This is a genomic window from Photobacterium ganghwense (assembly GCF_017329545.1).
Lineage (GTDB): Bacteria > Pseudomonadota > Gammaproteobacteria > Enterobacterales > Vibrionaceae > Photobacterium > Photobacterium ganghwense.
On the sequence record NZ_CP071325.1, the window covers coordinates 2,014,873 to 2,072,543 of the forward strand.

At 49.0% G+C, this 57,671-nt stretch carries 47 protein-coding genes, 1 tRNA gene and 1 riboswitch (2 of these 49 only partly in view); of the genes, 36 read left to right on the forward strand and 12 right to left on the reverse strand.

Annotated elements, in window-relative coordinates:
• The 16 genes from FH974_RS09235 to FH974_RS26430 all read left to right on the forward strand — a co-directional run.
• Positions 1-188, forward strand: the end of a protein-coding gene (locus tag FH974_RS09235; RefSeq protein WP_047885730.1) for an energy transducer TonB. It extends 580 nt beyond the left edge of the window; 188 of the gene's 768 nt are visible here — the last part of the coding sequence; its start codon lies beyond the left edge, outside the window; the stop codon is at positions 186-188.
• Positions 189-191: 3 nt separating this feature from the next.
• Positions 192-866 (forward strand): MotA/TolQ/ExbB proton channel family protein, encoded by a 675-nt coding sequence (locus FH974_RS09240; protein ID WP_047885653.1) that lies wholly within the window; start codon positions 192-194, stop codon positions 864-866.
• Entirely contained in the window at positions 863-1,282 is a 420-nt protein-coding gene (locus FH974_RS09245) for an ExbD/TolR family protein (RefSeq protein WP_047885654.1), read from the forward strand. The genes FH974_RS09240 and FH974_RS09245 overlap by 4 nt, the downstream gene beginning before the upstream one ends.
• Before the next feature lie 31 nt (positions 1,283-1,313).
• A complete protein-coding gene (locus FH974_RS09250) occupies positions 1,314-2,249 on the forward strand; it encodes a heme/hemin ABC transporter substrate-binding protein (protein WP_207103224.1) in 936 nt (311 codons plus the stop codon).
• 46 nt (positions 2,250-2,295) lie between these two features.
• Positions 2,296-3,333, forward strand: a complete 1,038-nt coding sequence (locus FH974_RS09255) for a FecCD family ABC transporter permease (RefSeq protein ID WP_047885656.1) — start codon at positions 2,296-2,298, stop codon at positions 3,331-3,333.
• On the forward strand, positions 3,330-4,268 hold the full coding sequence (locus FH974_RS09260; protein WP_207103225.1) for a heme ABC transporter ATP-binding protein: 939 nt from the start codon (positions 3,330-3,332) through the stop codon (positions 4,266-4,268). The genes FH974_RS09255 and FH974_RS09260 overlap by 4 nt, the downstream gene beginning before the upstream one ends.
• A 525-nt stretch (positions 4,269-4,793) precedes the next feature.
• Entirely contained in the window at positions 4,794-5,801 is a 1,008-nt protein-coding gene (gene purR, locus FH974_RS09265; RefSeq protein WP_047885657.1) for an HTH-type transcriptional repressor PurR, read from the forward strand.
• Positions 5,802-6,004: 203 nt separating this feature from the next.
• Positions 6,005-6,111, forward strand: a riboswitch (cyclic di-GMP riboswitch).
• Between the two features lie 123 nt (positions 6,112-6,234).
• A complete protein-coding gene (locus tag FH974_RS09270) occupies positions 6,235-6,825 on the forward strand; it encodes a TfoX/Sxy family DNA transformation protein (RefSeq protein ID WP_047885658.1) in 591 nt (196 codons plus the stop codon).
• Positions 6,826-7,024: 199 nt separating this feature from the next.
• The gene (locus tag FH974_RS09275; RefSeq protein ID WP_242551818.1) at positions 7,025-7,429 is read left to right on the forward strand and encodes a hypothetical protein; all 405 of its coding nucleotides are present in this window, start codon (positions 7,025-7,027) and stop codon (positions 7,427-7,429) included.
• A gap of 138 nt (positions 7,430-7,567) precedes the next feature.
• Entirely contained in the window at positions 7,568-8,188 is a 621-nt protein-coding gene (locus FH974_RS09280; RefSeq protein ID WP_047885659.1) for a carboxymuconolactone decarboxylase family protein, read from the forward strand.
• A 32-nt stretch (positions 8,189-8,220) separates the two neighbouring features.
• Entirely contained in the window at positions 8,221-10,635 is a 2,415-nt protein-coding gene (locus FH974_RS09285) for an FAD-dependent oxidoreductase (protein ID WP_084712583.1), read from the forward strand.
• A gap of 36 nt (positions 10,636-10,671) precedes the next feature.
• On the forward strand, positions 10,672-11,874 hold the full coding sequence (locus FH974_RS09290; RefSeq protein WP_053061849.1) for an ABC transporter substrate-binding protein: 1,203 nt from the start codon (positions 10,672-10,674) through the stop codon (positions 11,872-11,874).
• A 44-nt stretch (positions 11,875-11,918) separates the two neighbouring features.
• On the forward strand, positions 11,919-13,709 hold the full coding sequence (locus FH974_RS09295; protein ID WP_207103226.1) for an ABC transporter permease: 1,791 nt from the start codon (positions 11,919-11,921) through the stop codon (positions 13,707-13,709).
• Entirely contained in the window at positions 13,675-14,313 is a 639-nt protein-coding gene (locus FH974_RS09300; protein WP_207103227.1) for an ATP-binding cassette domain-containing protein, read from the forward strand. The genes FH974_RS09295 and FH974_RS09300 overlap by 35 nt, the downstream gene beginning before the upstream one ends.
• Before the next feature lie 239 nt (positions 14,314-14,552).
• Positions 14,553-15,164, forward strand: coding sequence for a CDP-alcohol phosphatidyltransferase family protein (locus tag FH974_RS09305; protein WP_047885736.1), 612 nt, complete (start codon positions 14,553-14,555; stop codon positions 15,162-15,164).
• A 15-nt stretch (positions 15,165-15,179) separates the two neighbouring features.
• Positions 15,180-15,701, forward strand: a complete 522-nt coding sequence (locus tag FH974_RS26430; RefSeq protein ID WP_422894357.1) for a DUF2986 domain-containing protein — start codon at positions 15,180-15,182, stop codon at positions 15,699-15,701.
• Positions 15,702-15,926: 225 nt separating this feature from the next.
• Here FH974_RS26430 and punR read toward each other — a convergent pair whose 3' ends face one another.
• Entirely contained in the window at positions 15,927-16,829 is a 903-nt protein-coding gene (gene punR / locus FH974_RS09315; protein WP_047885662.1) for a DNA-binding transcriptional activator PunR, read from the reverse strand.
• A 140-nt stretch (positions 16,830-16,969) separates the two neighbouring features.
• On the opposite strand from punR, the gene punC reads away from it, so the two are divergent.
• The 5 genes from punC to artM all read left to right on the forward strand — a co-directional run bounded on the left by punC (position 16,970) and on the right by artM (position 21,403).
• A complete protein-coding gene (punC, locus tag FH974_RS09320) occupies positions 16,970-18,175 on the forward strand; it encodes a purine nucleoside transporter PunC (RefSeq protein WP_047885663.1) in 1,206 nt (401 codons plus the stop codon).
• Positions 18,176-18,478: 303 nt separating this feature from the next.
• Positions 18,479-19,207, forward strand: a complete 729-nt coding sequence (gene artP / locus FH974_RS09325) for an arginine ABC transporter ATP-binding protein ArtP (protein WP_047885737.1) — start codon at positions 18,479-18,481, stop codon at positions 19,205-19,207.
• 79 nt (positions 19,208-19,286) lie between these two features.
• Complete coding sequence (locus tag FH974_RS09330; protein WP_047885664.1) at positions 19,287-20,018, forward strand: arginine ABC transporter substrate-binding protein; 732 nt, start codon at positions 19,287-19,289, stop codon at positions 20,016-20,018.
• A 3-nt stretch (positions 20,019-20,021) separates the two neighbouring features.
• Positions 20,022-20,735, forward strand: a complete 714-nt coding sequence (artQ, locus tag FH974_RS09335; protein ID WP_047885665.1) for an arginine ABC transporter permease ArtQ — start codon at positions 20,022-20,024, stop codon at positions 20,733-20,735.
• On the forward strand, positions 20,732-21,403 hold the full coding sequence (gene artM, locus FH974_RS09340; RefSeq protein WP_047885666.1) for an arginine ABC transporter permease ArtM: 672 nt from the start codon (positions 20,732-20,734) through the stop codon (positions 21,401-21,403). Before artQ ends, artM begins: the two co-directional genes overlap by 4 nt.
• Positions 21,404-21,454: 51 nt before the next feature.
• Here artM and FH974_RS09345 read toward each other — a convergent pair whose 3' ends face one another.
• A complete protein-coding gene (locus tag FH974_RS09345) occupies positions 21,455-22,750 on the reverse strand; it encodes a DUF5666 domain-containing protein (RefSeq protein WP_047885667.1) in 1,296 nt (431 codons plus the stop codon).
• Positions 22,751-23,254: 504 nt separating this feature from the next.
• Here FH974_RS09345 and FH974_RS09350 point away from each other — a divergent pair.
• From FH974_RS09350 to FH974_RS09380, 7 genes are all read left to right on the forward strand, one after another.
• Positions 23,255-23,848: an HD domain-containing protein gene (locus FH974_RS09350; RefSeq protein WP_047885668.1), complete on the forward strand. Its 594-nt coding sequence runs from the start codon at positions 23,255-23,257 to the stop codon at positions 23,846-23,848.
• A 589-nt stretch (positions 23,849-24,437) separates the two neighbouring features.
• Positions 24,438-27,590 (forward strand): sensor domain-containing protein, encoded by a 3,153-nt coding sequence (locus FH974_RS09355; protein WP_047885669.1) that lies wholly within the window; start codon positions 24,438-24,440, stop codon positions 27,588-27,590.
• Between the two features lie 77 nt (positions 27,591-27,667).
• Entirely contained in the window at positions 27,668-27,997 is a 330-nt protein-coding gene (locus FH974_RS09360) for a hypothetical protein (protein WP_047885670.1), read from the forward strand.
• Positions 27,998-28,606: 609 nt separating this feature from the next.
• On the forward strand, positions 28,607-29,830 hold the full coding sequence (gltS, locus tag FH974_RS09365; RefSeq protein ID WP_047885671.1) for a sodium/glutamate symporter: 1,224 nt from the start codon (positions 28,607-28,609) through the stop codon (positions 29,828-29,830).
• A gap of 276 nt (positions 29,831-30,106) precedes the next feature.
• Positions 30,107-30,343 (forward strand): HP1242/YdcH family protein, encoded by a 237-nt coding sequence (locus tag FH974_RS09370; RefSeq protein WP_047885672.1) that lies wholly within the window; start codon positions 30,107-30,109, stop codon positions 30,341-30,343.
• A 319-nt stretch (positions 30,344-30,662) separates the two neighbouring features.
• Positions 30,663-31,889, forward strand: a complete 1,227-nt coding sequence (locus FH974_RS09375; RefSeq protein WP_047885673.1) for an L-lactate MFS transporter — start codon at positions 30,663-30,665, stop codon at positions 31,887-31,889.
• Positions 31,890-32,373: 484 nt separating this feature from the next.
• Positions 32,374-34,686 carry a cytochrome c peroxidase gene (locus tag FH974_RS09380; RefSeq protein ID WP_053061850.1) on the forward strand — a complete coding sequence of 771 codons (2,313 nt, stop codon included), beginning with the start codon at positions 32,374-32,376 and terminating at the stop codon, positions 34,684-34,686.
• Between the two features lie 190 nt (positions 34,687-34,876).
• On the opposite strand, the gene FH974_RS09385 is transcribed toward FH974_RS09380, so the two are convergent.
• Positions 34,877-34,967: transfer RNA gene (locus tag FH974_RS09385), tRNA-Ser, on the reverse strand.
• Between the two features lie 393 nt (positions 34,968-35,360).
• On the opposite strand from FH974_RS09385, the gene FH974_RS09390 reads away from it, so the two are divergent.
• From FH974_RS09390 to tusE, 3 genes are all read left to right on the forward strand, one after another.
• Positions 35,361-36,569, forward strand: coding sequence for an amino acid ABC transporter substrate-binding protein (locus tag FH974_RS09390; RefSeq protein ID WP_084712578.1), 1,209 nt, complete (start codon positions 35,361-35,363; stop codon positions 36,567-36,569).
• 345 nt (positions 36,570-36,914) lie between these two features.
• Positions 36,915-37,580, forward strand: a complete 666-nt coding sequence (locus tag FH974_RS09395) for a Bax inhibitor-1/YccA family protein (protein ID WP_047885674.1) — start codon at positions 36,915-36,917, stop codon at positions 37,578-37,580.
• A 263-nt stretch (positions 37,581-37,843) separates the two neighbouring features.
• Positions 37,844-38,173, forward strand: a complete 330-nt coding sequence (tusE, locus tag FH974_RS09400) for a sulfurtransferase TusE (protein WP_047885675.1) — start codon at positions 37,844-37,846, stop codon at positions 38,171-38,173.
• Positions 38,174-38,428: 255 nt separating this feature from the next.
• On the opposite strand, the gene yccX is transcribed toward tusE, so the two are convergent.
• Positions 38,429-38,701 (reverse strand): acylphosphatase, encoded by a 273-nt coding sequence (gene yccX / locus FH974_RS09405; protein ID WP_047885676.1) that lies wholly within the window; start codon positions 38,699-38,701, stop codon positions 38,429-38,431.
• A gap of 85 nt (positions 38,702-38,786) precedes the next feature.
• On the opposite strand from yccX, the gene FH974_RS09410 reads away from it, so the two are divergent.
• Positions 38,787-40,193, forward strand: a complete 1,407-nt coding sequence (locus tag FH974_RS09410) for a methyl-accepting chemotaxis protein (protein ID WP_047885677.1) — start codon at positions 38,787-38,789, stop codon at positions 40,191-40,193.
• Positions 40,194-40,326: 133 nt separating this feature from the next.
• On the forward strand, positions 40,327-41,517 hold the full coding sequence (locus tag FH974_RS09415; protein WP_047885678.1) for a class I SAM-dependent methyltransferase: 1,191 nt from the start codon (positions 40,327-40,329) through the stop codon (positions 41,515-41,517).
• 118 nt (positions 41,518-41,635) lie between these two features.
• On the opposite strand, the gene FH974_RS09420 is transcribed toward FH974_RS09415, so the two are convergent.
• Positions 41,636-42,394, reverse strand: a complete 759-nt coding sequence (locus FH974_RS09420) for a sulfite exporter TauE/SafE family protein (RefSeq protein WP_047885679.1) — start codon at positions 42,392-42,394, stop codon at positions 41,636-41,638.
• Positions 42,395-42,592: 198 nt separating this feature from the next.
• Here FH974_RS09420 and FH974_RS09425 point away from each other — a divergent pair, with 198 nt between their 5' ends.
• The 3 genes from FH974_RS09425 (at position 42,593) to FH974_RS09435 (ending at position 48,058) form a co-directional block, all read left to right on the forward strand.
• Positions 42,593-43,216: a YccT family protein gene (locus tag FH974_RS09425; protein WP_047885680.1), complete on the forward strand. Its 624-nt coding sequence runs from the start codon at positions 42,593-42,595 to the stop codon at positions 43,214-43,216.
• Positions 43,217-43,614: 398 nt separating this feature from the next.
• Complete coding sequence (locus FH974_RS09430) at positions 43,615-46,773, forward strand: chitinase C-terminal domain-containing protein (RefSeq protein WP_047885681.1); 3,159 nt, start codon at positions 43,615-43,617, stop codon at positions 46,771-46,773.
• A 637-nt stretch (positions 46,774-47,410) separates the two neighbouring features.
• On the forward strand, positions 47,411-48,058 hold the full coding sequence (locus tag FH974_RS09435) for a murein L,D-transpeptidase catalytic domain family protein (protein WP_047885682.1): 648 nt from the start codon (positions 47,411-47,413) through the stop codon (positions 48,056-48,058).
• A gap of 448 nt (positions 48,059-48,506) precedes the next feature.
• Here the strand turns inward: FH974_RS09435 and ald are convergent, their stop codons facing one another.
• From ald to FH974_RS09470, 7 genes are all read right to left on the reverse strand, one after another.
• Entirely contained in the window at positions 48,507-49,625 is a 1,119-nt protein-coding gene (gene ald, locus FH974_RS09440; RefSeq protein ID WP_047885683.1) for an alanine dehydrogenase, read from the reverse strand.
• A 518-nt stretch (positions 49,626-50,143) separates the two neighbouring features.
• Positions 50,144-50,410: a hypothetical protein gene (locus FH974_RS09445; RefSeq protein WP_047885684.1), complete on the reverse strand. Its 267-nt coding sequence runs from the start codon at positions 50,408-50,410 to the stop codon at positions 50,144-50,146.
• A gap of 47 nt (positions 50,411-50,457) precedes the next feature.
• The gene (locus FH974_RS09450) at positions 50,458-51,105 is read right to left on the reverse strand and encodes an HAD family hydrolase (protein WP_047885685.1); all 648 of its coding nucleotides are present in this window, start codon (positions 51,103-51,105) and stop codon (positions 50,458-50,460) included.
• Between the two features lie 202 nt (positions 51,106-51,307).
• On the reverse strand, positions 51,308-54,295 hold the full coding sequence (locus FH974_RS09455) for a sensor domain-containing protein (protein ID WP_169776033.1): 2,988 nt from the start codon (positions 54,293-54,295) through the stop codon (positions 51,308-51,310).
• Positions 54,296-54,584: 289 nt separating this feature from the next.
• Positions 54,585-55,805, reverse strand: a complete 1,221-nt coding sequence (gene arsJ, locus FH974_RS09460) for an organoarsenical effux MFS transporter ArsJ (RefSeq protein WP_047885686.1) — start codon at positions 55,803-55,805, stop codon at positions 54,585-54,587.
• A gap of 34 nt (positions 55,806-55,839) precedes the next feature.
• Positions 55,840-56,844, reverse strand: a complete 1,005-nt coding sequence (locus FH974_RS09465; RefSeq protein WP_047885687.1) for an ArsJ-associated glyceraldehyde-3-phosphate dehydrogenase — start codon at positions 56,842-56,844, stop codon at positions 55,840-55,842.
• A 541-nt stretch (positions 56,845-57,385) separates the two neighbouring features.
• Positions 57,386-57,671, reverse strand: partial view of a metalloregulator ArsR/SmtB family transcription factor gene (locus tag FH974_RS09470; RefSeq protein WP_047885688.1) — the 3' portion only. 479 nt of this gene lie beyond the right edge of the window; the window shows 286 of its 765 coding nt (coding positions 480-765); the start codon falls outside the window, past its right edge — the gene reads right to left on this strand; the stop codon is at positions 57,386-57,388.

The following is a 57,671-nucleotide window of genomic DNA, read 5'->3' on the forward strand; positions in this document are numbered from 1 at the left end:
CGGTTGAAGTCTGGATTGATGAGAAAGGCAAACAGGTCAAGCAAATGTTAGTGCAGTCCTCCGGTGCGCAGGTACTGGATGAGGCCGCGCTGGACGCGATTAAACGCTGGCGTTTTTCCTCACACATTGTCGATGGGCACGCCATTGCCCATCGGGTTCATATTCCTGTTCGATTCAAGTTGGATTAATTCATGGACACGTTTCAAAGTCTTCAAAACCAGTTCGGCATTATGACTGGCCCTCTGCTGCTGTGTTCAGCACTGACCGTCATGATTCTGGTCGAGCGCAGTATTCAGGTTCTGCGCTGCACCGGTGTCGGCCGAGGGAAAATCAATGCCCTGCTCAGTGCACAAGATCGTGCCGACGAAGCCGGGCTGAATAACCTGGCTCATTCCCTTAAACAGCAGCGCCCTCTGTTGTGTCGGGGGGTCTCAATGCTGATTGCCCATCGCCATTTTGATAAGCCGCTACGTGAAGACGCAGCAGGTATCTGGTTGCAACAACAACGCAGCCAGTTGCGTGCCGGCCTTCGCCTGCTGGGGTTAATTGGTGTCATCAGTCCACTGATTGGTTTATTAGGCACCGTTCTTGGCCTGATTGAAATGTTTAAAGGTATTGCGGCCAGTACCGGCTCTGTCACGCCAGGCGATCTGGCTGATGGACTGGGGCTTGCGATGCGTACCACCGCCGCCGGTCTTCTGATTGCGCTACCGGCCATTACCGGGTCGCAACTACTGGGCCTTTGGGCAGATAAAATCACCGCCAAGCTCGAACACAGCCTGAACCATTGCAACTTATGGCTTGAAGGGCTCACCCTTGAGGGTGCAACCCGCCAACGTACGGCCACTCCGGCGGAACAGTCATGATCCGTACTCATCAAGGCATTAATACGGACGACGATCTGAAGCCTGATCTTACCCCGCTGCTCGACATTATTTTTATCGTCATGGTCTTTCTGCTGCTGACGGCCAGTGTGAAATTGCAATCACTGGACGTCGATTTACCGCAAACCGACACCCGGACACTGCAAACCACACAGGCCGATCCGATCACGATCAACCTGATGTCTCAGTCACCTTACTGGGCCTTGCAGGGAGCAGCTGTGGAGGACTGGGAAACCTTTAAAACTAAGCTGGTTGAGGCTGTCAAAGCCGAACCGGAAAAGCCAGTAGTCATAGGAGCCGATAAAACAGGATCGGTCGAAAACATGCTCAAACTGCTAGCCTTTTTACAGCAAAACAACATCAAAGCCACGCAGCTATTGATGGAAGAAGAAAAGTAATATCAGACGAAGTAATGGAAGAGGAAGAATTATGAAACATCTAGTCATCGCCAGCGCATTACTCATGACGACGGCCACAAGCTTTGCCGCTGAACGTATTATCAGTGCCGGCTCTGCCATTACTGAACTGGTCTACGCATTGGGCGCGCAGAACCAGTTGGTTGGCGTAGATCAAACCAGTAAGTTCATCGTTGCCAGACAAGCTCTTGAAAACTCGGATGCCATAGAGCAAAACGACAAAAGCCAATATGTCAATAACCAATATGTCAAAAACCAAGACGTAAACAATACCGCCATTCCCGTGCTCGGTTATCACCGTCAGCTCGCGGCGGAGAGCCTGCTTTCTCTCAACCCGACCCGTATTCTGGGTTCAAGTGAAATGGGACCGCAAACCACGCTGACCCTGCTGCGTCAAGCCGGTGTGGCAGTAGATGTTCTCAACTCAGGTGAAACCGTCGAAGATCTGCTTGTGCGTATTGAGCAGGTGGGTCGCCTTACTCAGCACAAATCTACCGCACAAGCCCTGCAAAAAGAGGTAAAAGACAAGGTAGCAGCCATTAAAGCCAACCAGGCCAAGACAGAAACGCCGAAAAAAGTTGTATTTCTGATGATTCACGAGGGACGACCAACCAATGTCGCCGGTCGCCATACCCCAGCAGACAGTGTCATCCAACTGGCTGGCGCCATTAACCCGGCAGCCGACAGCATTGAGTCATATAAACCTATTTCACAGGAATCGATTGTCGAGATGCAGCCGGACATTATTCTGATCAGCGAACGTACCTTCAGCCAGCTTGGCAGTGTGGAAGCCTTGCTGCAAAAAATGCCTATGCTGGCAGCCACGCCGGCAGGACAGAATCAAGCCGTTGTGACCATTGATGGTACAGCATTGATTGGCGGACTCGGGATACAAAGCCTGAATGAAGCAGAACGCCTCAACCGCGAATTTTATCCTCAGTCATTCTGAGTCACCCTCAACCTACCCTGAGTCATTTTCCCGAGTAGTACACAACATGCAGTTACAACGACTCCCAACCCGCGTGGTCTTTCCGGCTGGTCTGGCTTTGCTGACAATGACGCTGATCGTCTCAATGACGGTCGGCCCGATGGCAATCAGCGTCAAGGACAGCCTCCATGCGCTTCTGCCGTGGCAGACCGAGCTGCCGACTCATATCAGTATGGTCATTCAGCAAATTCGTCTGCCCCGAACCCTGCTGGGTATTGCCGTTGGTGCCATTCTGGCGCTGTGTGGCGCTGTGATGCAGGGGTTGTTCCGCAACCCGCTGGCTGACCCGGGCATCATTGGGGTATCCGGCGGAGCAAGCCTGGGGGCCGCAGTCGGAATCGTGCTTTTTGCCCCGCTTGCCGCCCTTTCCCCCTACCTGCTCACACTGGGCACAGTGCCCGTGCTCGCTTTTCTGGGCGGCACTGCCACAACGTACCTGGTATACACCTTGGGAACCGATAAAAATGGCACATCCGTTACCGTCATGTTACTGGCAGGGGTTGCTATTGGCGCGCTGTCCGGCGCAGCACTGGGCCTGATGAACTACTATGCCGATGATCAGGCACTGCGAGATCTGTCATTGTGGACATTAGGCTCACTGGCTGGCGCAACCTGGCCCGGCATCGCTCTGGCCTATATGACGCTGGCGCTGCTGATTGTTCTTTTTGATCGCCATGCCAACGCCCTGAATGCCTTTTTGCTGGGAGAAGCAGAAGCTCGTCACCTGGGTGTTAACGTCCAGCACCTGAAACGCAGCCTGATTCTGCTTTGTGCCGCTGGCGTCGGAGTGGCCGTTTCCCTGACCGGGGTGATCGGTTTTGTTGGCCTGATTGTTCCCCATATTTGTCGAATGCTGATCGGGCCGAACCACAAAACCCTGCTTCCGCTGTCCGCTTTGCTTGGCGCTTTACTGCTCCTGATTGCTGACATGCTGGCGCGCGTTGTCGCGGCACCGTCAGAGCTTCCTGTTGGCATCATCACCGCGTTAATTGGCGCGCCATTTTTCATCACACTGTTAGTTAAGCAAAAGGGCAAACTGTCATGAGTGACAACCCAACAACCGTGAACGCTTCGTCCTTTGCACGCCAGCCAGCAAATTCGGCCAACTGCTCGTCTTTGGTAACAAAGCCAATTGTGGTAACAGAGCCCGTAGCAGTCAGCGCCACGGGTTTGAACCTCAGTCTGGGCGACAAAGTGATTCTGGACGACTTCTCGATCGACCTTCGCTCAGGCGAGCTGACTGCACTGTTAGGCCCCAACGGCGCAGGGAAAAGTACCCTGCTGAAAGTTCTGTGTGGTGAACGGAGCGTGTCAGGGGAAATCTGCTATTTCGGCCGCAACCGACAAAACTGGCCACCCCATCAGCTGGCTCAGCATCTCGGCATCCTGCCGCAGCACAGCAGTCTGACATTTGCCTTCACGGCTGAAGAAGTGGTGGCTCTGGGGGCTTTGCCTCTCAATATCTCGCAGGCCCGTACCCGAAAAATTGCCAGTGAAAAAATGGCGCAGGTAGACGTGACTGCCCTGTCTTCACGTCTGTACCCGACCTTATCCGGCGGAGAAAAACAGCGGGTTCATTTTGCCCGCGTGCTGACACAATTAAGTCAGGCGGGCGAACAGTGCGTTCTGATGCTTGATGAACCGACCTCAGCGTTAGATCTGGCGCATCAGCACAACACGTTACGCGTCGCCAGAGACATGGCTCGGGCCGGCGCGGCGGTCATCGTCGTCATCCATGATCTGAACCTTGCTGCTCAGTACGCTGACCGGTTAGTTATCATGAACAACGGCAAAATCCAGGCAGATGGTAGCCCGCAGCATGCGTTAAGCGAATCGCTCATTGAAACCGTATATGGCTGGCCGGTATGCATCAGCCACCACCCGGTCGACGGCTACCCTGTCGTGTTACCGGCAGGTGAAAACGCAAACCGAAAAAAGGCAGAAAACAGAGCCGCTATTACTATCAATCAAACCTCGTGAAGCAGAGTGATAACGCCGCTTCAAGTGAAAAGACCACGGTTTTATAAGAGCGGAAACATCGTTGATTGAGCGAAATTAGTACCGGTTGTCGCGCAGCAAGCACAACCGGTATTTTTATTCCATGCAAACTGATTTATTGCAGGATATTAAATTTGTTTCAAATCAAGTTATTACCGTAACAATAAATTGCAGCGCAGAGCCTTGTTACAAGCAAAATATTGATAACTGTCAATAAATATCCATGACTTTGGCCAGAAACATTGCACTATTGGCCACACTCAGTAAAATGTGATCGCAAGCGATTAAACAATGCAAATGATCCATGCAACGCGTTTTATTAGCGCGGGTACGATTTTTTGTTATCAGAGATGAAGCCGCCCGTTCGAGATGCGGCCTTTTGGCGTTTCTGGTAATTCCACCTAACAGAATAGTGAATGGCATCCCTGACATCGCAACTCATCACTGTCCTCTTAGGTAATGCATTCAATTTAAAGGTCTGCGGACCCATTCACTAGAAGAATAACTATGGCAACGATTAAAGATGTTGCACGTATGGCTGGTGTTTCAACCACCACCGTTTCACACGTGATCAACAAAACACGCTTCGTGGCTGAAGCAACACAGAAGAAAGTTCTCGCGGCGGTTGAAGAGCTGAACTACGCACCAAGTGCCGTAGCACGAAGCCTGAAGTGCAATACAACCCGTACCATCGGCATGCTGGTAACCAAATCGACCAACCCGTTTTTCGCTGAAGTTGTCCACGGCGTTGAAGAATATTGCTACGGTGAAGGCTATACGCTGATTCTGTGTAACACCGAAGGTAACCTGGAAAAGCAAAGAGATTACCTGCGTATGCTGGCCGAAAAACGTGTAGATGGCCTGCTGGTGATGTGTTCGGATCTTGACGAGCAACTATTGGAACTGCTGGAGCGCCAGAAAGATCTGCCGATGGTGATCATGGACTGGGGTCCGGAAAGCCCGCACACCGATAAAATTCAGGACAATGCTGAACTTGGCGGCTACGTGGCAACCAAATTCTTTATTGAGCACGGCCACAAGGAAATTGGCTGTCTGACTGGCCACGCAGAAAAAGCGGCCTGTCGCGAACGCCTGAAAGGTTTCCGCAAGGCAATGACAGAAGCCGGACTAGACATCAATGAAGACTGGATTCTGGAAGGTGACTTCGAATGTGAATCTGCGGTAAAAGCGGCCAACACATTTATGGCAATGGAAAAGCGTCCAACCGCGATTTTCTGCTTCAATGACATCATGGCGATGGGCATGATCAGTACATTTGAGCAAGCCGGTATCCGTGTACCTGACGATATGTCGATCATTGGCTACGATAACATCGACTTGGCACCGTATTTTTCACCGCCACTGACCACTATCCACCAGCCTAAACGCCGTTTGGGTAAGAGTGCGGTTGAGATTCTGATGGATCGCGTGAAGAACAAAGAACACGAGCATCAGGTTTTTGAAATGATACCAGAACTGGTCGTTCGCAAATCAGTGCGTAACCTGAACAGCTAATATGCATAACTTGATGACAAATGTATGACAAACCGGAGATTTTTATCTCCGGTTTTTTTGTACCACTTTTGACTTAAACAGTAATAAATTCACAACATTAGAAGTATATCACTATAAAAATTGTGAGATATTACTGGGAGCAATATCACACTTTAAAAGTTGGGAGCAAGTTCAAAATAATCTTCTGAGATATGCTTTAGGTGTCACGAACAAGGCAAACCTATCGAAAGGTAGGGACGCAAAGCTTCCGGCCTAAGAGTAGGCAGTTTTATTTTTAAAGCAGTCAACTTATGGTAGCGGGGTTGCCGATGGATATAGCAGATAACATCAGGAAATAATTTCACTTTTCCCTGACAGTTCGTTTTACAACTCTGCTATTCTTGAATCCTCGCTCGTTGTTAGGTGACCTAGTAACAATTCACCGAGAAGACGCATGGACAAACCAGTACTCAAAGATTCATTACGCCTTTTTAATAATTTCGATAACGTCAAATCACGCTCAATGTTTGGCGGCTTTGGCATATTTTCTGGCGAAACAATGTTTGCACTCGTGGTAAATGACAAACTGCATTTACGGGCGAATGCCGACAATGAAAAGGAATATAAATCCGCAGGAATGAAACCTTATGTATATAAGAAACGTGGCTTTCCTGTTGTAACCAAACATTATGCCATTCCTGAAGAGTGGTGGGACGATACTGATAAAATTCTGGCTCAGGCGAAATTGTCTTTATCTGCCGCTAAAGCAGATAAAGAAATAAAAAATAACACCTCTCCCAATCGAATCAAAGATTTACCCAATCTTCGCCTGGCGAATGAGAGGATGTTGAAAAAAGCCGGAATAACCACAGTGGATGAGCTGTATGAAGCCGGTGCCCTGAATGCGTATAAAGCGCTACAGAGCACTCATGAAGGCGAAGTAAGTATCGACTTACTGTGGGCTTTGGAAGGAGCAATCAGTGGCAAGCACTGGTCTGTTATCCCGAAAGAGCGGCGCTCAGAACTTCTTGCGAAATTAAGTTAATCGCAACCTGACACATATAAAAGAGATCTTCGGATCTCTTTTTTATTCCCAACATATTTTTGGCTCTGCAATGACAGAATAATGTCATTCCCTGTCAAACATTGAATTAACTCACAAAGCTGCTTATTAATTCGGCAACACACTTTTATTCAATGAGGGCAATTGTAGAATTAGCCGGATGTAAAACACCGGAGGTTATATGAACTATTCCCAACCTTTCCCAGGACAAAATGAACAGATGTTCAAGGATAAGTTTGGCAAATGGCCACGCCTGATGCGAGCGGTGGTTCTTATTAGCCTGCTTCCGCCTGTGGTTGTCTATTTATTGGTCAGCCAACAAGTGGCTTCACCGGTGGCTATGCATGATGTGTTACTGTCGATTACCGTGTTAAACGTCACTTTATTCGTCTGGGGACTACTCCTAAAAATCCGCGCTAGAAAGTATTGGTATCGTAATTACCATATTGGTAAAACCATGTTGTTGTCTGTCGCCCCGATTATCGCTTGTGGCTATATTCTGATCACCGATGCACCAAGCAGTCGCAATCAGGTGGCTAACCAGCCGCAATCCATTCCTGTACGAATTTCCATCGATCAATCCTGATTTCTACTATTTTGATTAGCGACTGAAATTTTTTACCTCTTTATCAGGTCTTTGTCTGATATTTACCGATAAAATGATCCATGATCTTTATATTGGACTCAGACAGTTACACGACACACCGACGATAAAGAGGTTCCTGTGCGTATTCCGGCTAAAAAGCGTTACTCCGTTCTGATCAGACCCCTGCTCTGGCTCCAACAGCGGCACTTCGGCAAAGTGCTGAATCCTGCTTTACTGTGGGGTAGACGTCCGCCTTTATTCTGGCTGGTCGCCGGCTTTTTTGGTTATCTGGATCGCCGTTCTTCTCCCCTCTCCCCTGTGATTCGCTCGCTGGTGTGTGTCCGGGTCTCCCAACTCAATGATTGTGCCTTCTGTGTCGATGCCAACGGCATGCGACTGGCAGAACGTTGCCAGTCTGTCGAGAAAATCAAAGCGCTGGCACATTGGCAACAAAGTGAACATTTCGATGAATGTGAACGTGCCGTTCTGACCTATGTGGAAGCCGTCACTGTCACCGGGCAACGAGTCACGGATTCCATGCTGGTTAGTCTTAAACAGTGGTTCGACGAAGATGCCTTAGTAGAGCTCACTGCCCTGATTGCCTTCCAGAACTTGTCGGCCAAGTTCAATACTGCGCTGGATGTACCAGAGCAAGGCTTTTGTTCGCTACCCATTCAGCCTTCGGCTTCAGAATCTGACACGACTCAGACCACAAATACCGTTCAGGCCGACAAGGATGCTAACAGGAAGCCGTTATGACGAATAAACCTGTGGTGGACAAAAAGCCCGCCATCAATAAAAAGAAAGTTATCACGATCCTGCTGGTCAGCCTGCTGTTTGTACTGTGGTACGCCCTCGATTTAGGGCAATACCTGACGCTTGAACATGCCAAGGCTCAGCAACAGGTTTTGCGGGATACCATCCTCGCCCAGCCACTGCTGTCCAGTGTGCTGTATTTTGTGGTGTATGTGGCCGTGACCGCACTTTCCCTACCGGGGGCCGTCATTATGACTTTGCTGGGGGCCGCCTTGTTTGGTTTCTGGTGGAGTCTGTTGCTGGTGTCGTTCGCTAGCACTATCGGCGCAACACTGGCATTTCTGTTCAGTCGCTATATTTTGCATGACTGGGTACAGAGCCATTTCAGTAAGCGCCTGAGCGCCATCAATGCCGGAGTCAAAAAAGATGGGGCTTTCTATCTGTTTACACTGCGTTTGATTCCTATTTTTCCGTTTTTCCTGGTTAATCTGCTGATGGGGCTGACCCCTATCACGACCCGAAAATTTTATATTGTGAGCCAATTAGGCATGTTGACGGGAACGGTTGTTTACCTGAATGCAGGTACCCAATTAGGCCAGATTGAGAGCCTGAGCGGGATTATTTCCCTGCCGGTATTGGTGTCTCTGATGTTGCTCGGTGTCTTCCCATTTACTGCCAAAGCAGTCATGCACATCATCAGTCGTCAGCGACTTTACGCCAACTGGACGAAACCCGCACAATTTGATCAGAACATGGTGGTTATCGGTGCAGGTGCTGGCGGACTGGTCAGTGCATATATCGCGGCCGTCGTAAAAGCTAAAGTGACCCTGATTGAGAAAGAGAAAATGGGCGGCGACTGCCTGAATACCGGTTGTGTACCATCAAAAGCCATTATTCGAGCCGCGCATGCCATGTCTGAAATCAACAACGCGGGTCGGTTTGGTATTCAGGCCACCGCTCCTCAGGTTGACTTTGCCGCGGTGATGGCACGGGTACGCCACGTTATCAGCCAGATTGAACCCCATGACAGTGTGGAGCGTTATTCCGCTCTTGGCGTGAACTGTATAACTGGCGAGGCTCGGATCCGCTCTCCGTGGGAAGTTGAGGTAAACGGCCAGCGCATTACAACCCGCAACATAGTGATTGCCACCGGTGCCAGACCTCTGGTGCCGTCCATTCCGGGGCTGGAAAATGTACACTACTTCACCTCTGATACGATCTGGTCATTGACGGAACAACCAAAACGCATGCTGGTACTGGGTGGCGGGCCGATCGGCTGTGAGCTGGCCCAAAGTTTCAGTCGCTTGGGCAGCCAGGTCACACTGGTCGAGATGGCAGATCAGTTGCTGATCCGTGAAGATCAGGATGCCGCCAGACTGATCAAGCAAAGTCTGGTGCAGGATGGCGTGACCGTTTACACCAGCTACAAGGCAGTGAAATTCGAAGTATCCCCTTGTAAACCACCGCAGTCTGAATCGCAGACACCTGATTTATCTATGGCAGAAACCGATACTCAACGAGTCTGGTTAGAGGCAATGGCAGCCGCTCATACCCATGCCCCTGGTAATCGTGAGACAAATACTCAACCTGAAAACCTACAGGTTGAATTTGACGTCGTACTGCTTGCATTGGGCCGTGTGGCCAATGTCAGCGGATTCGGACTTGAAGAGCTGGGCATTTCCATCAATTCACGCGGTACTGTGGCTGTGAATGACTATCTGCAAACCAAATACCCCAATATTTTTGCCGTCGGGGATGTAGCTGGCCCTTATCAGCTCACTCATGCCGCAGCACATCAGGCATGGTATGCCGCCGTCAATGGCCTGTTTGGTCAGGTTAAGACATTCAAGGCGGATTACTCTGTCCTGCCGGCAGCGACCTATACTTCGCCGGAAGTGGCACGCGTGGGCATCAATGAAAAAGAAGCCAAGCAGCAAGGTATTGATTTTGATATTGTTACATACGGTATTGACGACCTTGACAGGGCCATCACCGATGGCGAGGACCATGGCTTTATTAAAGTCATCACCCCAAAAGGGAAAGATAAAATTCTTGGCGTCACCATTGTCGGCCATCAGGCCAGTGAAATGCTGGCCGAGTTCACGCTGGCGATGCGTCACGGATTAGGTCTAAACAAAATACTGGGAACGGTGCACCCTTATCCTACTATGAGTGAAGCCGTCAAATATACCGCCGGCGCCTGGAAGCAGGCAAATGCGCCACAAGGGCTCCTGACATTGGCCGAAAAATACCACCGTTGGATGCGCCATGAGAAAAACCACGCATCAAACGCGGTAAACAACAGCCAGACATCGCCCCCAGTAACCGATAATCACCCAATCAGCCCGGAATCCGCAGAAACCCGGCCGACAGATGCTGACAGCGATACTCAGGCTTCGGAAAATACGCCGGTTAAGCGCAATGCCGATGGCGCGTTCAGCGATAAATAAAAACAAGGGACCAGAAAAATTCAATAAGGATAAACAATGAAAGCTTTTCTAACAGGTTTAACGTTCGCACTGGCCAGCGCAATGTCGGGGGCCACAATGGCTGCCACGGCGTCTGCCGACAACGCCGCATTGCCATCAGGTTCTGACTGGCCGCAGATTGTCGAGCAAGCCCGGGGACAGGTTGTGTACTTTAACGCCTGGGGCGGTAGCCAGGAGATCAATGACTACCTGCGCTGGGCAGATCGCCAGCTTCGCGCCCGTTATGGTGTCGAGTTACGCCATGTCAAAGTTGCCGATATCGCAGAAACCACACAACGGCTACTGGCTGAAAAAACCGCGGGCAAGAATGCTGGCGGCAGCGTGGATCTGGTTTGGATTAACGGCGAAAACTTCCGCTCGATGAAACAAAGTGGCCTGCTTTACGGTCCTTTTGTTCAGGCCCTCCCTAACTGGCAACTGGTGGATCAAAGCCTGCCAGTCAGCGAGGATTTCACCGAATCCACCGATGGACTGGAAGCACCATGGGGCGTCGGCCAACTGGTGTTTATTCATGACAAGCAGACGCTCAATAATCCCCCACAGAACTTTGCCGAATTGCTAAGTCTGGCGCAGGCGTTTCCAGGCAAAGTCACTTACCCGCAGCCACCGGAATTTCACGGCAGCAGCTTTCTGAAAGCCGCCTTGCTGGAGCTAACCCAGGATCCAGCGGCGCTGTACCAGCCAATTGATGCCGAAAAACAACCGGAACGCTTTCAGCAGGTAACGGCCCCACTCTGGCAATATCTCGATCGCCTCCATCCGGTTGCCTGGCAGCAGGGCAGACAGTTCCCGTCAGGCAGCAGTGAAATGATCCAGCTACTTGATGACAAGCAGTTATATCTGGCAATTACCTTCAATCCCAATGCCGCCAGAGCAGCCATAGAAAACGGCAAGCTCACTGCGTCTGCCGAGACCTATGCCTTTGAGCAAGGAGCCCTGTCAAACATCCACTTTCTGGCCATTCCATGGAACGCGAATGCAAAAGCCGGTGCATTAGTCACTATTAATTTCCTAATGAGCCCGGATGCACAAGCCAGAAAAGCCAATGCGAGTATCTGGGGAGATCCATCTATCCTCAAACAAGAGGCTTTAGCTTCGCAGGGCTCTCAAGGATTCAGCCTGTTCAAGGCTATTCCGGAACCGCATCCGAGCTGGTTAACTGCTATTGAGCTGGAGTGGCAGAAACGCTACGGCAGCTGAACACTGATGTTGCCGGGTCAACCGACCCGGTAACCGGAAACATTATGATTCAATTGATTTTTCTACTGGCGTTGTTGCTCTGCCTGATCCCGTTGATCCCCGGAGTTATTGGGCTGATCCTCCCCGCCTTTTCCTGGCTGCCGCCACTGGGTCATCAGACGCCGGGGCTTTCCGCCTTTACGATAGTGATTCACTGGCCGGGGCTGGGTGAGTCTATTTTGTTGTCGCTGTTTACCGGCCTTGGCAGTTCGATTCTGGCACTGTTGTTCACTTTTACGATCCTTCAGCGTTACTGGGACAGTGAGGGCTGGCGTCGCCTTGAGCGCACACTTTCTCCTATGTTGGCCATGCCGCATGTGGCTTTTGCCATCGGCTTTGCGTTTTTGCTTTCGCCATCTGGCTGGCTCTACCGGCTGCTGGAAACCGTAGGTATTCCTACCGGGCAGGCGTTCAACCTGATTCAGGATCCGTACGGCGTTGGCATGATGCTGGCGCTGGCCATCAAAGAAACCCCTTTTCTGTTGATGATGAGCATCCCGGTTCTGCAGCAACTGCAAACCGCTCGACTGCTGACAGTGGCGACAAGCCTGGGTTACTCCCACCGGCAAAGCTGGCTGACAGTCATAATGCCGCAATGGTTACCGTTGATTCGTCTGCCACTGTTTGCGGTCGCCGCTTACGGGCTATCCGTGGTGGATGTCGCCCTGATTATCGGCCCGACTCGCCCTACAACACTGGCGGTGCTGATCTGGCAATGGTTTAACGAGCCTGATTTACACCTCTTGCCACGGGCGGCGGCAGGTGCCCTGCTCTTACTGTTGTTAACCGCTCTGACGCTGCTACTGATGCGTCTGTGTGAGCATGCTCTTGTACGAGGCTGGAAAAGTTGGCAGCTAAATGGTGCACGAGCACATCGCCATCGCAGGCTGAACGCATTCCGGCTATTTCGGTGCCCGGCTCCGATAAGTGCATCTAAGAATTATGCACCTTCATCAATGGCATCTTCGTCGACGACAGGGCTTGGTCTGTACTGGCCGTTCGTTGCCATTCCTGTGCTGGTCATTCCGGTGCTGGCCGTTTGGTCTGTTGCACTGCGCTGGCGTTTTCCGGATCTGCTTCCCAGTCGCTACAGCCTGCGTTTCTGGCAACAGGAAATTCTCTCACTCTTTGAACTGGCCGCGAACAGCCTGACCCTGGCTCTCGCCAGCAGCCTGACCGCGCTGATTCTGGCGATTGGCTGTCTCGAATACCGACAACAAACACAGCGTGGCCTGCCCATCTGGCTGATAGCTACACCTCTGGTGGTGCCGCAATTATCCTTGCTGTTCGGCGTTCAGATCGCCACTTACCTGATACCGGGGCAACACTACTGGCTATGGGTTTACTGGAGCCACCTGTTTTTTGTCTTTCCTTACCTTTACCTGACACTGGACGGGGCATGGCGCAGCTATGACATTCGCCTTGATCAATGCAGCCGCAGCCTTGGCATGACAACCTGGCAGACATGGTGGAAAGTCAAACGTCCCCAAGTACAGCCTGCCATGATTATGGGGGTGGCGGTCGGTATCAGTGTCAGTCTGGCTCAGTATCTGCCTACACAAATGCTGGGGGCGGGGCGAATATCCACCATTACAACCGAAGCAGTCGCGCTTGCCAGCGGGCAGGACAGACGCGTCAGTGCCATCTATGGCCTGATTCAGGGCTCGCTTCCGTTTTTCTTTTTCACTCTGGCATTCGTGGCAAACCGGCTAACGTCCCATTATCGCCACGGCAGACCCTACACAAGGAGCACACTCGCAGATGACACTGTCTGTGGAAAACCTCACTATAAATAATGGCCACCAGCCGCTGTTTGCCCCCGTCTCCTTCACGGTGTCCCCCGGTGAAGTCGTTACCCTGATGGGCCCCAGTGGTTGCGGGAAATCCACCCTGTTGAGCGCTATTGCCGGACATCTGGCTCCGGCGTTTCATTGCCAGGGCAATGTCAGTCTTAATGGCCACAATGTCATGGGGCTGGCACCGAACCTGCGAAAAATCGGTGTGCTGTTTCAGGACGATCTTCTGTTTCCGCATCTTTCAGTGGGCGAAAACCTGATGTTTGGCCTGCCCCGCTGCTATCAGGGTAACGAACGGGCTGCAAAAGTCACCGATACTCTGACGACCCTGAATCTGACGGCGATTGCCAACAAAATGCCGGATGAAATTTCCGGCGGACAACGAGCCCGTATCAGCCTGATGAGAATGTTACTGTCTAAACCACAAGCCGTATTGCTGGATGAACCGTTCAGTAAGCTTGATAAAACACTGCGTGATGAATTTCGCCAGTTTGTCTTCAGTCAGATTCAGCAACGGCAAATCCCAGCGATCATGGTAACCCATGATGACGCGGATATTCCCGCCAATGGACAAGTGCTGAACTGGCCATGGCAAACGAGTTAGGATTCGGCAGAGATGGTCTGCGACCTTTCTCAGACGACAAAAGCCTTTAATACCCAAAGCACCATAAACGCCTTAGCATCATAAACGCCTTAACACCATAAACGTCTTAAGCCCCATAAGCGCCACAAATGGACAGACAAAAATGCAACGACAAGAAATGCAACCACAAGTAATACAACTGGAAGCAATTGTGCAATGAAAGAAGCGGTAACCGACATGACAAATCAGGTAACAACAACGTGTTAGACAAATATTCAATCAAAGTGATCAAATGGCCGCTCAACACCCTCGCGGTATGGCCGGATAAATTGGGTATCACCGCGAATCAGGTGACGATAAGTGGCTTTCTTATCGGATTACTGGCACTACCGGCTCTGGCATGGCAACAATACGAATGGGCGCTCGCGTGTATTCTGTTGAACCGTATTTTTGACGGTCTTGATGGCGCAATTGCCCGTCGGCAGGGCATTACCGATTGCGGCGGATTTCTCGATATCACCCTGGATTTTCTGTTTTACTCTCTGGTGCCCTTTGGATTTGTGCTGGCTAACCCTGAAGCCAATGCGGTCGCCGGTGCTTTTCTGATTTTCTCGTTTATCGGTACCGGCTCAAGTTTCCTCAGCTTTGCCATCATGGCAAGCAAGCGCAACATTGAAAGCCCGGTTTACAAGCAGAAGTCGCTGTATTACCTGGGAGGGTTGACTGAAGGTACCGAAACCATTGCCTGTTTCGTGCTGTGCTGTCTGCTGCCGCAACATTTCGCCTTGATTGCCTGGGTGTTCGGCTCACTGTGCTGGTTTACCACCGGTACCCGTATCTTGGCTGGGTACCAAACCCTGAAACAGGAATAACCCTACGATACAACCTTGCCTGGAAACAATTCGGAAGGGGCCAGCGATAGCAGCCCCTTTGTTAACCCCTCTTCATCTCTATCTACCATTCAAACTTTTCGCTGGGCTTGTTTCCCGGCGTTTTTTTCTCAGCATCTTTTCGATACTTTTCTCGCTGCTTTTCCTGAAATACCCGCTTTCATTTATCTCTTGCCATTGCAGACCACTGCTTTACAATCGCTGCTTTTTTACGACGACAGATTGGAGCCTCGAATGAATCGCAGAAAGAAAGTCATCGAGACGCAGAAGAAAAAGCTGAAAAAGCAAAATGCCAGAATACACCGCAGCAATAAGCCGCGTTACATCTCCAAGGCTGAAAGAGCACAGATGGAAGACGAAGCTGCGATGCCAGAAGCTATTCCAGAAACTATGCAAGGAGCATTGCAAGGGACATTACAAGAATCTATGCAGAGCACCGCGTCAGAGGAAGCCGATTCAGCGGCTGATCGTCAGGACGACAAAACGATATCAGGTGACGACACCCACAGCGAAAAGTAATACCGGCAGAGGCCGAAAGCCTTCCCCGATTGACAGCTTGTCACCACGTGGCCACTTTTATGGTGGCCATCTGAAATCTTATCGGCAATATAGACTTGCAAAATCCTTTCTGTATTGGCTGATGCAGCTCCGTTATGAACTTCAATACTGTTCTGAGTATCAACACGGTGCTGAACTCCGATACCACGCATGATCCCATGGTTCCGAAATAGCTCTGTGAGACAACTAACGCATCCACTCACGGTGCAGCTGCTCGCTGTCACCCAAGTATTCCAGCAGCCATTCAATGGCTGGATTGCGTGTTGCTTTGTTCCAGGCCAGGCAACACGGGCTGAATGCTGGTTTTACTGCAAGCTCCTTTTCCACCAGCTCACCATTGGCTATCCGTGGCAGCGCCATATGAGCAGGAACAACCGTAATACCCAAACCGGATTTCAGACAGGACATCGCACTGTGCCAGTTTGGCACCATAATTCGGCGTTGGTTATCCATCAGCCAGGTGACCCGTTTAGGCAGTACCCGTGAGGTATCTTCCAGGCAGATGGCCGGATACTGGCTAAGCTCTTTCTCTTCAAGCGGATGGCTGGTCGCTGCTAACGGATGATCCGGCGAGACAACAAACCGCCACTCCAGCACGCCCATATCGCGATAATCAAAATGCCCGCTGACCGGAATCGCCGCCGTCGCACCGATAGCAATATCGGCCCGGCCATCAGCCAAGGCGTCCCAGACCCCATTGAACACTTCCATGGTAAGGTGCAACTCCATATCCGGAAACTGCCGATAAAAATCACGGACTAAGGTATTAACACGGCTTTCCCGGACCACCGTATCCAGCGCAACGGAAACACTTTGCGACCAGCCGTTTGCTACACGCTGCGTTTGCAACCTGAGCTGTTCCATCTGCTTGAGCAAATTTCTCGCTTCTTCGACAAAATACTGGCCAGCAGGGGTCAATTCGACCTGCCGGTGAAGCCGAACAAATAATTCGACAGCCAGCCGCTCCTCAATGGTTCTCACTGTGTAACTGATTGCACTTGGCACTTTATGAAGCTCTTCTGCGGCAGCGGAAAAGCTGCCTCGCCGAGCTACAACATCAATTACTTGCAGGTCATTGTATGAAAACATAGCAATATTCCACTACGAAAACGTGTGCGTGAATTTCAAATCAATTTATTTGAAAGCAATGTTGAAATTTTACCGTTTCACAGTCTATGAAGCCAGTTATAGACTTGCAGGCAAAGCAATTAATCTAATGCACTAAAACTATGACTAATCAACCATCAAAAATCACCATTCTCTGGTTTGCATGTTTAAGTATGCTGGGTTTCCTGGCAACGGACATGTATCTTCCCGCTTTTGAAGTTATTCGGCAGGATTTTGAAACTTCACAATCACTTATTGGACTGACGCTCAGTATTTTCCTTTTAGGGATGGCACTTGGCCAGCTGGTTTATGGTCCGTTGTCTGACCGTATCGGCCGTATCAAAGTCCTGTTGGGCGGCATGGCATTGTTCTCAGCTGCTTCAGTTGCCTGTGCTTTTGCCCCGAATGTCGAAGTCATGCTGATCGCCCGATTTGCTCAGGCTCTGGGCGCATGTAGCGCAACGGTTATCTGGCAGGCAGTGGTTATTGACCGCTACGAAGGCAAAGTGTCAGAGCGTGTTTTTGCCACCATTATGCCACTGGTTGCCCTGTCTCCGGCGTTAGCACCTCTGGCCGGTGCCGTGCTGGAAAGTCAACTGGGCTGGCGCAGCATTTTTATCGCCCTGGTAGGATTTGGTGCTATTTTATCCATCATGACGCTAAAGGAAACTGAAAGCGCCAATCTGGATAAAAAACAAGAAAAACTCAGTGTTCAGTTGCGCCAGGATTATCGCCAGATCCTGAGTTCAAAAAAATTCGTGGGTAATATGATCATTTTCGCTGCCTGCTCAGCAGCCTTCTTTGCATACCTGACCGGTTCTCCGTTTGTTATGTCTGCAATGGGTTATTCAGGTGCGGATATCGGTCTGAGCTATGCGCCGCAAACTGTCGCCTTTATTCTTGGCGGTTACGGTTGCCGTGCCCTGCTGGGTAAAGTTGACAGTCAGCGCCTACTGCCATGGATTTTGAAACTGTTCGTGGGCAGTGTCCTGGTGATGCTGTTGGTTTCCGTCAACACTGAGCCAACAACTATCTGGCCTATCCTGGTTCCATTCTGTTTCCTTGCGGTAGCAAACGGTGCGATTTACCCGATTGTGATCAGCAAAGCGCTGGAAGACTTCAAGAACTGCAGTGCTACTGCGGCCGGTCTGCTGAACTTCCTGCAAACCATGGTGTGCTTTGCGGCCAGCGGCCTGGTGTCTGCTTTTGCGGGTTACGGTTTGATTACAGTTACCATTGCTATGTTCTCGACCGGTATTCTTGCCCTGATCGGCTTCTCGCTGGTCGTCAAATCTCGTCGAGGCAATCCGGCAGTACAAACTGCCTAAGCAAAACATTCGCTTCGAATAATTATCAAGGCTGCCATTCGGCAGCCTTGTTTTTATCTGCAGTATCCCGCCCCTTCCAAAACTGCGTACTTTTCCAACCCCATTGATAAGTTTATTTATTAGAATTTCACATTTGCACTAAGAATCACCTAAAAACAGGTCATTCCGCCTTAAAGGCCCAGCGTTCGCAGAACAAATATTAAACAAAACCCTAACATCAAAGTTTTTTTATACATTTTTCTTGCATAAGCACTCACCATGGGTAATATAACTTCAATCCACGGTTTAATGCAGTCTGTCAGCATGAGTATTCAAGTAAAGTCTATTAACAAATTCTACGGAAATACCCAGGTTCTCCACGAGGTAGATTTTACCTGTGAGAAAGGTGACACCCTGGTACTTCTGGGCCCAAGTGGCGCAGGAAAAAGCTCTTTACTTCGCGTCCTCAACTTGCTGGAGACCGCCACATCAGGCCAACTGCATATTGCTGATGAGCATTTCGACTTCACTGAGTCTATCAACGAAAAGTCAGGGCTTCAGCTCAGACGTAAAGTCGGCATGGTGTTCCAGCAATATAACCTCTGGCCGCACCTCACAGTGCTGGAAAACCTGATTGAAGCACCGGTGAAAGTCGCGGGCATGAACAAAGCTGCGGCTATTGAAGAAGCGATGACAACGCTTCAGACACTGCAGCTTGCCGATAAAGCCGATGCCTGGCCGTTACAACTTTCCGGCGGTCAGCAACAACGAGTGGCTATTGCCCGTGCTCTGATGATGAAACCTGAAGTTTTGCTGTTTGATGAACCAACTGCCGCGCTGGACCCGGAAATTACCAACCAGGTAGTCAAAATCATCAAAGATCTGAGTGGCACTGGCATCACCCAGGTAGTCGTTACCCACGAAGTCGACTTCGCAAAAAAAATTGCCAGCCATGTGCTGTACCTGGAAAAAGGACGCATGGTGGAGTTTGGCACCCATGAGGCATTCACCCGACCAGCCACCCCGCAGTTTGCTGAATACCTCACGCACTAATTAAATCTCAACCCTTATTGATACACCGGTATCAGGCCGAAAGCCGTGATGCGCGGTTTATAACGCACGGAGTAATGCGATGAAAAAGATTTTACTGGCATCCCTGATCGGTCTGGCTTCCACTCACGCCCTGGCACAGGACGAAATTAAATTTGCAATGGAAGCGACCTACGCGCCATTTGAATATGTTGATGAAAACAATCAGATTCAGGGCTTTGATGTGGATCTGGCCAACGCGCTTTGTGAAGTCATTGATGCAAAATGCAGCTTCCATAACCAACCTTTTGACAGCCTGATCCCTGCATTGAAATTCCGTCGTTATGACGCTGCAATTTCTGGTATCGATATTACGGAACAACGCCAGCAAGTCGTGAACTTTACTGCGCCTTACTACGACAATGCAGCCGTTTTCGTTGCCCTGAAAGACAAGGTCGCTGACCAGTCTGCACTTGCAGGTAAGCGCATCGGTGTTCAGAACGGTTCGACCCACCAAAGCTACCTGACCGATACCATGCCGGGTGTAACTGCGGTGCCTTATGCGAGCTATCAGGATGCATTTCTGGATATGCAAAATGGCCGTATCGATGCGGTATTTGGTGACACCGCCGTTGTCGCTGAATGGTTCAAGAAAGGCGATACCCTGAGCTATGTCGGCCAGCCCGTTACTAACGCGCAATACTTCGGCAACGGTTTTGGTATCGCCGTAAACAAGAACAACGAAAAACTGCTGGAACAACTGAATGGCGCCCTGAAAACCGTCAAAGCTAACGGTACCTACCAGCAGATTTTTGATAAGTACTTTGGTGAGTAATTTATGGCGTTATCGGGATATGCATTAACGTTATTGGAAGCGAGCTGGATCACCATCCAGCTTAGCTTTGCCAGTGTCATCGTCGGATTGTTGCTCGCCGTCGCTTTTGCCGGTGGTGAAATGTCACGCTACAAATTGTTGTCGTGGCCAACAACTGCGTTTGTGACGGTACTCCGCGGATTACCGGAACTGCTGGTTGTACTGTTTATCTTCTTTGGTTCGACCCAGGTGTTGTTTCTCATCACCGGTGATTATGTCGAAATCAGTCCGTTCTGGTCTGGAGTGATAGCCTTGTCGCTCATTTTTGCCGCTTATGCTTCGCAAACCCTGCGGGGCGCGTTGAAAGCGGTACCAAACGGACAACGAGAAGCCGCCAGTGCACTGGGTATCCCGAAAAGCCATGCCTTTATCAAAATTGTGCTGCCACAGGCTATTCGCCATGCCCTGCCAGGGCTAACGAACCAATGGCTGGTGCTACTGAAAGACACCGCACTGGTCTCTCTGATTGGGGTCACGGATCTGCTTAAACAAGCCCAGTTAACAGCAGCAGCTACGCACCAGAGCTTTACCTGGTATGCCTCGGCGGCGGCAGTCTATCTGGTGATCACCATCATCACCCAACGTTTTGTTAAAGTGCTTGATAAGAAATACAGTGTGCAGGATGCCAGCCAGGGCCATTCGGTTTCCGCGGCATCCTCCAAGGAGGCAACGGCATGAACGAACAACATGTCTGGCAGCTCGTTGACGGACTCGCAACCAGCCTTGAACTGACTGCCGTTTCCTTACTGGTGGGCTGTGTTATTGCACTGCTGATGACACTGACACTGATTCTGAAAACACCAGGGTGCCACTGGATCAGTCGGGGGCTGATAACCCTGTTTACCGGTACTCCGTTGCTGGTACAGATTTTCCTGATCTATTACGGGCCAGGTCAGTTCGAGGCCGTTCGTGACAGTATTGCCTGGAACTGGCTTAGCCAACCGTGGTTCTGTGCCATGCTGGCACTGGCACTGAATACCGCGGCCTACAGCACCCAACTCTTTAAAGGGGCGTTTAATGCGATCCCGTCAGGACAGTGGCAGGCATGCCGGGCGCTGGGGATGGATACCAAAGCCACGCTGGGTGTCTTGCTACCCTACGCCATTCGCAGGGCTATTCCGGCTTACTCCAACGAAGTGATTCTGGTATTTAAAGGAACGTCTCTGGCCAGCACTATCACCATCATGGATATCATGGGTTACGCGCAGCGTATCAATGCCCAGACCTACGACACTTTGGTCGTGTTTGGTGTCGCCGGCGCATTTTATCTGGTGATTAATGGTTCTCTGACCTTACTGTTTCGTCAGGTCGAACGCAAAGCCCTGGCCTTTGAAACCGCCCGTTAATGTCAACGTCCGGCCATGTGCAGTGGCCGGACGTTAGGTCATTGTGTTGTATTAAGGCTCATTACGGCACTGGCTCAGCTCATTGCTTTCCGAGCGCCGACATTCCACATCCGCCCATTTGCCCTCAAAGCTGTCGAGTGTCCCATCTGTAGCGGAATAGCCCCACAGACTGCCGCTGCTTACGACACCTTCCAGGCTGATTTCACTATCTTTGCTTTCCTGATCAATCTTCTTGGCTCGGTGTTCACCATTCAACGAACGTCCCTGAATTTCTACCCACATCCCATTGATGGAAGAGAGCGATAATCCATCCACAAACTCAGTATTTGCATCAACGATAAAAGGGATTTGGTTAATCGTTAGCTGATTGCCAGCAAAACTGGCCTCACCTTCCACCTTAAACTCAAAGCTGGTGCTGGTTGGTACAGAAGGACTGGAACCACTGGCTTGAGATTCAAAATCAACCTTTGTTGCGACCAGTTGCCCATTCAACTCGACCAAATCTAATTCCACGATGGCGCCGGGTTTCAAGTCCGCAGGAGAACCATCATCAAAGACAGTACTGCCATCAACCCTGACACGCAGATATCCACCGACTTCAAACTCCGTCCCGTCGTCACTGACCCAAGTAACTATGCCCTCAAATTCACTCCCGCTGACATCACGTCCTTGCTTAACCTCAATACGGGAGGCCACAAAGGTGTCACCTGAGAATTGACCGTGTACTTCCGCCCAGACACCATCCAGCAATGGCCGGCTGTCATCAATCACCGCATTACTGAAATCCACCTTCACCGTCTGCAACAAGAAAGTACTGCCGGCAGTATCTAGCTGGGAAATCCCGCCTTCTAATTCTGCTGACGTGAGAGAAGGCGTTTTGGCCACATGCAGCACCTGCCAGGAATCGTCTGGCTGAAGCATCGCAAAAACCAGCACCCAGTCGCCCACAGCAAACCCTGAGCCACTGGTTGCAACAACAACCCCGTTCACGGTAATACTGTCAGCAGACACCGCCGTCACCGGCCCACTCAATACCGGCTGCAAAGTGATCTGCTGGCTAACCCGCTGTGCCTGTGTCCCTGATACGATGGCTTCGACAACCATCCCCTGAGCCAGATCATTGAAGCTGAACGTGTTATCGTCATACGACACCGTAGCCGCTGAGCCATCCAGCTGATGGCCATTAACACTTAACGTTTCATCATCATATGAAATACTCTCAACCGGGCCGATTATTCGGGCTAACGTTGTCGCATCATTACCGGTACCACTGTCGGAAGAATCACTCCCACACCCCGCAAACAACACCGAAACTCCCACCATCACCAAGCCCGAGAACATCTTCATAAACTTGCTCCAATAACGAATCAGGGCGGATACCCCAACAGGACGGTACAGCACCGAAGCTGGCCACTTATGTTACCTACCCACTTGTAGCCGATAACGTCAAACTGTTCGCTTGTAACGGTTTGCTTTAACTCATAGCTGCAAACAAACAGCTAATCAGCGCCTTACTGTTTGGCACTGACGGAATAACACCGGCCCGGGTGCTGATACTCGCAATATGCGCTGAGTATAGGCGGGCAGCAGGAAGCATTAAGACTCATGTGTTAGACAATTCGGGCAGCAAAATGGAGAATGCGCTGAGTTTCAGGCAGTTAACATTTAGCGCGACAGTTTTGGCGAAACCTCTGATAACCTGGATTGACCTCACTGCATGCATGGCTAATGGCCTGTGTACATTTGCTTAACGTCAGTGAAAGGTGTTTAATACCGGGCGTTTGCTGGCCGCAGGTTATCATTGTCTGATTGCTCGACTTGCAACATGGATATTAAGAAAAAGAGGACCTTATGAACGATTTAGAAAAACAGCTTGCCTTCATTACAGAAATTGACCGTTTGAAAGCTGTTCGACGTCAAACCATGGTCAAGCCAGACAATAACCGCCGTGAAAACAGTGCCGAGCACAGCTGGCACATCGCCCTGATGGCGCAGGTACTGAAAAGCTATGTCGAAGAGCCGGTAGATATCAATCGTTCTGTCAGCATGTTGCTTATTCACGATATTGTTGAGATCGATGCCGGTGACACGTTCGCTTTTGCCGCGCAACATGAGCTGGATAATCAGGAAGAGCAAGAAATTGCCGCGGCTAATCGCTTGTTCGGATTGCTGCCTGACGAACAATTTGAAGCCATGAGAGCGCTGTGGATTGAGTTCGAGCAAGCAGAAACGGCCGATGCCCGCTTCGCCAAAGCCATGGACCGTATTCTGCCGCTCATTCAAAATATGGCCAATAACGGCGGCACCTGGGTGGAGCACAAAGTCACCAAGCAGCAAGTACTGAAACGTAATCAATACCTGCAAGCAGTGACACCCAAACTGTGGGCCTACGCCTGTCAGCAAATCGACCTTGCTGTTCAAAATGGCTGGTTGATTGATCAGTAATGGTTATGACTTCATGATTGTTTTGAGCCCGTGACATTGGGCATCACTCACATTATGAAGAACAATAATAATGAGTAGCCGGAGCCACGCTGGCGGCTTCGGTATCATGCCCCTTTCCTAACTTATCCCTGTTCGTCTGCCGCAGGTTTTCCCTACTTTTCCCAGTCTGTCCCTACTGGCTTTTTTCCTGTTTTATCCACCTGTATTTAGGCTGGTTGACTCACCTGCTTTTTTAGCTTCATTGTTATTATTTCCGTCACGTAACCACCTTTTATTTATAAAAGTGAAACAAAAGCACCTATACTTAAGTTGCCTATGAAAAAACACATCCATTAATTATTGACAGTAATAACAATCAATTTAAATGCAGCTTTTATTTTCCTGATATTTAATTATTAACCTATCATTAAATAGGCATTCAGCTTATTACCAACTGATAATTTACTGACGCTAATTCGGAAAAAAGTTGTGCTTCAACTCGCAGAAATCATGCTTTTTGAAAGAAAACGCACGAAAACTCACTTTTTATACGACAGCAAGCAATCGGGTCCTATACTTAGTTCTGATGTGGCTTAATCATGGAAGATGTATGAAGGTAGTATTGTTGAGATTTCTGGTTCTGTTGATCCCTCTGCTATCGCTGACAGCCGTTGCTTCCTATTATATCTATCAAGAAGATGCAAAACAGTTAAAGCAGCGTATCCACGAAAGGGAACAAAGCCGGCATATTTCTTCGTTGCACATCACTCGACTGCATTTTTCACCGATCTTGGAAGATTTACATTATTTAAGTGAAAAATCGCGCGAAGAGTTTGTCTTATCCGGCCATTCTTTTGATGAGTCATTAACAATATTAACAGCAACATTTAAACGCCTGGCTAATACACGTCGATATTATGATCAAGTCCGTCTTCTGGATGAAAACGGCCAAGAAGTTATCCGTATTAACAGTGTTGATGGTAATACCACTGTTGTGTCAGATAAACAACTGCAAGATAAAAGCCATCGCCCATACGTCGTCGAAGCCCTGAATATTCCTCCGGGCCAGATCTATACTTCACCCTTTGACCTGAATATGGAAAATGGACGGATAGAACTGCCCTACAAACCCATGATTCGCTTTTTCAGCCATCTGAAAGTGAACGGGAAAAGTTATCTGGTCGGGCTAAATTATCTGGGGATGGATTACCTGAACGAACTTACCCAACAGTATGGCTGGCAGAACAGCCAGAACTGGTTGGTCAACAATGAAGGACAGTGGTTACTCGGGCCGGACAGAACCAGCGCCTGGCAATTTATGCTGCCGTCCAACAATCCCGCAGTGACAGATTTCAATCAGGACTTTCCGACACTGTGGCAGCAGATTCAGCTAAATGCCAAAGGACAGTTTATTTCGGGTGACTACCTCTATACTTTTACCCGTTTTTTTTCCGGGAAAGGCTTCTCCGGCGATAAGCCCTTCACCCTGCCTTTTGACGGTGCCGACTTACCCTGGACTATCATCAGCCGGGTAAATCTCACCAATGCCATTGATGAACTGGCTTTCTCACAGCAACGAATCATCAAGTTTGTGGCTTTTGTCATTCTGATCCTCGCTCTGCTGTCAGGCTGTATTGTCCTGACCTGGCACCTGTCTCAGATGCTCAATGCTCAGCGCAGGCTGACCCGCAACGTTGAAGACGCAGCGCTTAAGTATCAGACCGTGTTAACCAGTGCGCCTGATGGGCTGATTACGCTCGACATGCAAATGAACGTGCTGACGATGAATCCGGCAGCCCACAAAATTTTAATGCTACCGAATAAAAGCCTGAGCGGAAAAAACCTGCTGCGACTGGTAGCGGGCGGAAAAACCCGTAAACAGCTTAAAGAGCTGATTGACGATCTGCATGAGCGAAAAGTCGGTCAAAGCAACGAGGCTTCACCCGTCGTTAAAGCCACCATTCAGCTGAGAGGCATCCGCCCCCGCTATATTGAAATCATCGCAACCGAAACCACCTACAGTGAAAGCGATGAAATTTTGCTGAACATCCGGGATGTCACTGAGTGGTCATTGCGAGAAGATAAGCTGAAAAGCCTCTCGCGCGCACTTGAGCAGAGTAACGACGCTATCATTATCACCGACTATAAAGGGATTGTTGAATACGTAAATCCTTCGTTTGAAAAGCAGAATGGCGTGCGTTCAAAAGAAATTGTCGGCACTCAGTCTACCCGCCTGCTGCGCCAGTCATTGCCAAGTAACCATGAACTGCTCAAAGTGCAGGAGCAGTTGAAACTAGGGATGACGGTACAACGGGTGATTGCGCATGAACAAGATGACAAAGATGTGCTCTACGAAGAAAAAACGATTTCACCTATACGCAACAGCAGGGGCAAAATCAGCCACTATATCTCGACCGGGAAAGACATTACCGAACGGGTTCTGTTCGAGACACGCCTGCAAAAGCTGGCACATTTTGATTTACTGACCGAACTGCCCAACCGCACCCTGCTCCAGCAGAAAATCGACAGTACCATCAATGGTCATCATCGCCCGGAGCTGTGTGTGGCACTTCTGTCGGTGGATCTGGACCATTTCAAACAAGTCAATGACTCGTTCGGCTACGACTTCGGTGACAAGCTCATCCAGACTGTGGCCGGACGAATTCAGCATATATTACGCGAAACAGACTTTCTTGCGCGCTTGGGGGGGGATGAGTTTGCCATCCTCATTTGTGGTGAGATGACAGTCGAACACATCAGTCGCTTGGCGGAACGGATTATTACGCATATCTCAGACCCCATGTGTGTCGATAATAAAGAAGTCTTTCTGACCGCCAGCGTCGGGATAAGCCTCTACCCGATGGATGCCGGTACGGCCGATGAGCTAAGCAAACATGCAGACATCGCGTTGTATCGGGCTAAAGAAGAAGGCCAGAACCGTTACTGTTACTACACACCCGAGATGGGTCGAGAAAGCTTGCTGAAACTCCAGTTGGAGTCAGAGCTTCGTAAAAGCATCGGTTCCGACCAATACGAACTGTACTATCAGCCCAAGGTGAATGCCACAAACCACACTCTGTGCGGTGTTGAAGCACTGCTGAGATGGCACAATGAAGCCGGTGAGATTCAACCGCCTGTTGAAGTAATTCCGATTCTGGAGCGTTCCGGCTTGATCATTCAGGTAGGTCAACAACTTATCCGCACGGCGTGTCAGCAACTCAGGGCCTGGCAGGAAAACGGCGTGTATATCAATTTTGCGCTGAATATATCAGCCCGCCAGCTGCTGAACTCCAACCTGGTCGAAACGGTGCAGCAAGCCATCGAAGATTTTCAGTGTGACCCCAACTTCCTGGAGCTGGAAATTACTGAATCCGTCATTATGTCCGACGTAACGACCGCGCTGGATCGTCTTGTCAAACTGGAAGCGCTGGGAGTAAAAATCGCAGTGGATGATTTTGGCACCGGCTATTCCTCACTGGCTTACCTGAGCCGTTTTCCTATTCACATCCTGAAGGTCGACCGTGAGTTTATAAAAGAGCTGCCATGGAACCAGGATAATGTCACCATTACCCGTTCTATTGTCGAACTGGCACATAACCTGAACATGCGGGTCGTCGCGGAAGGCGTGGAAACCGATCCCCAGCAGCGTTTTCTGGCCAGCATTGGGGTCGAGGAATTTCAGGGCTATTATTTTGGTCACCCTGTCCCTGTTAATACGTTCGAAAATAAGTATATTACGCAGGACAACGAATCTGTCCTCTGAGCGAGCACGGGTTTTAATTGCAAATCTGCCTTTGGCGCTATACCGTTAAGAAAACCCAACGTGATTAGGTGTGTAACATGAGTTTCAGTGAGCATCTTGAAAACTACATCAAACAACGTGACCAACAACAGCAACAGGGTCAGCCATTACGACACAAATACGTAGTTCAGGATCCGACGAACCAAAGCCTGGCACGCGAAGCAATGGCACAAGCACAGGAAGATGCTTCCCGACAGGCGACGGTTGAATCAAAGCAACCGCACTACCGGGTGAATGGCCGCTGCATGACACAAAATGAAGCCAGCGCGATGGAACAGCTAAAACCAACCAGTGCTCCGGCAAATCCTGACCGAATTGCATATATTCAACAACTGCGCAAAAACCTGAAATTGAGAAAACCCAGTTAATCCCTCCCCCACTTTTGTCGCTCTTCTTTATTAACGATTCTCAGAAGAGCGATAAATTTGTGACTTCAATACAATGAAACGCTGATTTATTAATCACAATATCCCCCCTTCAATGCCGTTATCACTCTCGCGATATAATAAAAAGCCAATTAATTTCAAATTTTTTAAGTTAATTTTTGGTAGTTTTACGCAATATAATCCTGCTTTTAGTCAGATGGCTACTATTTAGCCGCAACATATTCATCCTTAACAGTTCGATTACAATTCACCAGAATGATAGTTGCTGATATTCATCGTCTTCGAAACATTCAGAGAATTGACAGGGTCATGATTTTTAAGTGCTACAGCGGGTTTGGTGGTGAACCTTTGAGCGAATATTAAATCTGACATTTAATTTTCGCCTTCAGGTTAATTACGCCAACAATGAACAATATTTTAACAAATACACCAAAAGCATTATCAAGATACAAGAAACACATCAAAAAACTAAACAATCACAACAACATAGAAACTGGAGACCTACAACATTTTGTTCGGGATAGCAATATATGCAGGTGCTTATTTAGGAGTTAATATGGCCACCTAAAAAAACAATGCAAAGACATAATCATGAATACAGTCGTACAAGTAAGTGAACTTGAATCGTTTCTGATAGCGATTATTGTGCTTTTTATTGGCTATTTCGTTAATAGCAAAGTAAAGATCTTCAGAAAGTACAATATTCCCGAGCCTATTGTCGGGGGCCTTATCGTTGCCTTGATTATTACCATTTTGCACAAGCAAGGTATCGATATTACTTTTCAGCTAAGCCTGAAAAACACACTGATGCAGATGTTTTTTGCCACCGTTGGTCTGGCGGCCAGTTTTAAATTACTGGCTAAAGGAGGCTCTCGGGTTTTCTTATTCCTGGCCGTGGCAACCATCTTTATTGTCATTCAGAACGCCGTAGGTGTCGGAATGAGCAGCATGCTTGGCCTGGATCCGCTTCTGGGACTGATGGTGGGGTCTATTACCCTGTCTGGTGGTCATGGTACCGGTGCAGCTTGGTCACAAACCTACAGTGAGCTGTTCAATCTGAACACTTTGGAGCTGTCGATGGCAGCCGCGACCTTCGGCCTGGTAATGGGTGGCATCATTGGTGGCCCTGTCGCTCAGCGACTGATTAACAAATTCAATCTTAAATCGGATTTTGGCCCGGGTGAGAAACATCATGTTGAGCATCCTGATCTGGTGACGTATATCGATCATGAAGAAGATCGCATCACCGCCAAGAACACGATTGAAACCCTGTTTATTCTGTTAATCTGTGTCGCGGGTGCCGCTCACTTTAAAGCGTTTGTGGATAGCTTTGGAATCAGCTGGCTTCGTATCCCGGACTTTGTCTACGCCCTCTTTATTGGTGTTTTCATCACCAATGTGTGTGAGACAACCAAGGCTTACAAGGTCAACACGGAAACCGTGGATGCCCTGGGCACTATCTCTCTGTCGCTCTTCCTGGCGATGGCATTGATGAGCCTGCAACTGTGGGAACTGCTGGGTCTGGCTCTGCCGATGCTGATTATTCTGTCGGTACAGACTCTGTGTCTGGCTGCGTTTGCCTACTTTGTGACATTCCGAATGATGGGCAGTAGCTATGATGCAGCGGTCATTGCCGGAGGCCACTGTGGCTTCGGTATGGGGGCGACCCCGACGGCAGTAATGAACATGGGCTCGCTGGTCTCTCGTAACGGGCCATCTCCGCAGGCATTCATGATAGTCCCTATCGTCGGCGCGTTCTTCATTGATATCGCTAACCTAGTGGTACTACAAGCCTATATCAGCTTTATCCAGTAAGTCGCCACTTACTCATGAAAAGGCCAGGTTAATCACCTGGCCTTTTCTGTTTCAGGAATCCACAGCTATTATTATCTTAGCGGTTCGCTGTATGCGGCATTGTTCGCAAGAGCACGATAAAGTAATCAGCGCCATACAAACGTTGTATTACGACAATAATGACTTTCTTCACTCTGGGTGCGCTAGGAACCGAAAGCAACACGGTAGTGCCGTACACGCTTTCTCACGAGGCCGTTGCAAGCGGTGGTCCATAAGCTGAAATTACGGAGTATCACGATGTTAGGTGAAAATCACTCGCTCTTCATTGAGTACCCAGAACTAAGTGACAGAATCAAAGAACTGAAGACATCCGATGAACACTTTAAAAGGATGGCAGATCGTTATCATCATCTTGACCATAAAATTCGAGGTTTAGAAGGCAGCAACATTCCGACAGACGACCACCACTTCACGCAACTCAAACTTGAACGCCTCCAGCTTAAAGACAAAATCTTCAGTATCCTTTCAAACTAACACACGCTCCCGATATAGCGCCCTCCCCGCCATCCTGTATGGCGGGGAAACATTTTCCTGCATTCCCCTGCACACCTTAAGCCGCATGTAACCCATTGAATTACGATGTTATAAATGAAAACAAACCGATGACAGCTGTTATCCGCCCGACAAACATTTGTAACAGGATGTGTCTATCTGTTTTCTGTCAAAAAAATATTGATAGAATCCGCGCTCCCTTGGCAAAAATGTCATTTTTGTTGATTAAAGACAAAAAAATTTTAGTAGAAAGCCCGCTGTCTTCGCGGTAGCGGCTTTGTTCGTGGTGACTGAGAGCAAAATGAAAAAATTTGATAGAGCTAAGCAGATCCTGCTGGCAGGTTTCTGTATTAACTTATGTATGGGCATTCTGTACGCTTGGAGTGTATTTAAGCAAGCGCTAGTCGTTGACCTGGGTTGGTCTAATGCTGATGCCTCAATGCCTTATACTGTCGCGGTCATCGCGTTCTCTGTATCTCTGCTGATTGCAGGCGTGCTGCAAGACCGCATGGGTCCACGCCGTATCCTGATTCTGGGTACCGTAATGGTGGGCCTGGGTATGATCATTTCCAGCTTTGCGACGTCACCACTTCTGCTGATTCTGACTTTTGGCCTGATGACCGGTTGCGGTATCGGTTTTGGTTACGCCTGTCTGGCACCATCAGCCATGAAATGGTTCCACCCGTCGAAGAAAGGCCTGGTAAACGGTCTGATTGCTGCAGGCTTTGGTCTGGCTGCGGTTTACCTGGCTCCTTTGACGTCCAGCCTGATTGGCACCTTCGGTATCAATACCAGCTTCATGATTCTGGGTGTGGCTGTCCTGCTGATTGCAGTGCCACTGGCATGTACCATCAACAACCCACCAGCCGGTTACCAGCCAGAAGCACCTGCCAATGCCGCGAACAAGCCAGCGTCTAAACCGGTTGACATCAACTGGCGTGCAATGGTCAAAACCCCGCAGTTCTATTCACTGTGGCTGATGTTTGCACTGGCTTCATCGGCAGGTCTGATGGTGATCGGTAACATCACCTCTATTGCCGCCCAACAGGCTAACATCACCGAAGCCGCTTACCTGGTTGTGATCCTGTCTATCTTCAACTCTGGTGGCCGTGTCGTTGCAGGTATCCTGTCTGATAAGATTGGCGGCGTGAAAACCCTGATGCTTGCCTTCATCATGCAAGGCATCAACATGGCGCTGTTTGCGAGCTTCAATTCAGACTTTACGCTGATGATTGGCGCAGCACTGGCAGGTGTCGGTTACGGCACCCTGCTGGCAGTGTTCCCATCTATTACTGCTGATTACTACGGTCTGAAAAACTACGGTGCAAACTACGGCGTACTTTACACCGCATGGGGTATCAGTGGCTTTATCGGTCCTGTGGTTGCAGCAGTCGCGGTTGACACAACCGGTACTTACACACTGGCTTACACGATCTGTGCCTGTATGATGGCAGTAGCAGTCTTCCTGTCTTTCATCACCAAGCCTGTCGATGCCGTTGCGCTGGAAAGCAAACTCGCTAAGGCGTAACCCGCACCACGTACGATGAAACCCAATCAAGCGCAGCTCAGGCTGCGCTTTTTTATTTTTAGAACAACTGTCGCATGTCTCATGCGGTCTTGCGAGGTTCTGAAGCCAATCTTAAGATTGGTGCGAAATCTTATGAGACAACGCAGGTTGCATATTTACACCTCCCCGATTGGCTTAAAAAGCTCTCAGAAAAATTGTCCTATTTTGTGGTGAGTTATCGTCAGAATATTCATAGCTGGCATAAAAAAGCCTTAGTCCAGCTTTGGGACATATCCTCACTTTCGCTACCCGCATCGCGGATAAGACTGAATTATTACCCCTAATGCAATTGTCTATATTTCCGGCTTAATTTCTAAATCAATAAAAGTACCGTTATTCACAAAGTTAATAATCAAGACTTCGCGTTTCACCCATCTTTATTTCACGAGTTTCCGCTCGTAATAAAAAACTAACAGTTTGTAAAAATGGAAGTTAGGGGTGAGTGATGAACGAAGTGAAGTTTTCTAAAAAACGTCAACTTCAAGCGATAATAGCGTCATGCATATTAGGCTTAACCGCCAGTATCGCGATCGCTGAAGTGGCCGAACCAACACCGGAGCCTGTCGATCTCTCTGTACTGAAATCGATGAAAGGGATCCAGCCCGCGCCCGTTTACGGGATAGAAAAATATGTCAAAGACAAAAATGCCGCGATTAAATTAGGTAAAGCACTTTTTTGGGAAATGCAGGCAGGTAGCCAGGGGCAAAGTTGTGCCAGTTGTCACTTCCACGCAGGGGCTGATAACAGGATTAAAAACCAGCTTAGCCCCGGTTTAAAACATACCGAAGAAGACAAACGTGAGATTTTTGACCCGACCCGTACTGGTCATGGTGGTCCTAACTACACACTGAAGAAAGAAGATTTCCCATTCCGTGTGTATCAAAACCCAGACGATCGTGAATCTTATGTAATGTTCGACAGTGATGACGTTGTCTCGTCTCAAGGGGTATTTGCCAGTACCTTCGATGATCTGTTTGGTGCCGACTACGACCAACACTTCACCGATGGCCGTGAGGGATGTACCAACATCAATGACATCTTCCATGTCACCAACATTGGTACCCGCCGGGTTGAGCCACGTAACACGCCTACCGTCATTAACGCCATTTTCAACTTCCGTAACTTCTGGGATGGCCGGGCGAATAACGTGTTCAATGGAATTGACCCATTTGGCCGTCGCAACAAAGATGCCAAAGTTATGCACTTTGATCGCTACAGCAACACGATTAACCTGAAGGAAGTGAATCTGGTTAACTCCAGTGCTGCATCTCAGGCGGTAGGGCCTCCAGGAAGTGATTTTGAGATGACCTGTGCATCCAAAGCCTTCCAGTCCATGGCAAAAAAACTGCTGCGTCTGGTTCCTCTGGGGCTGCAGCAAGTCGACAAAACCGATAGCGTACTGGGTTATCTGAGTGCCTACCCTAACAATGGTCTGCGTACGAGCTATCGTCAGATGATTCAGGATGCTTTCCATGAAGATCTCTGGGGCTACAGCCGTAAGATCGATGACTTTGAGCAAATCGAGCACAACTTCAGCCTGTTCTGGGGTTTGGCCATTCAGCTCTATGAAGCGACGCTGATTTCAGATGACTCACGTTATGACCAATATGTAGAAGGTGATAAATACGCATTGACTGACGAAGAAATCAAAGGGATGGAACTGTTTGTCGGGAAAGGTAAGTGTATTAACTGTCATAGTGGGCCTGAGTTCTCGAAAGCCGCAACCCATCTGAACCCTGAGCAACAGGAAGGGGGTCTGGTTGAACGGATGATCATGGGCGATAACAACGCGGCGATCTACGATAACGGCTTCTACAACATCGGTGTACGTCCAACCAAGGAAGACATTGGGTTAGGTGGTGATGATCCTTGGGGCAACCCACTCTCTTTCACTCGTCAGGCGCAGCAAATGGCCGCGGGTAAGAATGTGCCGGATAGCTTCGAAGTCGACCACAATACGTTTGAAGTCGATCCAAATGAACCGGTTAAATCTGACGAGCGGAATGCGGTTGATGGTTCCTTCAAAGTACCAAGTTTGCGCAATGTTGAGCTGACCGGCCCATACATGCACAACGGCAGCATGTCGACCCTGTTCCAGGTAGTGACTTTCTATAACCGTGGTGGTAACCGTGAAGACATGATGGAAGGACACGGCGACTCAACCGGATTTGGTGAAAACGGTTCTAACCTGGATCCAGACATCAATAACCTGGGACTGACTCTGGAAGAGAAATACGCGCTTGTCGCGTTCCTGAAAACGCTGACAGATGAGCGGGTTCGCTGGGAGAAAGCACCGTTTGACCATCCACAGCTGCACGTACCTGTCGGTGCCATCGGTGATGAATACGCGGTCACTGATAACGGCAACGGTATCGCGGAAGAAGAATGGATGGAAGTGCCTATGGTTGGTGCTGGCGGTCGCTATGCCAAAGGGCTGTCTCCAATCGAACCATTCATGAATGACAAGCCGGTTAGTTCGGTATACGCCAAGGATGACTACCCTTCAGTGAAATACCGGTACAAAGTGACATTTGATGTAACAAGCAATGATTACGCTGACGGCGCAACTATCGATATGAACAGCGTCAACGTGATCAATGGCCCGGACCCACTGCTCGGTAAACTGGAAAATCATGGTAACGGCAGCTTTACCTACACCGCGACTCGTGCCAAGGATGCTACTTTTACTTACACCGTGAAAGACAGCTATGGAAACCTATCGAATGTCGCCACAGTGACCATCAAAGTCTCTTACTAACTTACAGAAGCAATATCATAATAAAACGCCCCGTCCTGCGACGGGGCGTTTTTACGTGTTTGATGGTGCCAACAGGCTTGATGATACCAGCAGTTTTGCTGCTGCCAGCGGTATGGCTATGCCGACAAGATTGGGACGGATCATTCAGGCATAAAAAAACCGCTGACAATGCAGCGGTTTTTTTCGAATGTGGCGGAGAGATAGGGATTTGAACCCTAGATACGCTATTAACGTATGCCGGTTTTCAAGACCGGTGCTTTCAACCACTCAGCCATCTCTCCGTGAGCCAAGAATAATAATCATCCCGCAGCCTGCTGTAAAGCCTTTTATTGGCACTTGTGATTGATTGTTCAAACAACCAACAAGACTGCTATGAAACCACCAAAGCTAAGCAATCAAAACTAGTCATCAAACCCAGCCATAAAAAACCAGCCATAAAATGCTATTCATAAAACCTGGCCATCAAATGAAACTACCGAATCCAACCTTTTCATAATAAGCCACTAGAGGGTACATCGATCAGCCTTGATCCTTTGAGTAAACCACTAGCAGTATTTCAAACTGTTTCTATACTCAATAGTGACAAGAAAAACAGATAGTTAATATTCACTCTTCCGGGTGAGGCCATTCCGTGCCGATTATTCTCATTGCAGAAGGAATGACAGGACGTATTTATGAAGCAATCCATGACCTTTACCTTTCTCACCTCTTCAGCCCTGATCTTTCTGGCAGGCTGTGATGACGGCACAGCCCGGGATCAGGAACTGATTCAGCAACTTCAGAATAAAATTGACGTCCTGGAGCAACAACTCTCCCAGTCATCGCCCGGAGGCATCGCCAACCTCCCTACCGATACCATGGCGCTCCAGCAAAAAGTCATGGAGCTGGAAAAACAGCTGTCCGAACAAAACAACAAAACGCAACCGCTAGTTTCAGAAACACTGGCGCAAATTCGGCAAAAAGGTTATTTGCAATGCGGTGTAAGTACCGGGCTGCCCGGATTCTCATACCCGAATGACAAAGGCGAATGGAACGGGTTAGATGTGGAGTTATGTCAGGCTGTCGCCGCAGCCGCGCTCGGTGACAAATACATGGTCAAATACATTCCCCTCACCGCCAAAGAGCGTTTTACCTCGCTGCAATCGGGCGACATCGACATTCTTTCACGCAACACGACCTGGACCTTAAATCGGGATACGGCACTAGGGCTGAACTTTGCCGGAATCAATTATTACGATGGTCAAGGGTTTATGATTCACAAGTCACTGGAAATCAGCAAAGCAACCGAGCTGGATGGCGCCAGAATTTGTGTTCAGGCCGGAACCACCACCGAGCTGAATCTGGAGGACTATTTCCGCTTTCATGAAATCCGTTATACCTCAGTCCCGTTTGATACCGCATCTGAAACCGTAAAAGGCTTTGAGGCCGGTAAATGTGATGCCCTGACGGCAGATCAGTCTGGTCTTTATTCCCTGCGCCTGCATTTGGCAGAACCGGAAACCGCTGTTGTATTAGCTGACATCATTTCCAAAGAGCCTCTCGGGCCGGTTGTACGCCAGGGCGATGACCTGTGGTTCAATATTGTGAAATGGACGTTATTCACCATGATACAAGCTGAAGAGCTGGGAGTATCCTCACACAATGTGGACGACATGAAGGCATCTAATGACCCCGACATTCTCCGTCTAATCGGTTTGTCAGGGCCTAAAGGCAAAGGACTTGGCCTGAATGACGACTGGAGTTACCAGGTCATCAAACAAGTGGGTAACTACGGCGAGAGCTTTGAACGCACGGTAGGCATGCGTTCCTCACTCAAAATTAAACGCGGCCTCAATGCACTCTGGTCTGATGGTGGACTGCAATACGCCCCGCCGTTACGCTGACGCATCAACAATCTGAAATTTAAGAAAACTGATACTTAAGAAAACTGGCACTTAAAAATAAGCTTGGTGGTTTATGGCATGAGCACAAAACCATCAAGCTTCTTTCATTTGGGATGCTGAACAATCACCTTCGAAGTGATTTGAACCGCCAGGTTGTAACATTCGTTTACAACTTTAGCCACCACGATAAAGAATTGTTAAGTATCATCTTTGTCAAACAGTTACACTGACATACAATGCCTGGGGCAAGCCTCATCCAATAACGAGCGACTTGTAATTGGCGACACTCGCCCCAATCTATGTATTATCAGAATATCTACATAACTAACCCTGAGGGGACTATTTATGAACGATCGTATTGTCAATCGTGACACAGCTTACGAGAGCGTACTATCTACCAACAAGGTTCTACGTAACACTTACTTCCTGCTATCTCTGACGCTGGTCTGGTCAGCCGTTGTTGCCGGTTTTGCAATGACGATGAACCTGCCTCACCCAGGTCTGATTCTGACTCTGGTTGGCTTCTACGGTCTGCTGTTCCTGACAGAAAAGAACCGCAACAGCAGCTTGGGGCTGGTTTTCACATTCGCACTGACAGGCTTCATGGGCTATACATTGGGTCCAATTCTGAACATGTACGTCGGCGCAGGTCTTGGCCATGCCATTATCCCTGCACTGGGTGGTACAGCACTGACGTTCTTTGCGTGTTCAGCCTACGCCCTGACCACCAAGCGTGATCTGTCTTTCCTGGGCGGCATGCTGTTGGCTGGTTTCGTGGCCATTGTTGTTGCCATGATTGCGAACATCTTCCTGCAAATGCCAATGCTGTCTCTGGCTATCAGCGGTATGTTTGTACTGTTCTCATCAGCAGCGATTCTGCTGACGACTCAGAGCATTGTGCGTGGTGGTGAGACTAACTACATTTCAGCGACTGTGTCTCTGTATGTGTCGATCTACAACCTGTTCCTGAGCCTGCTGCAAATCCTGGGCGTAATGGGCAGTGACGACTAATTCGCTAGTGGTTAGTGGTTAGTGGTTAGAAGCTGAACATCAGCGTATAGCCAACGAATAGACAGCTGCCGTTTTCATCTTGGCAATAGTCCAGTTCATTCAAAAAGCGCCTTCGGGCGCTTTTTTCATTCTGTCGCCACCTTTCCTCTTTCTTGTACCAATTTATTTTTCCAGCCGGAATTTCTCTTTCTCGCCGCAAATGGAAACTTGCAGCGTCTCACGATAATCACTATTCTTTCCCCGTTCCAAAAACGAGGCGCAACATGCTTGAATTTGAAGGTAAACAGATCGAAACCGATGCACACGGTTATTTAAAGCACACTGATGACTGGTCAGAAGCCTTGGTTCCTGTCCTGGCACAGGAAGAAGGCATTGAACTGACTGACGCACACTGGGAAGTCGTGCGTTTTGTGCGTGAGTTTTATCAGGAGTTTAACACCTCGCCAGCTATTCGCATGCTGGTGAAGGCGATGGCGAAAAAGTACGGTGAAGAGAAAGGCAACTCACGTTACCTGTATAAACTGTTCCCGAAAGGTCCGGCAAAACAAGCAACAAAGCTGGCTGGCCTGCCTAAGCCGGTGAAGTGCATTTAAGATAACATGCACTTAGCTTTAAGTGCATGGTGGATAACGGATATCCCAGATTTTGTTATTAATAAGAGGCCAAGCCATAACAACAGCTTGGCCTCTTTGCTCATTCTTTCCCTGAATTCTCTTAACGCCTTCATTGGCTTAATAACTTAATTTACATACAGAACAGCGCTTAACCGCCACAAGTGCTATAATTGTTCACACTGTCTTGAAGGCTATCTCCAGTCCCAGACAAATGCAGCATCTAGTGTACATAAGCTACATGATTTCAAAGCCATCGACATGGCGCCATTCGACGGTTTCGCTGGCTATACCATCAACCCGGGACGTGGCCGGACCTCTGTTTAACCATTCCAGGAGCTTCCCTACCTGCACCTCATTGCCACAGGCAAGTACTTCAACACTGCCATCCGGTAAGTTTTTCGCATAACCGCTCAGCCCAAGCCGTAATCCCTCATGCGCAGTGTGGAATCGAAACCCTACCCCTTGCACCATTCCATTCACTACGGCTTTTGCACAAATTTGTGACATGCATCACCTCAAGTATTCTATCCATTAATCGATATTATTTTACAATCAGCACACATTGCTAAGCTTCTGTTTTATAGGAATTAACATGAAAGAAGTTGCATTCAGATGGATCGACAAATACCTTATCCACTTAACAATACAGGAAAAATTCACCCTCCTATTCCTTCTTCCCGTCATCGCTATTGTTAGCGTAGCTTCTATTTTAGTGGACGCGGCAGATGAACAACGTATTGAAATCACGACGCAACACCTGCAAAACACCGCAAGCATTCTTTCCCAGCATCAAATTCCTTCCTCAGAAGCCGCCGGTTTACTGCTGAACAGCGGACTTTCCGTTGGCACCAGCTCAGGCTCAATCACAGCCAATGTACCGGGCATGGCCTACAGCATTAGTGCGACTTACATGCCGGGACTGCTGAGCTACTTGAGCACCGGCCAGATCGCATTAATGGCTACTCTGATCGTTCTGGCAATGGCCGTGGTGTACTACATCATGACATTTATTGGCGGTGCCATGTTTACCACCAATAAAGCGCTGCAGGCTCTGGCAGACGGTGATCTGACTAACCGCATGAACTTCTTTAAAGTCCGTGACGAATTCAGCACCATTGCCATCACGATTGATAAAGTTAGCGAACGTGAACAGCAGTTGGTTCTGGCGACTCAGCAGGCGACTGCCCTGATGCAGCAAATCAGCAGCAGTCTTCGTCAACGCAGCCTGGAAAGCGAGCACTTGTCATCGTCTCAGCAACAACATTTAGACTCACTGGCCAGCGCCACCGAAGAAATGGCGACCTCAATCCGCGAAGTCGCCAGCCATGCCCACGAAACGTCTGAGCAGACCCGAGAAGCTCAACAGGTTTCGGAACAGGGACGCGCCCAGGTGAACCAGACGCGTGATGCCATTTCTCGCCTCAGCACCGAGATTGCGCTGGCTGCGGAAGCCGTTGCAGAGCTCGACAGCAATGCCGCAAGAATTGACGACGTTGTTACCACCATCAACGGTATTTCTGAGCAAACTAACCTGCTGGCGCTGAATGCAGCCATTGAGGCCGCCCGTGCGGGTGAGCAAGGCCGTGGGTTTGCCGTGGTAGCCGACGAAGTTCGTACCCTGGCGGGGCGTACTCAGAGTGCCACCGTTGAAATTCAGCAGATGATTGAATCTTTACAGCAGCACAGCCAGCAGCTGATGGCCGTGATGAAAAATACCGTCGATAACGCCCAGAGCAGTGAGTCCCTGATGCATTCTGTCGACAATGAAATCACTCATATCACGGAACGCAACCAACTGATTTCTGACCGAAGTACAGAAATTGCGGCCGCGGCCGAACAACAAGGTGCCGTAGCTGACAATATCGCCGGAGATGTTGAGCAGGTGCGAACCCAGTCTCATCAAATCTGCGATGTTATCAGCCAGTCTGCGCAGGAAATCGAGCAACTGAACAAACAGGCTGAAGTGCTGGAGTCGCTGATGAACGGGCTTAAAGCCTGATCACTCTGATATATCGCATCACATGGCAAGGGGAATGGCGGACCATTCCCCTTTTTTCTTTGTTCAGAATTTGATTTTCCGCTGTTTCGACAACATAATACGCCCCCATTCTTCCATCCATACAGAGCATGTCATGACAGCTTCTATTTATCTGGTTAAAGGCCGTGAAAAATCACTTCGCCGCCGCCACCCTTGGGTCTTTTCTCGTGGTATCCAACGCGTTGAAGGTAAGCCATCATTAGGTGAAACGGTTGAAATTTTTGACCATAAAGGCGAATGGTTAGCACGTGGTGCTTTCTCACCTCAGTCTCAAATCCGTGTACGTGTATGGACTTTTGATCGTAACGAAGCAATCGACGTTAACTTTTTCATCAAACGTCTGAAAACAGCGCAAGGGCTGCGCGACATCCTGGCGGATCGAGATGGCCTGACGGGTTACCGCCTGATTGCGGCTGAATCTGATGGTCTGCCGGGCATTACCATTGACCGCTACCAGGATTTTCTGGTATGCCAGCTGCTAAGTGCCGGTGCAGAAGCGCAAAAAGAAGCGTTAATTGAAGCTCTGAACACTTGCTACCCGGAATGCAGTATCTACGAGCGTTCTGACGTTGCCGTCCGGAAGAAGGAAGGCCTGAAACAACGTACCGGCGTACTTTCTGGCGAAGAGCCGCCAAAATTTGTCACCATTGAAGAGAATGGCGTCAAAATCAATGTTGATATCGTGGGCGGCCACAAAACCGGTTTCTACCTGGATCAACGTGACAGCCGTCAGGCTGCCGTGAAATATGTGAACGGCAAACGTGTGTTGAACTGTTTCTGTTACACCGGCGGTTTCGGCCTGTATGCCCTGAAAGGCGGTGCAAGCCAGGTGGTGAACGTTGACGTGTCTCAGCCTGCGCTGGACACCGCACGCATGAACGCCGAAATGAATGGCTACCCGCTTGAGAATGCTGAATTTCTCAATGCCGACGTCTTCAAACTGCTGCGCGAATACCGTGATCGTGGTGAGCTGTTTGATGTAGTTATCATGGATCCGCCAAAATTTGCAGAGTCAAAATCTCAGCTGGTTGGCGCATGTCGTGGCTATAAAGATATCAATATGCTGGCGATGCAGATTCTGAAACCAGGCGGCACACTGCTGACATACTCCTGCTCAGGACTGATGGACAATAACCTGTTCCAGAAAATTATTGCTGATGCCGCATTGGATGCCAACCGTGAGGTACAGTTCATTGAGCGTTTCGCTCAGGCAGCCGACCACCCACTGGACAGCGCGTACCCGGAAGGTTTCTACCTGAAAGGATTTGCCTGCTACGTGAAGTAATAGTCTTTACTGCCGAACTGCTATCACAAAAAGAGCCAGCGCTATGCTGGCTCTTTTGTTTGGCTTTGCCTATTCCGTCGGATTTGACCTGCGTTAAATACGTTTATTTAATACAGGGTTAGGTCAGCATAGCTGCCACACAACCACACAGCGTCATTACAAACAAAAACCACTTCAGGGTTTCCGGCTTAGCACGAATGGCAAACTTCACCGCCAGGTGAGAACCCACCATAGTGCCGACAGCCAGTACCAGACCCGGGATCCACATCACCAGCCCTTCCATGACAAACAACGCCAGGGCAACGACGGTGAACACCAGTGTACACAACATTTTCAGAGCATTCGCCCGAACCAGATCATAGCGGAGCGTCCCGGCCAGTGCCGCCAGCAACACAAACCCGACACCGGCCTGCACAAACCCGCCGTAAAATCCTGCCAGCCCCAACCCCCACCATGAACTCGGAGTGTCTTTCACTTTACGAGGCTCTGTGCCCGGAGGGGGCGCAACGATAGCGGGTTTGAGCAAAATAATCAGCGCCATAGACAGCATGGTGCCGAGCAACAACGGTTTGATAATTCCTGCCGGGGCGTAAGCCGCCGCCGCTGCGCCCAACAAGCCACCAATAATGGTGGGTACCATTATCCCGCCGGTATCAGAGGCATCCAGCTTACCGTGATGCCTGAAGCCAAGGAGTGCGGTCAGGCCCTGCAATACGACCCCGACTCGGTTAGTAGCATTGGCCACTTCAGCCGGCATTCCCATCACCATCAGGGCAGGCAGCGTCAGGTTTGAGCCGCCCCCGGCGAGCGTATTAATAATGCCGGCAAGAAAGCCGGTGCTCACCAGCAGCCCGAGGTGAAACCAAGAAATGTCCATTTACTCTTTCCTTGTTTTGGTTATTTTTTATCCCTTGCGGGCATGCCAGAGTAAACAAAAAGTCACATAAGATCATTACTTTCTAACCATTCAACGTTATTATTCAGGATAGATTCAGCGATACAGAGCCAGACTTCTCAGATCAAAACAAAATCTCAGTAACCTGTTTGGAATTCAGACATTTTTCAAGGACTTTCTATGAAATTGCGTACTGCGTTATTAGCCATTACAGCGTGTGGTCTTAGTTTCTCATCACTGGCGGACGTAAAACTGGCCATGCCTTACCAGGCCGAAACGATTCTGGTCAATGGCGTCAAAAATAATGGTGATAAGTCACTGACACTTCCAAACGGTGTCAATCAGATTGCTTTCAAATTCAAGGATTCCCTGCGTGAAAACGGTGATGACCACCTTTTCACATCTGATGTTATCGTCGTAAAATTTGACGCCTCCGACGCCAATATCAACCTGGAACTGCCAAAAATCCGTTCAGGTCAGGAAGCACGTAAATTCAACCAGGAGCCAACATTCAATCTTGTTGATGCTTCTGGCACCAAAGTGGACTTTACTCAGGACAAACTTCTGAAAAAAGGTCTGCAATTTGGCCGTAACTATGAAGCTGAAATTGTGGCATACAACCAGTCTGGTCAAGCTGCCGCGATTGCACCGATTGCTGCAATTTCAACGGCACAGGCAGTGACAACTTTGCCTGCTAATGCAGCGCCGCAAGGTCAGAATGTTGCAGAAAACATGCTGATGTACTGGTATGCCCAGGCTGACGAGCAGACTCGCGCCCGCTTTAAGGCCGCGATTAGTCAGTAATACTATCTAACAAGCTGTTAAGCCATACATCAATACCTCAGACTGACAATCAGTCTGGGGTATTTTTATCCCTTCGAATACTAATTCATTTTGCCATGCCCAGCCTCAGTGGTTGCGCACGCGCTTGCACGCTGTCGTTCATACAGTCGTGACTCTTCGCTACAAAGCTACCTTCTGACAATATTTCCGCTTAATTTTTTCGTTAAAAACCGGTTATTGCTGCAAATTAACTGATGAATCTTTGCATCTGAATGCAGATATTTTGCGAGTTATTCGATGAATAACGAGAAATTTCAGTGAATATCTGATCCCTCTCCCTATAGTTATTTCACGGCAGAACAAAAGACCACTACAGCCGTCATTCTGAATATCCAACGTTCAATAACTAAGGAATATCAATGAACAAGAAGATCCAAAGGAAGGCAGTCTATCAGGCATTTCGCCTCAGCACCCTTGCCATATCGTGTATTGCCGCCTTTAATGCTCAGGCAGCAATAGACTGTGGGACCATTGAAAGCTGGAGCAACACCACGGCCTATGCTGGCGGTACGCAAGTTCAGCAGAATAACAGTGTCTATGAAGCGAAATGGTGGAGCCAGGGCAGCGATCCGGCAAAGAATTCCAGCTCTTATCAGGAATGGAAACTGGTTGACCAATGCGGCACGGGTGTCAGCAACCAGGCACCTTCTGTTCAAATCACTTCCCCGTCAGGCAGCAACCAATTGGTAGCTGGTGATGTCGTCACCATCAGTGCGGATGCCAACGACGTCGACGGTACTATTGCCAACGTCGAGTTTTACATTGGCACCACCCTGTTGGCCTCTGTGTCTAAAGCACCGTTCACCACTAACTGGACGGCAGTGAGTGGTTCTGCCGAAATAAAAGCCGTTGCCACCGACAACCTGGGCGCAACCAACACTTCTCAGATCACGCTGTCCGTTCAGGGTGAATCTAACGTTCTGCCAAATGTCGGTCTGACGGTTTCAGCCTCTGCGGTAGAAGCCGGCAGCGTCGTAACATTAAACGCCAGTGCTGCCGACAGTGACGGGCAAGTTGAAAAAGTCGACTTCTTCGCAAATGGCAAACTGGTTGGCACGTCAGCCACGGCACCATATACCTTCAGCTACACCGCTCCACAATCAGGCAGTGTTTCCTTGTTTGCGCGCGCGACCGACAACCTTGGCGGTTTCAGCGATTCTTCTGCCGTTTCGATTACAGTTTCCGGCGTTACACCACCGTCAGCACAAAGCTGTCGTCCGGATGGACTCTACCAGACTGAAGGCGTAAACGTACCTTACTGTACTATCTATGACGATCAGGGCCGCGAAATCATGGGCGCCGATCACCCCCGCCGTGTCATCGGCTACTTCACCAGCTGGCGTGCCGGTGACAACCCTGACAGCCGTTATCTGGTCAGCGACATTCCGTGGGAGCAGCTGACACACATCAACTACGCCTTCGTCAGTATCGGTCCAGACGGCAAGGTCAACATAGGTAACGTGAACGATCCTGCCAACCCGGCGGTCGGCCAGGAATGGCAAGGCGTTGACATCGATCCGTCTCTGGGTTTCAAAGGCCACTTTGGTGCGCTGGCTACCGCCAAGGCCAAACATGGTGTGAAAACCCTGATTTCTATTGGCGGCTGGGCTGAAACAGGCGGGCATTTTGGTCCTGACGGCAATCGCGTTGCCGATGGTGGTTTCTATACCATGACGACGAATGCCGACGGCAGCATTAACCATGCCGGTATTCAGACATTCGCCGATTCAGCCGTTGCAATGATGCGTCAGTACAAGTTTGACGGTCTGGATATCGACTACGAATACCCAACCAGCATGTCTGGAGCCGGTAACCCGGATGATAAAGCGTTTGCTGAGCCTCGCCGTCCGCACCTGATGAAGTCTTATCACGAGCTGATGCGTGTACTGCGTGAAAAACTGGACCACGCCAGTGCACAAGACGGCATTCACTACATGCTGACTATCGCAGCGCCTTCATCGGGTTACCTGCTGCGCGGCATGGAAACCATGTCTATTACCAAGTACCTGGATTACGTAAACATCATGTCTTACGACCTTCACGGTGCCTGGAACGATCACGTAGGTCATAATGCTGCCCTGTATGACACAGGTAAAGACTCAGAGCTGGCTCAGTGGAACGTCTACGGCACCGCGGCCTACGGCGGTATTGGTTACCTGAATACTGACTGGGCATACCACTATTTCCGTGGTTCTATGCCTGCTGGCCGAATCAACATCGGTGTGCCGTATTACACCCGTGGCTGGCAGAACGTCACCGGTGGCGAAAACGGCCTGTGGGGCCGTGCTCCGCTGCCGAACCAGTCACAGTGCGCCGCCGGTACTGGCGAAGGTGAGAAAAACAACTGCGGCTACGGTGCAGTCGGTATTGATAACATGTGGCATGACAAAGATGCTGCAGGTAATGAAATGGGCGCGGGCTCCAACCCAATGTGGCATGCGATGAACCTGGCCCGTGGTATTTACGGCAGCTACACCGCAGCCTACGGCTTGGATCCAGTCAATGACCCACAGGACAAACTGGTCGGCGCATACACCCGTCATTATGACAATGTAGCCGTGGCACCTTGGCTGTGGAACGCAGAGAAGAAAGTCTTCCTGTCGACTGAAGACAAAGAGTCGATCGAAACCAAAGCCAACTACGTCATGGACAAGGGTATTGGCGGTATCATGTTCTGGGAACTGGCTGGTGACTATAACTGTTACGTAGTCGATGCTAACGGCAAGCGCACCACTGTCGATCCGACGGAAGCGGCCTGTCAGTCCGGTAACGGTGAATACCACATGGGTAACACCATGACCAAGGCGATTTATGACAAGTTCCAGTCAGCCACGCCTTACGGTAACACAGTTGCAACCGGGGCAATTCCGACAGAAACCGTTGACATTACGGTGTCTATCGATGGTTTCAAAGTCGGCGATCAAAACTACCCTATTAACCCGAAAATTACTTTCACCAACAATACCGGTCAGGCAATTCCTGGCGGAACGGAGTTCCAGTTCGACATTCCGACATCTGCGCCGGATAACGCCAAAGACCAGTCTGGTGGTGGTCTGAAAGTGATTGCATCCGGCCACAACCGCGCCAATAACATCGGCGGCCTGGATGGCGAGATGCATCGCGTTGCCTTCAGCTTACCGAGCTGGAAGGATCTGCCTGCTGGCGACAGCTATATCCTGGACATGGTGTACTACCTGCCAATTTCAGGCCCGGCTAACTACAGTGTTACAGTGAACGGTAAAGAGTACGCCTTCAAGTTTGAGCACCCAGAGTTGCCTGTTGGCGATATCGGGGCTGGCAATGGCGGGGGCGATACCGGGGGCGGTGATAACGGCACCTGCAACACAACCGGTATTAACACTTATCCTAACTGGCCGCAAACCGACTGGTCTGGTAACCCGAGCCACGCCAACCAGGGTGACAAAATCATCCACAACGGCGTTGTTTATCAGGCTAACTGGTGGACAAGTTCAGTTCCGGGAAGCGATGGCAGCTGGAAAACCGTCTGCAACATCTAATCGTTGTTAGACTGATTACATCAAAGCGCAGGGTTGCCCTGCGCTTTTTCCTTCTCGAATGCGTCATCTTTTTTCCTTTATCCATCAGCATGCAAAGTCTGCGTTTTTTGTCTGAATCCTCAATCAGTCTCAATCGGCTCTCAGATTCGCTGTTTTACAACCATCGCCGAAATCTGCCCTGTCTATCAGTCTTCGCTCGGTAGCAGCAAGAGTTAACGGGTGACATCCGGCTCCTTGTTGCCTTCCCCCTTCATCAATGCTCATTTTATAACCACTAAAACGCGACATTACGCTCATTTTTCAACCGAACAGCCAAAAGTTGAATTTTTCTATAGTTACAAAAACATGATCCTGATTTCTATCATTACAAACAGATATTTATGCCATTCTCAATGCTGTGATTTATAAATTTAGCGAAAAGCGAAAGAACTAGGACAAATTTGATGATAAGAAAAACAAACTTATTTAACGCATTGTAATGAGCGTTCTTTTCCATCAGGACAAGAAATAAAACTTGATTTTTTTGCTTTTCATTCGGTCAATCTGAACCTTTACCAAGCCTAAACAAAAGTTTTTTTTATGGTAGAGTCCTTTCCCACTAATGATAAACAACTCACTTTTATACTTTACAGGGAAAATGAAAAAAGTAATTTTTTTGTTTGTTTGGGCTCTGCTCAGCTTACCAGCACTTGTATCGGCGAGTGTGATCAATGCTCAATCGTACACAAAGAGCAATAATTCAGACATCCTTGCCAAGGATGTTTATAAGAAAGCCAAACTAGAGGGCGTAATTAATTATCAAGTATTTGAAGAGGGTTTTAATGCTTATTACAAAACACAACAACGTAAAAAACAATTGCTGACAATCATTGATTTCAGTAAGCCATCAACACAAAAACGTTTTTACGTCATTGATTTAAGAACTAACCGCCTGCTTTATCACACCTACGTGTCACACGGTGTCAACAGCGGGGGTAAAGTGGCCAACCGTTTTTCCAACACGGTAAATTCACGCCAAAGTTCGCTGGGTACCTTTCTGACCGACACGACCTATTATGGTGGTAATGGTTACTCACTCCGCCTGGACGGACTCACAAAGGGCATCAATGACAACGCTCGCCGCCGCTATATCGTGGTTCACGGTGCAGACTACGCGACAGAGTCGTTCATTCGCCGACATGGTTATCTGGGACGAAGCTGGGGATGTCCAGCGTTACCGGAAGAACTATCTAAAGAGATTATTAACACCATTAAAGGCGGTAGTGTGATTTACGCACACGCCTGATGGCTAACTGTTCCTCTTCAAATCAGCTCAGAATAAAAAAGCAGTACATTCATGTACTGCTTTTTTATTCTTACCACTTCCATCAATCGGTTATATATATCATGCACATATAAGCGTTGCCTGACTAGAGATGCCATATATGCCCTCTGAACGATAACTTCTTATAAACAGAGAGCAATTTTTAAAATACCACCGATTCTTCAAAAAATATTTTTATTCTTTTCATCAAGCACTTATTAATCATTTTTCTGTCACCATAAGATCACTTAACTACGTCTTTTTTAGGCCGATAACTCTAAGATAATGAAATAAAATAATTTTCATGCCATGACAGATAAAATCAACCCAAATAAGCGCCATAAAAAACAATTAACACAGTGGCAAATAAAGTCGGTAAATAAAAAATCCCCGTAAACGGGGATTTCATATGATTAATCAAGAAATTGAATTAACCGGCCAGTGCGCTTTCAGGCGTTACATATGGCAGGTTTAACGATTCTGACACTTCGCGACAGGTCACCTGTCCGCGGTAAACATTCAAGCCGTGAAGTAGGTGCTTATCTTCCTGCAGTGCCGCTTTATAACCTTTGTCTGCCAGTTTCAGAATGTACGGTAATGTGGCATTGTTCAGCGCAAAGGTGGATGTTCTTGCCACCGCTCCCGGCATGTTCGCCACGCAGTAGTGCACAACATCGTCCACGATGTAGGTCGGTTCACTGTGGGTTGTCGGGTGCGATGTTTCGACGCAGCCCCCTTGGTCAATCGCAACATCCACAATCGCAGAGCCCGGCTTCATTTTTGACACCATTTCTGCAGTGACCAGTTTCGGCGCAGCCGCACCGGCCACCAGCACTCCACCAATGACTAAGTCAGCGTCAAGCACATGCTTTTCGATAGCGTCTTTTGTTGAGTAAACACACTGCACTTTTCCATCAAACTGGGCATCAAGACTGCGCAACACGTCGATATTACGGTCCAGGATTACCACGTTAGCCCGCATACCTACGGCAACTTGAGCGGCATTGGCACCCACGACCCCGCCACCGATAATCACAACATTAGCTGGTTCTACACCCGGGACACCGCCCAGTAACATGCCACGGCCGCCACGAGATTTCTCAAGTGCAAAAGCCCCGGCCTGTACAGACATACGACCCGCGACTTCAGACATCGGTGCCAGTAACGGCAACCGGCCTTTATCATCGGTCACGGTTTCATAGGCAATACATACCGCTTTGCTGTTGATCAGATCGTGCGTTTGCTCCGGATCAGGCGCAAGGTGGAGGTAAGTAAACAGGATCTGGCCTTCACGCAGTAATGCACGCTCAACAGCCTGAGGTTCCTTGACCTTTACAATCATGTCTGATTCTGCAAAAACAGCGACGGCTGTTGGCAGAATCTGGGCACCTGCATCAATGTAGTCCTGATCACTGAAACCGATCCCAGAACCCGCATTGGTTTCCACATACACAGTGTGTCCATGCGCAACAGCTTCACTCACTGAAGCCGGCACCATACCCACACGGTATTCGTGAACTTTAATTTCCTTAGGTACACCAATAATCATATTTTGTATCCTTGCGGCCTTGTTAAAAGTTATATACACAATAATGTAAATAACTCGGAATGTGCGCCCGTTTTTTAACCACAAATCAACAAATCGAACCGGGATTTTCTACCATTAAAGATGATTAATCGGTTTTTGAGCAACATCACACACCAAAAACCTGACTTATATCAATTAAACAGACCAGTAGACTATATATAAGCATACTTCCAGTCCAAAGCACTAAAAAATTTCTTTTTTAAGGTTAAATCATAAGCAAGGAAGCGGGTTAAAAGCAGTGGTGGCCTGATGGCGCCTAATGAAATTAAACAATTCATCGGATAAAACCAGAAAAACAGGATAAAGCTCATAGATGATAGTCTTATCTTTAGCCTGACTGACAAAAACCAAAGCCAACAAACAATTAAACTACCCGCAACAAAAAGAGTCTGGCCAATGGGGCAATCTGGATTTGAGGACAAAAAAAGAGCCGCATCGTGCGGCTCCTTTTTTATACCTTTTCAGCAGATTCAGAAGAATCAGTCTTCAAATTCCCACGGCATATCCGGTAATGCATCAAGGTTTTCGCTGTAACGTTTCAGATCAAAGCTACCGCCATTTTTCGCCACATCGAATACTTCAACCGATAAAGCGCAGGCGATCATCTCAATTGCTTCATCACGCGGCGTGCCGGTCATTACCAGTCGCATCAGCGTCTCTTTCACCTTGATCGGATTACCATCATCAAGCTGGTTTTTTACCGTTTCAACCAGCATGTCGCCAGTCATAATCTCATCATCTTGCATAAAAATGCCTTACATTTTTGTCATTTAGTGCTGCTGTAAGCAACACATTAAGCAACCAGCCAGCTGGCGCGCTGCTCGTGCGCTTCAACCAGTGTCTGGTAACGATACGGAGTCATCTCTCGCCCGACCGGATGACTGTCATTCACGACAACGAGTCGCAACCCGGCCGAGGTGGCCGACATCGCACCGGTCATACTGTCTTCCACGGCAACAACTTGCGTGGTGCAGTAACCCAGAGTCTGGCAGGCAAGCTGATAGATATCCGGAGCAGGCTTATTGGAAGCCACTTCATTTCCGCAAAAAATATGATCGAAAAACTCCAGCCATCCCAGCTTTGCCAGAATCCCTTCGACGTACTCACGCGGAGCGCCGGTCACCACCGCCAGCGGTAGTTGGCCATGTAGCTGGCGCAGCAATCCTTCCGCACCATGTTTAGGTGGTACGCCACGTTCAATCAGGGCGATGTGTGTCAGGTGCTCCATGTCAGCCACCGTTGTAGACGGGCAATGGGTCAGCTGATATTGCTGGTGAAACGCAGTGGCAACCTTCTCCCACGGTACTCCGGCATAATCACGTAAAAAGTCTGCGGCAGAGATATCGACTCCCCATTTAGCCAGATACTGGCTCCAGTTCTCAGCGTGAAAAATCTCGGAATCTACCAAGGTACCATCAAAATCAAAGCATACAGCCTGCATCTAACTACTCCTGTCATGTTTCGGCTGCTATGTTACTCATCTTGCGCGCATAATGCCAAACGTGTCGTGATACCGATTTATGACGAACACGAATGGCTTTGCTCTTATACCTGAGCTAAATACCTAGTCGCTACTTACCCAGAACCCAATTACCTATTACCCCGAACCTAGCACCTAGCATCTAGCACCGAGTAATTAGATCTCAGATCTCTTCCTGTTGAGCATCGTATAAATCATGGCTTCTGTCATCTTCAAGCCCTTCCTCATACTGATTGTTCAGCATCACCAGGCAATCGGTCAGCGGGCGTGCCGGGCTGTAGTAAAAACCCTGAACGTAATGACAGTTCAGTTCCTGCAGACACTCAAGCTGTGCCCGATTCTCCACCCCTTCCGCCACCACCTGAATACCGAGTTTGTGGCTGAGGTCGATAATCAGAGATACCAGTGTCCGACTATCCTGGCTGTGTTCCATCTCCCGGATAAAACTCCGATCAATCTTGATAATGTCGGGCCTCAGCTCGACCACAGAACTCAGCGAGGAATACCCGGTTCCGAAATCATCCAGCGCCACCTTAATGCCGCGCTGTTTGAACTCTCCCAATAGCGCCTGAATATTCTGGCTCTCACTGGATGCGGTCGTTTCCGTGATTTCAATGATCACCGAATCCGGCGTCAGGCCATACTTCTCAATCACATCCCAGACCATAGGTGTGGCCTGATAATTCATAAACTCTTTTACGGAGCGATTGATATTAAATGCGATATCGGTATAGCCGGCCTGATGGACTTTGCACAAATCACGGCACGCCTGATGCAGAACATATTCGCCAAGGTGAGTAATAAGCCCATATTTTTCTGCAACCGGAATAAACTTTTCGGGAGAAATGAATCCCTCGACGTCATCGAACCAACGCAGCAAGGCTTCAAACCGTTTTATTTTACCGCTGTCGGCATCAATGATCGGCTGGTAGTGCACCGTCAACGCATTTTCGGTAATGGCTTTTTTCAGGCGGTCACGCAGTTTCAGTTTTTCGATGTACTGAGACTGCATGTTGCTGTCGTACTCACAGATCCCATTCCGGCCATTGCCTTTCATGTTGTACATGGCGTAATCGGCATTTTTCAGCAGCTCACTGTGCGTCTCCCCGCTTTCCGGATAAGAAGAAATGCCAACGCTGACCGTCGTATTCACCTCCACGCCATCAATCATAAAGGTCTGAGAGATACGGTTAACCACTTCTTGTCCCCACTGCCGGGCTTCAGCGGCGGTGGTATCAGGCAGTAAGACACAAAATTCATCGCCGCCATAGCGGCAGATGTCATCATGGTTTGCAAAAATACCTTTAAGGCAGTTCGCGATATGTACCAGTACGTTATCGCCAAAATCATGCCCGTAGAGATCGTTGATCGACTTAAAGTCATCGGTATCAATAAACAGCAGAGCGAAGGCCTGGGTATGGCGATTGGACATCTGGTCGATATGTTTGCTGACGCGATGGGCAAAACTGCGACGGTTTACCAGTCCGGTCAACGGATCGTTATAGGCATAAAAGCTCAGTTGCTCTTCCGCTTTTTTCCAATGGCTTATATCCCGAAATACCGCGACGAAGTTAATCACTTCCTGATTATCATCACGAATCACATTGATGGACATTTCTTCTGGATAGATTTCACCGTTCTTGCGTTTATTCCAGACTTCCCCTTTCCAGTGTCCGTATTCACTCAGGTGCTTCCACAGAGATTCATAATACGATTTATCATGAATACCCGACGACAACACATTCGGGCGCAAGCCTAATATTTCATGCTCGCGATAGCCGGTAGTTTCTTCCAGCGCACGGTTAACCGAAATAATACGGTTATGTTTATCTGTGATCAGAATACATTCCGACGTATTATCAAATACAACCTTAGCACGGCTGAGCTGACGCTTGGTTTCGACACTACTGGTAATATCACGCTGTATACCAGCGATTTTAACCGGATTACCCGCTTCATCTTTGGCAATCACACTGCCTTTAATCTTTAGCCAGTGTTCTTTACTGACTGACTCACCAGAAGCAAAATGCTGTTTCCGGCGAAACTCAAATTGAAACACTGAAGTATGACGTTGCTGAAGAAAGCTATTAAAAAAGGTCAGCCCTTCTTCTTTGTCTTCATCAACAATAGAGTCAAGCCAGATATCAAGATCATTACCGCAGGTCGGTTTTTCCCTTCCCAGAATTTGCCAGAACTTCGGGGATGTCGCGAATTCGCGTTTTTCGATGTCGTATTCCCAGATACCTTCTTCGACATAGGTAAATGCTGTGTTCAGCTGGCGCGACGTTTTCGTTAGTTTGGCGGAAATCTGATACACATCGGTGACATCATGCACGGTTCCACGCATTTGTACCGGTGCGCCAAATTCGTTGCGAATCACTTCTGCCCGCTTTCGCAGGTATTTAATTTGTCCATCTTCCAGCAATGTCCGATGAACCAGGTTGTAGCTGTGCGATTCTGAAGCAATGGCGCTGTGCAGGGCATTCAGTACCCAATCTCGGTCTTCCGGGTGAATCAGGGTTTCCAGCAGAGTCAGCGACGGTTCCAGTGTTTCATCTGGCAAACCGTAGATACGGTATACCTCTTTACTCCAGCGGAAAGATTCCTGATTCAAATTCCAAACCCAGCTACCAACCTTGGCAACACGCTGACCTTCTTCCAGCGCCCACAGCAACTGATCCTGGCGCTCCAGCAACGCAGAATATTGCATTTCCACACCAAGGTAATAACTCAGTGACTGGCAGACCGCCACCAGTTCATCCGGCAACTCAAATGGCTTATCAAACAGACAGACAATAATGCCTTCCGGAGTATTTTTTTTCGCATAGACAGGAATACCCACGTAGGCTTCAGCCTGCAGATCCTTCAATGCAGTATCTCGGGGAAATAACGCCTGAATATTGGCGCTGTAACAACAAATCTGATTTAAACAGCGCACATCAGAGCATGGAGTTCCATCCAGCGGGTAGCGAAAATTGTCGCTTATTTCGCCGCGATGACGATAAGACAGCGTCTGAATAGAGGTGTTGCCATCGACAAAATAGCCAATAAAGACATCTGTCGCGCCAAAATGTTTATAGAGTAGTTGTGTGGTGGCTTCGAATAATGCTTCTCCACCCAGCCATTTCAGCTCGTTTATTATTGCTTCCATCACTATTGTGTAACCGCTGAATTCATAGAAAACGCTGTCACCCATTCCTTAGACGTATTGAGAAACGGGGGCGACTTTACAGCATGCAGCTTCGCGTTAAAAGTGCATCTACTTTAATATAAATTAACAGTAAACAGAATATTGATAAACATCACTATTTCATCAATGGTTTTTATCAACAACGTTAACGACGGAAAAAATATGCAAAAAAGAAAAGCCCGGAGCACAACGGTACTCTGGGCTTTGTATCTGAGTGTCGAATAGTTAATCAGTGACTAAGTCGAAAAGCTTAATCCGCTTTATGGGCGGGTAGCCAGACAGAAATCAGCGTTGTCACGGCCAGAAATACAAATGATACCCACAAGCAGGCCGCCAGTCCGAATGCCAGATATATCCATCCCGACAAAATGGTGCCAATTAATCGCCCCATCGCATTGGCCATATAATAAAAACCAACATCCAGAGACACACCGTCTTCTTTTGCATAACTGACAATCAAATAGGAATGCAGTGATGAGTTGATGGCAAACACCGCGCCGAAACTCAGCAAGCCAGCAATAATAGTTAACCCTGGTTGCCAGCCTGATTGCACGCCAATCGCCACCAGTGCCGTCACAGCGGCTAACAGGGCAGCCCAGCCCATTGCCGCTTTACCGTCCGGCACCACACCACGCGATTTGCCGGTGAAATGCGGTGCAACACCCTGCACAACCCCATAAGCAATCACCCAGAGAGCAAGGAAACCGCCTACCCAGAGATGATCCCAGCCAAATACTTCGCTCAGATACAGCGGCAACGCCACCACGAACCACACGTCTCTGGCGCCAAACAGGAACATTCTGGCGGCAGAAAGGATATTCACGCTGACGCTTTTGGAAAATATCTGAGAAAACTTCACTTTCTGCTTGGCTTTGCCCAGATCTTTGTCCAGCCACATCAGGCTCATCACCAGTACCACCAGCAAGACCGACGCCATGGCCACCACCGCGCCCTTGAAGCCAATCAACGTGAGCAGCAAACCACCGATAAAAAAGCCCGCCCCTTTCAGGGCATTCTTAGATCCGGTTAGTACCGCGACCCAGTGATACAGCGCCCCCTGCTGCCCATCAGGCACCAGGGTTTTAATAGCACTTTTGGCGCTCATTTTATTGAGATCTTTTGCGATTCCGGACATTGCCTGCGCCAGCATTACCCAAGGCACTGTCAGATAGCTGACCGGTACAGCCAACATCAGCAACGCCACCACTTGCATGGCCAGGCCGGTGTTCATGGTACGATTCAGCCCCATACGCGCACCCAGCCAGCCGCCAATCAGGTTGGTGACAACCCCGAAAAATTCATAGAACAGGAACAGTGAGGCGATTTCCAGCGCGCTGTAACCCAGTTGATGGAAGTACAGCACCACCAGCATACGCAGTGCTCCGTCAGTGACGGTAAAATTCCAGTAGTTAAAAGTGACCAACATATACTGGCGCACTTCTTTAGACAGACTTGAAATGGCGGCGATCATACTCAGAGATTCCTGTTCTTAGACTTATTCGAGCTTAACCTGCCAGACCCACTTTGCGGATCAGCTCTGAGGTACGGGTCGCATAACCCATCTCATTGTCGTACCAGGCATAGACTTTCACCATCCGGTCATTCACCACCATCGTCGACAGTGCATCTACCACCGTTGAGCGTTGATCGCCTTTGTAATCAATCGATACCAGTGGGCGGTCTTCATAGCCAAGAATACCTGCCAGTTCGCCTTCGGCTGCTTCTTTAAGCAGCGCATTCACTTCATCGGCTGTCGTGTCCCGGCTGACATCAAAAATGATGTCGGTCAGCGAAGCATTTGCCAGTGGTACACGCACCGCATGACCGTTAATTTTACCGGCCAGCTCAGGGAAAATTTCGACAATGGCAGTGGCTGAACCCGTCGTCGTCGGGATCAGGCTCATCCCACAGGCACGTGCACGACGCAGATCTTTATGCGGCGCATCCAGAATGGTTTGAGTGTTTGTCAGATCATGAATTGTGGTAAAGGTTGACTGCTCAATCCCCAGTTTTTCGTGAATAACTTTAACCACAGGAGCAATACAGTTTGTGGTGCAGGAAGCTGCCGTCACAATGCGGTGTTGTGCAGGATCAAACAGATGATCGTTAACCCCAACCACGACATTCAGTACCCCTTCCTCCTTCACCGGAGCGGATACTACAACGCGTTTCACACCCTGCGCTAAATATTGATCCAGAAACTCGCGCTTACGGTGAACACCGGTCGCTTCAAGCACCACATCACAACCTGACCAGTCAACCGCCTGAATATCACGCTCCTGAGTGCAACGGATTGTTTTGTTGTTAATAAGCAGCGTGTTCCCGTCAACGTTCACGTTGTGATGCCAGCGTCCCTGAACTGAATCGAACTCCAGCAAATGGCCCAGTGTTTTAGCATCACCAGCCACATCATTGATTTGCACAAACTCCAGCTCTTCCCAGTCAAACGCAGCACGAAGTGCCAAACGACCGATGCGGCCAAAACCGTTAATGCCTACTTTAATTGCCATGTTCCATTCTCCTCGCACCCGACGCTAATACCCGGGATCTTATGTCCGAAAGATAGTCACCCACGCTGGTGTCTAAAATCTTAGCCACACTCTGGGGTCAATACTTATGCCTAAGCCAGAATATACACAAAATCGTATATATGATTTTTCATATATACTATCAGGACAAAAAATAGTTTCCAGATCTTTTTACCTCCCCTTCTCGAAGAGAAGCCGCCCCAGAAACCTAACTGACAGAAAAACCACTCTGCTAACCAGCGCTCCCCTGTATTCGGACAGGGAAAACACGGTAGATACACGACGTAACTTGACCAACATGGTGACCAAAAACAAAATAAGATGGAAAGAGTGAGGGAAAACGAGGTGAACAGAGATACCGCGAAACAAGCCGGGACAAAACGAAGCAAGTGGGAACAAAAAGAAGCTGATAGGTTTAGAAAAACTATAAAACGGAGGGAAACACAGCGTGGACCCACAAACAATTAAGCAGCAGCTTAGCATTAAGCCACTGCCAAATGTGACGAGACACTGAGCGCAGAAGCTACACTTTCACGGAACGATTATCAGGCACTTTACGTTGCTGGAGCTGACTGAGTTGGAGCTTTTCCTGATTGATTATTCCCGGATTGCCATTACGAACCGTTGTAAAAACATGACGGACCCAGACAGGCAGGTTTTCCGTGTAACGGTAGAAGATCCATTGTCCTTCCCGACGCGTTTCCAGTACCCCGCTATCGCGCAGCAATGCCAAATGTCTTGAGACTTTAGGCTGACTGACACCCAGACTTTCAACAAGATCGCTGACGGTCACCCACTGCTCATCTTCT

Bases quoted from the DNA above. Each gene is read 5' to 3' on its own strand.
- FH974_RS09360 (WP_047885670.1), top strand. From the start codon at position 27,668: ATGAGTTTCAGTGAGCATCTTGAAAACTACATCAAACAACGTGACCAA.
- arsJ (WP_047885686.1), bottom strand. From the start codon at position 55,805: ATGATCGCCGCCATTTCAAGTCTGTCTAAAGAAGTGCGCCAGTATATG.
- FH974_RS09390 (WP_084712578.1), top strand. From the start codon at position 35,361: ATGAAGCAATCCATGACCTTTACCTTTCTCACCTCTTCAGCCCTGATC.
- FH974_RS09300 (WP_207103227.1), top strand. From the start codon at position 13,675: ATGACACTGTCTGTGGAAAACCTCACTATAAATAATGGCCACCAGCCG.
- FH974_RS09350 (WP_047885668.1), top strand. From the start codon at position 23,255: ATGAACGATTTAGAAAAACAGCTTGCCTTCATTACAGAAATTGACCGT.
- artP (WP_047885737.1), top strand. From the start codon at position 18,479: ATGAGTATTCAAGTAAAGTCTATTAACAAATTCTACGGAAATACCCAG.
- yccX (WP_047885676.1), bottom strand. From the start codon at position 38,701: ATGTCACAAATTTGTGCAAAAGCCGTAGTGAATGGAATGGTGCAAGGG.
- tusE (WP_047885675.1), top strand. From the start codon at position 37,844: ATGCTTGAATTTGAAGGTAAACAGATCGAAACCGATGCACACGGTTAT.
- FH974_RS09395 (WP_047885674.1), top strand. From the start codon at position 36,915: ATGAACGATCGTATTGTCAATCGTGACACAGCTTACGAGAGCGTACTA.
- FH974_RS09370 (WP_047885672.1), top strand. From the start codon at position 30,107: ATGTTAGGTGAAAATCACTCGCTCTTCATTGAGTACCCAGAACTAAGT.
- FH974_RS09250 (WP_207103224.1), top strand. From the start codon at position 1,314: ATGAAACATCTAGTCATCGCCAGCGCATTACTCATGACGACGGCCACA.
- FH974_RS09245 (WP_047885654.1), top strand. From the start codon at position 863: ATGATCCGTACTCATCAAGGCATTAATACGGACGACGATCTGAAGCCT.
- ald (WP_047885683.1), bottom strand. From the start codon at position 49,625: ATGATTATTGGTGTACCTAAGGAAATTAAAGTTCACGAATACCGTGTG.
- purR (WP_047885657.1), top strand. From the start codon at position 4,794: ATGGCAACGATTAAAGATGTTGCACGTATGGCTGGTGTTTCAACCACC.
- FH974_RS09345 (WP_047885667.1), bottom strand. From the start codon at position 22,750: ATGAAGATGTTCTCGGGCTTGGTGATGGTGGGAGTTTCGGTGTTGTTT.
- punC (WP_047885663.1), top strand. From the start codon at position 16,970: ATGACTAATCAACCATCAAAAATCACCATTCTCTGGTTTGCATGTTTA.
- FH974_RS09290 (WP_053061849.1), top strand. From the start codon at position 10,672: ATGAAAGCTTTTCTAACAGGTTTAACGTTCGCACTGGCCAGCGCAATG.
- gltS (WP_047885671.1), top strand. From the start codon at position 28,607: ATGAATACAGTCGTACAAGTAAGTGAACTTGAATCGTTTCTGATAGCG.
- FH974_RS09260 (WP_207103225.1), top strand. From the start codon at position 3,330: ATGAGTGACAACCCAACAACCGTGAACGCTTCGTCCTTTGCACGCCAG.
- artQ (WP_047885665.1), top strand. From the start codon at position 20,022: ATGGCGTTATCGGGATATGCATTAACGTTATTGGAAGCGAGCTGGATC.
- FH974_RS09445 (WP_047885684.1), bottom strand. From the start codon at position 50,410: ATGCAAGATGATGAGATTATGACTGGCGACATGCTGGTTGAAACGGTA.
- artM (WP_047885666.1), top strand. From the start codon at position 20,732: ATGAACGAACAACATGTCTGGCAGCTCGTTGACGGACTCGCAACCAGC.
- FH974_RS09410 (WP_047885677.1), top strand. From the start codon at position 38,787: ATGAAAGAAGTTGCATTCAGATGGATCGACAAATACCTTATCCACTTA.
- FH974_RS09255 (WP_047885656.1), top strand. From the start codon at position 2,296: ATGCAGTTACAACGACTCCCAACCCGCGTGGTCTTTCCGGCTGGTCTG.
- punR (WP_047885662.1), bottom strand. From the start codon at position 16,829: ATGTTTTCATACAATGACCTGCAAGTAATTGATGTTGTAGCTCGGCGA.
- FH974_RS09455 (WP_169776033.1), bottom strand. From the start codon at position 54,295: ATGGAAGCAATAATAAACGAGCTGAAATGGCTGGGTGGAGAAGCATTA.
- FH974_RS09415 (WP_047885678.1), top strand. From the start codon at position 40,327: ATGACAGCTTCTATTTATCTGGTTAAAGGCCGTGAAAAATCACTTCGC.
- FH974_RS09380 (WP_053061850.1), top strand. From the start codon at position 32,374: ATGAACGAAGTGAAGTTTTCTAAAAAACGTCAACTTCAAGCGATAATA.
- FH974_RS09375 (WP_047885673.1), top strand. From the start codon at position 30,663: ATGAAAAAATTTGATAGAGCTAAGCAGATCCTGCTGGCAGGTTTCTGT.
- FH974_RS09275 (WP_242551818.1), top strand. From the start codon at position 7,025: ATGAACTATTCCCAACCTTTCCCAGGACAAAATGAACAGATGTTCAAG.
- FH974_RS09425 (WP_047885680.1), top strand. From the start codon at position 42,593: ATGAAATTGCGTACTGCGTTATTAGCCATTACAGCGTGTGGTCTTAGT.
- FH974_RS09435 (WP_047885682.1), top strand. From the start codon at position 47,411: ATGAAAAAAGTAATTTTTTTGTTTGTTTGGGCTCTGCTCAGCTTACCA.
- FH974_RS09430 (WP_047885681.1), top strand. From the start codon at position 43,615: ATGAACAAGAAGATCCAAAGGAAGGCAGTCTATCAGGCATTTCGCCTC.
- FH974_RS09450 (WP_047885685.1), bottom strand. From the start codon at position 51,105: ATGCAGGCTGTATGCTTTGATTTTGATGGTACCTTGGTAGATTCCGAG.
- FH974_RS09465 (WP_047885687.1), bottom strand. From the start codon at position 56,844: ATGGCAATTAAAGTAGGCATTAACGGTTTTGGCCGCATCGGTCGTTTG.
- FH974_RS09240 (WP_047885653.1), top strand. From the start codon at position 192: ATGGACACGTTTCAAAGTCTTCAAAACCAGTTCGGCATTATGACTGGC.
- FH974_RS09420 (WP_047885679.1), bottom strand. From the start codon at position 42,394: ATGGACATTTCTTGGTTTCACCTCGGGCTGCTGGTGAGCACCGGCTTT.
- FH974_RS09330 (WP_047885664.1), top strand. From the start codon at position 19,287: ATGAAAAAGATTTTACTGGCATCCCTGATCGGTCTGGCTTCCACTCAC.
- FH974_RS09270 (WP_047885658.1), top strand. From the start codon at position 6,235: ATGGACAAACCAGTACTCAAAGATTCATTACGCCTTTTTAATAATTTC.
- FH974_RS09295 (WP_207103226.1), top strand. From the start codon at position 11,919: ATGATTCAATTGATTTTTCTACTGGCGTTGTTGCTCTGCCTGATCCCG.
- FH974_RS09355 (WP_047885669.1), top strand. From the start codon at position 24,438: ATGAAGGTAGTATTGTTGAGATTTCTGGTTCTGTTGATCCCTCTGCTA.